The sequence below is a fragment of the Streptomyces sp. 3211.6 genome (genome assembly GCF_003634815.1).
Taxonomy (GTDB): Bacteria; Actinomycetota; Actinomycetes; order Streptomycetales; family Streptomycetaceae; genus Streptomyces; species Streptomyces katrae_A.
On sequence record NZ_RBXC01000001.1, the window covers coordinates 6,068,003 to 6,124,148 of the forward strand.

Genomic DNA, 56,146 nt, shown 5'->3' on the forward strand with positions numbered 1-56,146 from the left:
GCCGTCTTCTTCAGCTTCTTGGCGACACCGAAGGCCGTGGCCAGCGAGGCGTCGTCGGTCTTCTCGCCGCGGACGATCTCCAGCAGCGGGAGGACCGCGACCGGGTTGAAGAAGTGGAAGCCGACCACGCGCTCCGGGTGCTGGAGCTTGGAAGCCATCTCCGACACCGACAGCGAGGAGGTGTTGGTGGCGAGGATCGCGTGCGCCGGGGCGACCGCCTCGACCTCCGCGAACACCTTCTGCTTGACGGACATCTCCTCGAACACGGCCTCGATGATGAAGTCCGCGTCCGCGAAGCCCTCGGCCTTGTCCAGGACACCGGTCACCAGGGCGGTCAGGCGGTTGGCCTTGTCCTGGTTGATGCGGCCCTTGCCGAGCAGCTTCTGGATCTCGGCGTGCACGTAGCCCACGCCCTTGTCCACGCGCTCCTGGTCGATGTCGGTGAGGACCACCGGCACCTCCAGGCGGCGCAGGAACAGCAGCGCCAGCTGCGAGGCCATCAGGCCCGCGCCGACGACGCCGACCTTGCTGACCGGACGGGCCAGGGACTTGTCCGGGGCACCGGCCGGGCGCTTGCCGCGCTTCTGGACCAGGTTGAAGGCGTAGATGCCCGAGCGCAGCTCGCCGCCCATGATGAGGTCGGCCAGGGCCTTGTCCTCGGCGTCGAAGCCGGCCTGGAGGTCGCCGTCCTTGGCCGCGGCGATGATGTCCAGCGCGCGGTAGGCGGCCGGAGCGGCGCCGTGCACCTTGGAGTCCGCGATGGCGCGGCCCTTGGCGACGGCCGCGTCCCAGGCCTCGCCGCGCTCGACCTCGGCGCGTACGACCTCGGTCTCGCCCTTCAGGACCTTCGCGGTCCAGATCAGGGACTGCTCCAGGAAGTCGGCGCCCTCGAAGATCGCGTCGGCGATGCCGAGCTCGAAGACCTGCTTGCCCTTCAGCTGACGGTTCTGGTTGAGCGAGTTCTCGATGATGACCGAGACCGCGCGCTCCGCGCCGATCAGGTTCGGGAGGATGGCGCAGCCGCCCCAGCCCGGAACCAGGCCGAGGAAGACCTCGGGCAGCGAGAAGGCCGGGATGGCCTTCGAGACGGTGCGGTACGAGCAGTGCAGGCCGACCTCGACACCGCCGCCCATCGCCGCGCCGTTGTAGTACGCGAAGGTGGGGACGGCCAGCGCCGAGAGGCGCTTGAAGACGTCGTGGCCGCCCTTGCCGATGGCGAGGGCCTCGTCGTGCTTCTTCAGCAGCTCGACGCCCTTGAGGTCGGCGCCGACGGCGAAGATGAACGGCTTGCCGGTGATGCCCGCGCCGACGATGGTGCCGGCGGTGGCCTCCTGCTCGACCTGGTCGATGGCCGCGTTCAGGTTGGCCAGGGACTGCGGGCCGAAGGTGGTCGGCTTGGTGTGGTCGAAGCCGTTGTCCAGCGTGACGAGCGCGAAGCGCCCGGCGCCGAACGGCAGGTCCAGGTGGCGGACGTGCGCGGACGTGACGACCTCGTCCGGGAACAGCTCGGCGGCGCCCTTCAGGAGCTCGGCGGTGGTGCTCACTTGGAGTCTCCCTCGGCGTCGAAGTTCGGGTTCTCCCAGATGACCGTGGCGCCCATGCCGAAGCCGACGCACATGGTGGTCAGGCCGTAGCGGACGTGCGGCTGCTCCTCGAACTGGCGGGCCAGCTGCGTCATCAGGCGGACGCCGGAGGAGGCCAGCGGGTGGCCGAAGGCGATCGCGCCGCCGTACTGGTTCACGCGGGCGTCGTCGTCGGCGATGCCGTAGTGCTCCAGGAACGCGAGGACCTGGACGGCGAAGGCCTCGTTGATCTCGAACAGGCCGATGTCCTCGATGGACAGGCCCGCCTGGGCGAGGGCCTTCTCGGTGGCCGGGATCGGGCCGTAGCCCATGACCTCCGGCTCCACGCCCGCGAAGGCGTAGGAGACGAGGCGCATCTTGACCGGGAGGTTGTTCTCGCGGGCGAAGTCCTCGGACGCGATGATCGCGGCGGTGGCACCGTCGTTGAGACCGGCGGCGTTGCCCGCGGTGACCCGGCCGTGCGTACGGAACGGGGTCTTCAGGTTCGCCAGGTTCTCCAGCGTGGTGCCCGGGCGCATCGGCTCGTCGGAGGTGACCAGGCCCCAGCCCGTCTCACCGACCTCCGCGTTGGTGTTGCGCACCGAGATCGGGACCAGGTCCTGCTGGATCTTGCCGTCGGCGTACGCCTTGGCGGCCTTCTCCTGCGAGCGCACGGCGTACTCGTCGGCGCGGAGCTTGGTGATCGTCGGGTACCGGTCGTGCAGGTTCTCGGCGGTCATGCCCATGAAGAGGGCGGACTCGTCGACCAGCTTCTCGGAGACGAAGCGCGGGTTCGGGTCGACGCCCTCGCCCATGGGGTGGCGGCCCATGTGCTCGACACCGCCGGCGAGGGCGACGTCGTACGCACCGAAGGCCACACCGCCCGCGACGGCGGTCACGGCGGTCAGCGCGCCGGCGCACATGCGGTCGATGGAGTAGCCCGGGACGGACTGCGGCAGACCCGCGAGGATGCCGGCCGTGCGGCCCAGCGTGAGGCCCTGGTCGCCGATCTGCGTGGTCGCGGCGATGGCGACCTCGTCGATCTTCTTGGGGTCCAGGTCCGGGTTGCGGCGCAGCAGCTCCCGGATCGCCTTCACGACGAGGTCGTCGGCGCGGGTCTCGTGGTAGATGCCCTTCGGGCCCGCCTTGCCGAACGGGGTGCGGACGCCGTCGACGAAGACGACGTCCCTGACGGTACGAGGCACGTTGGCTCTCCTCCAGGTGCGGGTGTGCACTGCTGCGCGGCGGGGCCCCATCTGAACTGAGCGCCCGCTCACCCGGCCCATGCTACTTGCGGGTAACTCATGTGCACACCCCCTCCCCGAACAGCGGCGAAGGTCACACCGGGGGCCAGTCCGCGTGCGCCCCCTCGCGCCCTGCCGTGCGCCCGGCCGATCGCGGCGCCCGTGGTTACCCGATCGGGTCGCACACCGGCGCCGGTGGCCGCGTCGACGGAGCCGGGCCCACGCCCGTCCGGATCCTGGCCCGGTCCCGGGCATCCGGCCCGGACCCCCGGCGGAAACGGAGCACCACATGGCGGCACCCGTCCTCACGGACTACCACGTGGACCACACCTCGACCAACCCGGCGAACGCCGGCGCCCCCGTCAAGCTCTTCGTGCGCAGGCGCAACGGCACACCCACGGGCCAACCGAGCAGGCCCGTGCTGATGCTGCACGGCAGGAGCGTCCCCGCCCTGGCCGGCTTCGACCTGCCGTACAAGAAGTACAGCTGGGCCGAGGAGCTGGCGAAGGCGAAGTTCGATGTCTTCGTGATGGAACTCCAGGGCTCCGGGCTGTCGACCCGCCCGATGATGGACGACCCGAAGAACGTCAGCCCCGCACCCGCCCAGCGGCAGCTCCTCGTGCCCCACCCCGATGCGAGCGTGTACCTGGGCCCGGTGGACTACGCCGCCCAGCTCAACAACTCCCAGAGCGACTGGGACGAGGTCGACAAGGTGGTCGACTTCATCCTCGGCCAGACGGGCGCCGCCGAAGTCGACCTCATCGGCTGGTCGGCCGCCGCCCAGCAGTTCGGGCCCTACGCCATCCAGCACCCCGCCAAGGTGCGCAGCCTCTTCCTGCTGGCGCCGATCTTTCCGCCGCAGGGCAGGGCGAGCAAGCCCGGAACCGACTTCGGAGCGCCGGTGCCGCTGCCCGTCTCCACTCCGCCGGCGGCCTTCGGCTACCCGATGACCGTCGGCACGAAGGCCGGCCTCGACCTGGCGTGGGGCAAGGACCTGAAGTGCCCTGACCAGCGTGAGCCCGGCATCGTCGACGAGGTGTGGAAGGCGATCATGGCCGCCGACCCGGTCGGTGCCACCTGGGGAGGCCCTGCAGGGCCCCCTCAGGGGCTCAACCGCATCCGGAACTCGTACTGGTGGGGCTGGAATGCCACCACCGTGCCGCTGCACGGGGTCCTCGGCGGATCGGTTCCCGTGTGCATCGTGTACGGGGAGAACGACACGATCGTGAACACCTCGTCCGACCTGGGCCTGCTGTACTTCTCGGTCCCCGAGCTCTACCGGCGGATCCCCGGGCCGGACAAGCTGATGTTCCGGATCGCCTGCGCGGGGCACCAGGCCCCCTGGGAGCGCGTGGCGAACGACCTCCACACCATGTCGGAGCACTGGCTCAAGCTCGGCAAGGTCGAGGGCGCGACCACCGGCAGCTACTACAGGGACGAGGACGGGGCCCTCACTCCCCTGGAGTGAGGGCCCCGTCGGCGGCACGCGCCGGTCAGCCGGTCAGCCGGTCGCGGCGAGGGCCGCCACCAGGGCCGGGGTGACCTGCTCGACCTGCCACGGGCGGGCGCCGTAGCCCGCCAGGGCCTCGGCCACCGAGCCCGCGTCGGCGTGCCGGGGCGGCTCCCAGCACAGGCGGCGGACGGTGTCCGGGGTGATCAGGTTCTCCTGGGGCAGGTTCAGCCCCTCGGCCAGCTCCGACACGGCCGCACGGGCCGCGGAGAGCCGGGCCGCGGCCGCCGGGTCCTTGTCCGCCCAGGAACGCGGCGGCGGCGGGCCCGAGGGGGCCGCGCCGGGCTGCGGCAGCTCGCTCTCGGGCAGGGCCTTCGCCCGGTCCACGGCGGCCATCCACTGGTCCAGCTGGCGCCGGCCCATCCGCTGCCCGTAGCCGGGCAGGGCCGACAGCGCCTGCACGTTCGCCGGGACGGCCAGGGCCGCCTCCACGATCGCCGCGTCGCCCAGCACCTTGCCCGGGGACACGTCACGGCGCTGCGCGATCCGGTCGCGGGCCTCCCACAGCTCCCGCACCACCGCCATCTGGCGGCGGCGGCGCACCTTGTGCATGCCGGAGGTGCGGCGCCACGGGTCCTTGCGCGGCGGGGCGGGCGGGGCGGAGGCGATGGCGTCGAACTCCTGGCGGGCCCACTCCAGCTTGCCCTGCCGGTCCAGCTCCTTCTCCAGCGCGTCCCGCAGGTCCACCAGCAGCTCCACGTCCAGCGCGGCGTAGCGCAGCCAGGGCTCGGGCAGCGGGCGGGTGGACCAGTCGACGGCGGAGTGCCCCTTCTCCAGCTGGTAGCCGAGGACGCCCTCGACCATCGCCCCGAGCCCGACCCGGGGGAAGCCGGCCAGCCGGCCCGCCAGCTCGGTGTCGAACAGGGTGGTGGGGGCCATGCCTATTTCCCGCAGGCAGGGCAGGTCCTGGGTGGCGGCGTGCAGGATCCATTCCGTGCCGGACAGGGCCTCGCCCAGGGCGGAGAGGTCCGGGCAGCCGACCGGGTCGATCAGCGCGGAGCCCGCGCCCTCGCGGCGCAGCTGCACCAGGTAGGCGCGCTGGCCGTAGCGGTACCCGGAGGCGCGCTCGGCGTCGACGGCGACGGGGCCGGTGCCCGCCGCGAAGGCGGCCACGACCCGGGCGAGCGCCCCGGCGTCGGCCACGACGGGCGGGATGCCCTCGCGGGGCTCCAGCAAAGGAATCGGCAGCCCATCGGACGAAACCTCTTCGTCCGGGGGGCCGCCCCCGGTGGTGGTGCGCAGGTGTGCTGCGGTCTCTTGGGCGTCGGTCACCGGTCAAGGGTATCCGTGTATGTGACGCGCCCGTCGCCGGAACGTTCCGTCGACGGGCGCGATGGGGGAGGCAGGGGCCCCTGCCGGGGTTGCCCGGCGGCCGGCCCGGTGGCTCAGGGCGGGGTCAGTGGATGATCCCCGTCCGCAGCGCGACGGCGACCATTCCGGCCCGGTCACCGGTGCCGAGCTTGCGGGCGATCCGGGCGAGGTGGGACTTGACGGTCAGGGCGGACAGGCCCATCGAGACGCCGATGGCCTTGTTGGACTGCCCCTCCGCGACGAGGCGCAGGACCTCGACCTCGCGGCCGGACAGCTCGCGGTAGCCGCCCGGGTGGCTCGGGGCACCCGGGGGGCGGCGGTGCATACGGGCGGCGGCCGCACCGATGGGGGCGGCGCCGGGCCGGGTGGGGAGTCCGATGTTGGTACGGGTGCCGGTGACCACGTAGCCCTTCACACCGCCCGCGAGGGCGTTGCGCACGGCTCCGATGTCATCGGCGGCGGACAGGGCCAGGCCGTTCGGCCAGCCGGCGGCGCGGGTCTCGGAGAGCAGGGTGAGACCGGAACCGTCGGGCAGGTGGACGTCGGCCACGCAGATGTCGCGCGGGCTGCCGACGCGGGGGCGGGCCTCCGCGATGGACGACGCCTCGATCACGTCGCGGACTCCGAGGGCCCACAGATGGCGGGTCACGGTGGAACGGACGCGCGGGTCGGCCACGACGACCATGGCCGTCGGCTTGTTCGGGCGGTAGGCGACCAGGCTTGCGGGCTGCTCGAGAAGAACGGACACCTAGGCCTCCTGGGGGAGTGGCGGGACGGGCCGGCTCGGGGAAGGAAGCCGGTGCGCACCGTGCGGATGGTCACTGACTCCTTCGGCACGTCACCCGCCCGGCTTTAGGAAATGATCACGATTTGGTGAGTAACAATTCGGGCAATTCGGACGCACGATCGATCAAGGGATGATCAGAAGCCCGCCATGACCGCACGGCTTTGACGCTCCGTCACGCACCCGAGCGATCGCCCCCGCGCCGCCGGACCCCCTCCGGCCGCCCCCGCCCCCTCCGGACGGCCCCTGCGGGCCGCCCGCTACGGGTGGTGCGGACCGCGCCGCTGTGGCAGGGACACCACGCCCGGCGCCCCCTCCGCCGGACCCAGCGGAGGCAGCCCCGCGATCTGGCACAGCAGCTCGCACCAGGACGCCAGGTGCGCGGAGGTGTCCGGCACCCCGCCGACCCCCTCCCGGGGGGTCCACGAGGCCCTGATCTCGATCTGCGTCGCCGGCCGCCGCTCCCCGAGCCCGCCGAAGTAGTGCGAGCTCGCCATGGTCACGGTCCCGCTGGGCTCCCCGTACGCCAGCCCGCGCGCCTCCAGCGCCCCGGTCAGCCAGGACCAGCACACCTCCGGCAGCAGCGGGTCCGCCGCCATCTCCGGCTCCAGCTCCGCCCGTACCAGCGTCACCAGCCGGAAGGTGCCCTGCCAGGCGTCGTGCCCGGCCGGATCGTGGAGCAGGATCAGCCGGCCGTCGGCCAGGTCCTCCTCCCCGTCCACGACCGCGGCCTCCAGCGCGTACGCGTACGGGGCCAGCCGCTGGGGCGGTTTCGTGGGGTCGATCTCGATGCCGGGCCGCAGCCGGGCCTTGCGCATGCCGTCGACCGCCCGTCGGAACGGGAGCGGGACCGAGCTCTCCTTCGCGCCGTCCATACCGTCAGCGCCATCTGAAAATCGTCCCTGAGCCGCAGCCATGCCGGGAAGACTAGGCGGAACGGGCGCCCGTACGGCGCAGGGACACCCGCGCCGGGCCGGGCACTTCTTCATACGTGCGAAGATTTGGGTCGTGAGCGCCAACGACCGCCCCCAGGGCCAGCCGAGTCAGACGTACGATTCCGCCTTCCTGAAGGCCTGCCGGCGCGAGCCGGTACCGCACACCCCGGTGTGGTTCATGAGGCAGGCCGGCCGCTCACTCCCCGAATACCGCAAGGTCCGCGAGGGCACCGGCATGCTCGAGTCCTGCATGCGCCCCGACCTGGTCACCGAGATCACCATGCAGCCGGTGCGGCGCCACGGCGTGGACGCGGCGATCTTCTTCTCCGACATCGTCGTGCCGCTGAAGGCCATCGGCGTCGACCTCGACATCAAGCCGGGCATCGGCCCGGTCGTCGCCCAGCCCATCCGCCGCCGCGAGGACCTCGCACAGCTGCGCGACCTCACCCCGGAGGACGTCGCGTACGTCACCGAGGCGATCGGCATGCTCACGGGTGAACTCGGCAGCACGCCGTTGATCGGCTTCGCCGGCGCGCCGTTCACCCTCGCGAGCTACCTCGTCGAGGGCGGCCCGTCCAAGAACCACGAGCACACCAAGGCCCTGATGTACGGGGACCCGGAGCTGTGGGCGGCCCTCCTCGACCGCCTCGCGGACATCACCTCCGCCTTCCTGAAGGTCCAGATCGAGGCCGGCGCCTCCGCGGTCCAGCTCTTCGACTCCTGGGTCGGCGCCCTGGCCCCGGCGGACTACCGCCGCTCGGTCATGCCCGCGTCGGCGAAGGTCCTGCGGTCCGTCGCCTCGTACGGGGTCCCGCGCATCCACTTCGGCGTGGGCACGGGCGAACTGCTCGGCCTGATGGGCGAGGCCGGCGCGGACGTCGTGGGCGTCGACTACCGGGTCGCCCTGGACGAGGCCGCCCGCCGGGTCGGCCCCGGCAAGGCGCTCCAGGGCAACCTGGACCCGGCCGTCCTCTTCTCCACCACGGAGGCCGTCGAGGCCAAGACGGACGAGGTCCTGGCCGCCGCGGCGGGCCTGGAGGGCCACGTCTTCAACCTCGGCCACGGAGTCCTCCCGACGACCGACCCCGACGCGCTGACCCGCCTGGTGGACTACGTCCACACGAAGACGCAGCGCTAGCCGTCCGGAGCCGGGTGCGGCTGCCTGCGGCGCTGCTCCCCGCCCCGCCCTTCCTCCGTTCCCCGGGGCTGCGCCCCGGACCCCCGTTTGCGCTCAAACGCCGCGCGGGCTGGAATTTCGCTGCGCGAACTCCAGCCCCGCCGGCGTTCGAGGTCCGGGGGCGGAGCCCCCGCTCCGCGCAGCGGCCCCCCTCAGACCCCCGCCGCCCGTACCGCGGAGACCGCCTTGCGGGCGGCGACCAGTACCGGGTCCCACACGGGAGAGAACGGCGGGGCGTAGCCCAGGTCCAGGGACACCACCTGCTCCACCGTCATCCCGGCGGTCAGGGCCACCGCCGCGACGTCCACCCGCTTCGCGGACCCGGCCCCGCCCACGATCTGGACGCCCAGCAGCCGCCCCGTGCGCCGCTCCGCCAGCATCTTCACCGTCATCTCCGCCGCCCCGGGGTAGTACCCCGCCGTGTTCGTCGAGCGGATCGTGGCCGTCACGAAGCGCAGCCCCGCCGCCAGGGCGTCCTTCTCGCGCAGCCCCGTCCGGGCGATCTCCAGGTCGCAGACCTTGCTCACCGCCGTGCCGACCACGCCGGGGAAGGTCGCGTAGCCGCCGCCCACGTTCGTGCCGATGACCTGGCCGTGCTTGTTGGCGTGCGTGCCCAGCGGGATGTGCCGGCCCCGGCCCGCCACCAGGTCCAGGACCTCCACGCAGTCGCCGCCCGCCCAGACGTCCTCGTGGCCCCGGACCCGCATCGACAGGTCCGTCAGCAGGCCCCCCGACTCCCCGAGCGGCAGTCCCGCCTCGCGGGCCAGGGCGGTACGGGGTTCCACACCGATGCCGAGCACCACCACGTCCGCCGGGTACTCCTCGCCCGAGGCCGTGGCGACCGCCCGGGCCCGGCCCTCCTCGTCTTCGAGGACCTTCACCACCTCGGCGCCGGAGACGGTCACGATGCCCATGGCGTTCATCGCGCTGTGCACCAGCCCGCCCATGTCCGGGTCCAGCGTGGCCATCGGCTGCGGGCCCCGGTGCAGGACCGTCACCTCGTACCCCCGGTTGACCAGCGCCTCGGCCATCTCCACGCCGATGTAGCCCGCGCCCACCACGACCGCCCGGCGGCCCCGCGTACGTTCGAGGCCGTCCATCAGGCGCTGGCCGTCGTCCAGGGACTGGACGCCGTACACCCCGTGCGCGCCGATCCCGGGCAGCTTCGGCCGGACGGGGCGGGCGCCGGTCGCCAGGACCAGCTTGTCCCACCCCGTCCACGACTCGGTCCCGCCGTCCAGGTCCCGGGCGCGGACCCGGCGGCCCGGCAGGTCCAGCTCCAGGACCTCGGTACGGGTGCGCAGGTCGATGTCCCGGGCGCGGTGCTCCTCGGGGGTGCGGGCGATCAGCTCGTCGCGTCCGGCGACCTGCCCGCCCACCCAGTACGGGATCCCGCACGCCGAGTACGAGGTGAAGTGCCCCCGCTCGAAGGCGACGATCTCCAGTTCTCCGGGGCCCTTGAGCCGCCGGGCCTGGGACGCGGCGGACATCCCCGCCGCGTCACCGCCGATCACCACCAGTCGTTCCGCCGCCATCGCCCTGCCCGCCCTCCGCGCCGTGCGCCGTCGCCTTCGTTACGGGGACACGCTACGGGCGGACGGCCCGTCAGTCCTCGCCGTCGCGCCCGTCGGCCGCCGGGTCCGGGACCGGGGCCGCGGCCTGACGGGGCACCAGGGTCCGCCGCAGGCCCGTCTTCGGCTTCGCCGGACGCAGCCTGCGGTAGAGGCGGAACCCGAAGGCCGGCAGGGCGGCCGCGAGGGCGAAGGGCAGCACCGCCGCGAGCGCGAGCCCGAGGTACCCGACGAGGCGCGCGAACACCTTCCAGCCTCCGGCCAGGGCATCGCCCATGCCGGGCTCCCGCTCCTTCTTCTCCTTCTCCACCGGGGCCGGATCGGGCTGCGAGACCGACACCGTGAGCGTGCCCATCGAGGTCTGGTCCTTCAGCGCGTTCTGCTGGGCCAGCAGGGACTCCAGGTCCGACTGGCGCCGGCTCAGCTCGCTCTCCAGCATGACCACGTCACTGAGGGCGGAGGCCTTCTCCATCATCTCCCGCACCCGCGCCACGCTGGCCTGCTGCGACTTCACCCGGCTGTCGACGTCGGCGACCTTCTCGGTGACGTCCTGCGCCTCCACCTTCCGGTTCAGCAGCTTCCCGCTGCCCTCCAGGGAGGCGATCACCGCGTCGAAGCGGTCCCCGGGCACCCGCAGGGTCAGGGTGGAGGTGATCCGCCCGTCGTCGCCGCGGTCGGTGGTCTCGGCGCCCACGTAACCGCCCGCGCCCTCGGCGGCCGTCCGGGCCGCCGCGATGACCTTCTGCGGTTCGGCCGTCTCGATGCCCAGCTTCCCCGTACGGATGACGTTCGGCCGGACGGGAGCCTGCGGCTGCCCCTTGGCGTCCGGGGCCGCCGGGGCGGCGGCCGCCCCGGCCCCCGGCTTGCCCTGCGCGCCCTCGCGGGGGGCCGCCGCGGCCGCCCGGTCTCCGGAGGAGGCCGTCCCCCCGCCGGCGCTGCAGCCGGTGAGCACGAGGCCCCCGGCCAGGGACAGGCCGGCCAGGGCCGCCGCCGCGCGGTGCTGTCTGCTGAGCGTGTGCATCGTCAAGTACCCCCGGGGGTTCGGCAGATGTCACCGCTTCGACGTACGCACGGCCGCCCCGGGTTTCGCCCCCCGGATCCCGACCCGGTTCCGATGCGGTCACGTTCGGGCCTCGGCGGACGGTCTGAGACGATGGGTCCATGCACGAAGCGGACACGCGCACGAACGGGGCGGGACGGCCTGGGCCGCCGCGTCATGTCGTCGTCATCGGCGGCGGCATCGCGGGCCTCGCGGCCGCCCACCGGCTCCTCGCCGACGGCCTGCGCGTCACCCTCCTGGAGGCCGGCCGGCGCCTCGGCGGCAAGCTGTACGCGGGCGAGCTCGCCGGAGCCCCCGTCGACCTCGGAGCCGAGTCCGTCCTCGCCCGCCGCCCCGAGGCCCTGGACCTCGCCCGGGCCGTCGGCCTCGGCGACGACCTCCAGCCCCCGGCCACCGCCACCGCCCGGCTCTGGACCCGCGGCGCCCTGCGCGACATGCCCCGGGGCCACGTCATGGGCGTCCCGGGCGACCCGGCCGCCCTCGCCGCCTCCGGAGTGCTGTCCGCCGAAGGCCTCGCCCGGATCGCCGCCGACACCACGCTCCCGCCCACCGAGGTCGGCGAGGACGTCGCCGTCGGCGAGTACGTCGCCGCCCGGATGGGCCGCGAGGTCGTGGACCGGCTGGTCGAACCGCTGCTCGGCGGGGTCTACGCCGGCGACGCCTACCGCATCTCGATGCGCGCCGCCGTCCCGGCCCTCTTCGACGCGGCGCGTGCCCACCCCACCCTGACCGGAGCCGTCCGCGCCCTCCAGGAGGGGGCCGCCGCCCGCGCGGCCGCCGAGCGGACCACCGTCACCGGCGCTGCCGCGTCGGGCGCCTTCTTCGCCGGGATCTCCGGCGGCATCGGCCGCCTCCCGCTCGCCGTCGCCGAAGCCTGCCGGGCCGCCGGAGCCCGCATCCTGACCGGCACCCCGGCGCGCGGCATCGCCCGTACGCCCCAGGGCTGGCGGATCACCACCGACGGCGAGGCACTCGAAGCCGACGGTGTGGTCCTCGCCACCCCGGCGGCCCCGGCCGCCCGGCTGCTCGACGCCCTCGCCCCCGCGGCCGCCGCCGGGCTGCGCGAGGTGGAGTACGCCTCCATGGCCCTGGTCACCCTGGCCTTCCGCCGCTGCGACCTGCCCCCGGCGATCGCCGACGGCACCGCCAGCGGCTTCCTCGTACCGCCCGTGGACGGCCGCACGATCAAGGCGTCCACCTTCTCCAGCAACAAGTGGGCCTGGGCCGGCGCCGACCCCGGGCTCTTCCTGCTGCGCACCTCAGTCGGCCGCCACGGCGACGAGGGCGACCTGAAGCGCGAGGACTCCGAACTCGTCGACGTCTCCCTCGCCGACCTCGGCGAGGCCGTCGGGCTGGCCGCCCGGCCGGTGGCCTCCACCGTCACCCGCTGGGACGGCGGCCTGCCGCAGTACCCCGTCGGCCACCTCGCCCGCGCCGAGCGCATCCGGACCGCCGTGGCCGCCCTGCCCGGCCTCGCGGTCTGCGGCGCCCTCTACGACGGGGTCGGGATCCCGGCCTGCATCGCGAGCGCCGGGAAGGCCGCGCGGGCGGTCACCGCCTCGATGGCCACCCCTGGCACCGAGCACTGATCAGCACACGGGACAATGGACACATGACTGCACCAGAGAAGATTCCCAACGCGGGGAAGAAGGCGAAGGACCTCAACGAGGTCATCCGCTACACCCTGTGGTCCGTCTTCAAACTGAAGGACGTCCTGCCGGAGGACCGCAGCGGCTACGCCGACGAGGTCCAGGAGCTGTTCGACCAGCTCGCCGCGAAGGACATCACCGTCCGCGGCACCTACGACGTCTCCGGCCTGCGCGCCGACGCGGACATCATGATCTGGTGGCACGCCGAGACCTCGGACGAGCTGCAGACCGCCTACAACCTGTTCCGCCGGACCAAGCTGGGCCGCGCGCTGGAGCCGGTGTGGTCGAACATGGCCCTGCACCGCCCCGCCGAGTTCAACAAGTCGCACATCCCGGCGTTCCTGGCCGACGAGGTCGCCCGCGACTACGTCAGCGTCTACCCGTTCGTGCGCTCGTACGACTGGTACCTGCTGCCGGACGAGGACCGCCGCCGCATGCTCGCCGACCACGGCAAGATGGCCCGCGGCTACCCGGACGTGCGCGCCAACACCGTCGCCTCCTTCTCCCTGGGCGACTACGAGTGGCTGCTGGCCTTCGAGGCCGACGAGCTCTACCGCATCGTCGACCTCATGCGCCACCTGCGTGCCTCCGAGGCCCGGATGCACGTCCGCGAAGAGGTGCCCTTCTACACCGGGCGCCGCAAGTCCGTCGCCGATCTGGTGGCCGGGCTCGCCTGATACCTCCCCTGGGGGGAAGGACCGGAGGACGACCGCGCTCTCGCGACATGAGCGGCCTCCGGTGGATCGGGAGGCCCTGCCCCCGAAACGACGCAGCCGGAGATCCCGCCCGGAAGTTCAGACGAGCGGCGGCAGCAGCGCCCTGGGAGCGCTCGCTGCCCCGTCGTCCAGTGTCACCGGTGCGGGCTCCGGATGCGGCGCACAGCTCACGCGCCACCCCGGGGTGGCCCCCGTCAGCAGGTACCGCTCCACCTGCCGGTCCACGCACGCGTTGCGTCCGCCGGCCACCCCGTGGCTGCCCGCCGCCCGCTCCGTCACCAGCGCGGCCCCGGCGCCCAGGCGCCGCTGGAGCTCCAGCGCGCCCGCGTAGGGCGTCGCACCGTCCCGCTCCGCCGCCACGATCAGCGTGCCGGGCAGCCTGCGCGCCCCCGGCTGCGCCCCGACCGCGACCGGCCGCTGCCGCTCGCGCACCGGCCAGCCGGCGCAGGGCAGGTTCAGGAAGGCGTTGGCCCAGGTCTCGAAGGGGGCCCGGCGGGCCAGTTCGGTGTTGTCGCGGTCCCAGGTCTCCCAGTCGGCCGGCCAGGGGGCGTCGTTGCACAGCACCGCCGTGTAGACGGCCGTCGCGTTCGCCGCCCGCTGCGCCCACGCCGGGTCGCGGGCCGCCAGCCGGGTGAGCGGGGCCGGGTTCCCGCGCAGGTAGGCGGAGAGGGCCGCGGCACGCTCGGGCCACACGTCGTCGTAGTACGCCGCCCGCAGGTAGGCCGCCTGGAGTTCGCCCGTACCGACGACCCCGCCCGCCGGGGTGCGGCCCACGGCCGCACGGACCTTCTCGTAGCTCTCCTGCACCGCCCGGGCGGTGCTGCCCAGCCCGTACACGTCGTGGTGGCGGGCGGTCCAGGCGCGGAAGTCGGCCCAGCGGCGCTCGAACCCCCCGGCCTGGCGGAGGTTGTCGAGGTACCAGACGCGGCGCGGGTCCGGGTCGACGGCCGAGTCGAACACCATGCGCCGGACCCGGTCCGGGTGGCGGGTGGCGTACACCGCGCCGAGATAGGTGCCGTAGGAGGCCCCGAAGAAGCTCAGCCGGCGCTCCCCGAGGGCGGCCCGCAGCACATCGAGGTCGCGCGCGTTGTTCAGGGTGGTGTACTGCGCCAGGGCCGTCCCCGCGTGCCGGGCGCAGCCTTCGGCGTAGGCCCGGGCGGCCGCCAGCCGCTCCCGCTTGTACGCCGGGGAGGGCTCGGCCGGGACCTGCGTCGGCCCCTGCGGCAGCTCGGCGGGGTCCTGGCAGGTCAGCGGGCCGGACCGGCCGACCCCGCGCGGGGCGTAGCCGACCAGGTCGTAGGCGGCGGCGATCCGGCTCCAGGCGGGCCGCCCGGCCAGGAGCGGGAAGTACGTCCCGGAGGCCCCGGGCCCGCCGGGGTTGAACACCAGCGCACCCTGCCGGGCGGCGCCCCCGCGGCCGGAGGCGGGGACCCGGGTGACGGTGAGGGAGATCTGCGGGCCGTCCGGGCGGGCGTAGTCGAGCGGGACCCGCAGGAGGGCGCAGCGGACGGGATCGGGCAGTTCCTCGACGGCGGGACACGGCAGGAACTCCAGCGGCCCGCCGCCCCCGGCCGCCGGCGGCCGGGGCATGGGGCGGGTCACGGGGCGGCTGCCCTGCGTCGGGCGGGTCCCGGCCGCCGGACGGACGCCCGGTGCCGGGGCTCCGGCCGCGCCGGTCACCGGCCGCAGGGCGGCAGCGGCGGCTGCCCTGCGGGCGACCAGCTCGGCCCCGGCGTCCTCGGCGGCGAGCCGGTCGGCCGCGGGGTCCCCGCCGCTCGCCCGGGCCGGGACGGCCGGGGCGCACAGGGTGAGGCAGAGGGCCGCCGAGGCGACCCCGTACCGGGCGAGCGTCGTCCGCATGGCGACCCCTTCGTCTCATCGTCCTGTCTGATGAGATGTCAGGGGCGCGCCGCTGTACAGGCGCACCGCCGCACGAGCGGCCCGGGTACGCCCGGTTGTGCTAAGCCGTCGGGTGGACGGTCGCGGCCGGCGGGTTGGCGGTGCGCCGCGCCCAGAGCCAGTACAGGGCCGAGGTGGCCAGCAGCCCGACGATCCACGAGATGTCGGCGCCGTCGAGCTTCTTGGTGATCGCCCCCGTGTACAGCTTGGTGGCGAGGAAGGGGACCTGCACGGCGATGCCGAGGAGGTAGCAGGTCAGCGCGGCGGCGTTCCAGCGGCCGTAGCGGCCGGCCGGGTCGTAGAGGGCCGGGATGTCGACGCGCTCGCGGGAGATCAGGTAGTAGTCCACCAGGTTGATCGCGCTCCACGGCGTGAACACGGTCAGGAGCAGCAGCACGAAGTTCTTGAAGTTGGTCAGGAAGTCGTCGCTGGCGGCGAGCGCGATGACCATGGACGCGGCGATGAAGCCGACGATGTAGGCGGCGCGCACCAGCGGCGAGACGCGCGAGCGGCGGTCGAAGGCGGTGACGGTCGTCAGGATCGACATGAAGCCGCCGTACGCGTTCAGGCAGTTGACGGTCAGCTTGCCGACCACGATGACCAGGTAGATGAGGAACGCGAGGAACGCCGGGCCCGCCAGCCGGCCGAGGAAGCCCACCTGGTCGGGCAGGAAGGCCTTGCCCGCGACGGCCGCGGTGAGCGCCCCCAGCGTCATGGCCCACTGCGATCCGATGACGGAGCCGGCGAAGGTGGACCAGAACGTCGCGCGGGTGCTGGTGTCACGGGGCAGGTAGCGGGAGTAGTCGGCGACGTAGGGGCCGAAGGTGAGCTGCCAGCCGGCCCCGAGTCCCACGGCGAGCAGGAAGGTCGCCGCCTCGAACCCCTTGGCGCCGACGTGCGCCCCGACGTCGAACTGCGTGAACAGCCGCACCATCAGGTAGCCGAGGCCGAGCGCTCCGACGACGGTGGCGATGCGGCCCGCGATGTGGATGAGCCGGTAGCCGGTCACCGCGACCAGGGCGGTCAGCGCTCCGAAGAGCAGGATCCCGGCGTCCGTCCCGATGTGCAGCATCGCGGACATCGCCTGCCCGGCCAGCACGCTGCCGGTCGCTGCGAAGCCGAGGTACATGAGGATCACCAGCAGCAGCGGCAGGACCGCGCCGTACACCCCGAACTGGGCCCGGCTGGAGATCATCTGAGGTACGCCCAGCCGCGGTCCCTGCGCGGAGTGCAGCGCCATGACGATGCCGCCGAGCAGGTTGCCGAGGAGCAGCGCGGGTATCGCCCAGAGCGCGTCGGCGCCGAAGACGACCGACAGCGCGCCGTCGACTATGGCGGTGATCTGCATGTTGGCGCCGAACCAGAGGGTGAACTGGCTGCGCGGCGTACCGTGCCGCTCGCTGTCCGGGACCGCCTCGATGGTCCGTCTCTCCACCGCGAGGCGGTCCCCGGGCGCTTGTCTCTCCGGCATGGTGGTGGCCTCTCCCCGCAGCTGTTGCGGCGCAGCCGGGATGAGCTCCGCCGTCGACCCAGGTGGTGCTGCGCCGAATCTGGCATGGGGATGTACAAACATCAAGATCTTGAATGGCAAATTTCACTGGGTGGTACGGCGCTGCCCGCAGCCGGCGCCCGGGCGATCCCGGGCGCCGGGGCGGGGCCGTTCAGGAGCTGCTGGAACAGCTGGATCCGCTGCTGCAACTGGACCCGCTGGAACAGCTGGACCCGCTGCTGCAACTGGACCCGCTGGAACAGCTCGACCCGCTCGAACAGCTGGAGGACCCCCCGCAGCCCGACCCGCCGCCGCAGCTCGAACCGGAACTCCCGCACCCGGAACCGCCGCCGCAGCCGCCGGACCCCGAAGACCCGCCGTCGCCCGAGGCGCACCACACCACGGGGACCAGATCGACGGAATCCGACGAGGAACCGCACGCATGCGAGGAATGCGAGGAGTGCGAGGAGCCCCCGGCGGACGACCGCCCCCGCCCCCGCGCCTGGGCCGCGGCCAGCCGGGTACCGCGCGCCGCGGGCACCAGCTGCGCCCGCAGCCCCGGATCCCGCAGCCCCTTCAGCCCGTACAGCGCGGTCCGCACCGCCGGGGCCGTGTCGGCGGCGGCGTGCCGCGCCCGCGCCCGCCGCAGCGCGCCCCGGCCCGCCGGGGTCACCCGCCGCCGCGCCCGCCTGGCGCCGAACGCACCCGCCACGATGCCGGCCACCAGCACCGGCAGCACCTTGAGCACGAACGGCAGCTGCGCCTCCTGCGTCAGCGCCATCGCCACGAACGTCACCGGCAGCGACACCGGGATCAGCGCCGCGCACACCACCGCCTGCACCAGCCCCCAGCGCCGCCGCCCCCGCCCCGTCCCGGGGGCCGCGATCATCCCGCGCGCGGCGAGGGCGTCCCCCACCTCCTGCACGGCCGGGTCCACCATGGCGGCGTACCGCACCTGGTAGAGCCACCCGGACGGCGCGGAGCGCAGCGCCGACAGCACGGCCCGCTCGGCGGGGTCCGCCCCCCGGGCCCGCCGGCCCTCGTGGACGATGCCCGGGCCGCCCGCCACCAGCCGGCCGTCCCCGAGCAGCGCGACGAGCGCCGCGTCCACCACCGCCCCGGGCCCACCCGCCAGGAACGCCGCCTCGGACAGGTCGTGCACCTCGGGCGTCCCGGCCACCCGCGCCCGCCGCGGCCCGAGCAGCAGCCCGAGACTCGACAGGAGGACGGCGGCCCAGACCGCTGCGGCCAGCCCGTTCACCGTCCGCCCCGCCCCGCCAGCGCACGCGCCCAGCGCACGATCCGCCGGGGCGGCCGCGCCCCGGCCCGCTCCCGCCACCAGGCGGTGAGCCGGCGGCGCGCGGCCGGGTCCTCGGGCAGGTCCCGGATCAGCAGGTGCTCCGCGAAGTCCAGCGCGTCACGCCGGTATCCGCCCGTCATCGGGCGCCGCCGCGCGTACGCCAGGAAGGCCGTGCGGTAGGCCTCCGGACCGCCCAGGATCCCGGGCAGCTCGGGCGCGACCTTCACCACCACGGACGCCCGCTTGGCGGCCAGCGCCCGCGACTGGATCCGCACCCGCTGCCGGTCGAACCCCTCGGGCACGGGCGTCCCGGCGACGAGCGCCGACAGCAGCGCGGCCTGACCGAGCCCCACCCGCGTCCGCACGGCCTCGGCGACGGGAGCGGGCGCTTCAGCACGCACGGCCAGGGGCTCGCGGAGGCGCACCGTACCCCCCGCCCCGGCTCCCACCACCGCGCGGATCCGCTCCAGCTCCCCGGCCAGTTCCTCCGCCTCGGGGAAGTCCTCGTCCCGCTCCAGCAGCACGCCCGGCGGATCCACCCGTTCCCGCAGCCCCGCCAGCACGTCGAGCACCACCGGCGGCACCGGGTGCGCGTGGGTGTCGTGCCAGACGCCTTCGCGTTCCACACCACCCGCCACGTGCACGTACGCCAGCGCCTCCAGCGGGATCGAGTCCAGCACGGCGGCCGGGTCCTCACCCCGGTTGACCCGGTTGGTGTGCAGGTTCGCCACGTCGACGAGCAGCCGTACGCCGGTCCGTTCGACCAGCTCGGTCAGGAACTGCCCCTCGGTCAGCTCCTCCCCGGGCCAGGACACCAGCGCGGCGATGTTCTCCAGCGCCAGCGGAACCGGCAGCGCGTCCTGGGCGATGCGTACGTTCTCGCACAGCACGTCCAGGGCGTCCCGGGTCCGGGGCACGGGCAGCAGGTGCCCGGCCTCCAGCGCGGGCGAGGAGGTGCGCACGAAGGCGATGTGCTCGGTGACCAGGGGCGCCCCCAGCGCCACGGCCCGCTCCCCGAGCGCGGCCAGCTTCCCCGCGTCGGGCCGGTCGGCGCCGCCGATGCCCAGCGAGACCCCGTGCGGCACGACCCGGACGCCGCGCTCGCGCAGCCGCAGCAGGGACTCGGGCAGATGGCCCGGGCACACGTTCTCGGCCACCACCTCGACCCAGTCCAGCCCCTCCAGCCGCTCCACCGCCTCGGCGATCTCCGGCCTCCAGCCGATGCCCACCCCCAGGCGTGCCATGGGCTTCATGTCCCCCTCGCCCCCTCTCAAGGACTCCGTGCCGATGTCATGGCCCCGACGCGAACGGGCCAACCACCGGGAGGGGACGTTCAGAGCAACATTTGAGGTTCCCCGCGCCGGTCCTCCCCGCCAGCCCCCCGCTGGCCGCCCCCCGCTGGCCGCCCCCCGGCTGTTGCCCGGGCGGCTGCGGCCGGCGCCGGCCCTCTCAGTACCGGTACCAGTCGCCGGCCGCCGGCAGGGCCCGCCGCAGGTAGTCCTCCAGGCCGCCGGCCGCCCAGGAACGCCCGTCGGACTCGTGGTCCCACACGAAGACGTCGGACCGCTCCGGCACCCGCACGACGCCGAACAGGTCCCCTCCGCCGTTGTCCCCGAAGAACATCAGCGGTTCGAAGGGCATGTACAGCGAGGCGAATTCCGGCGTACCGCGCAGCTCCGCGTTCTCCCGGGCGATCCGCCGGGCGCTCCACACCACATCGGTGCCGTGCCGTCCGGCCACCCCGTCGCAGACCCGCAGCAGCGAGGCCAGGTCGCCGGGCAACGGCTGCCCCAGCACCCGCTCCACCCCCGCGAGATCCGCCCCGTCCGCTGGCCCGGCGAGCTCCGCCTCCGGCAGAAGACCAAGAATCAGTTCCCGCCAGTCCACAGCCGGGCCCCTTCCACCACGTGCAACGAAATCCCGGCGACGCTAACGCACCCGCCGGGCCGCTCCACCGGCGGGGGCCCGGCGGGTCACCAGTTGGGGTCGAGGACCAGCGGGGCGTCCCCGTCGGCCAGCCACGCGTCGAACTCCTCCGGCGTCAGCAGCACCGGAGCCCCCGTCCCCGCGGCAGTCAGCGCGGCCAGGACGGTGGCCTCGGCCAGCCGGCGCGTGGCCGCGTCCGGCGCCGTCCACGCGGCCTGCGCGGCGGCGCCGGCCCGGGCCGTACGGTTCATGCGGCGGTGCCCAGCGCCGCCAGGTGGGCCCGGGCCTCGGCCACCATCCGGGCGGACCGCTCATGGACCCGGCCGTCCTCGCCTGCGGGCGGGACCTTCATCACCGCGACGGTCATGCAGGCGAGATCGAAGGCCTCCTTGACCTGGGCACGCTGCCCCGGGCCGTAGGCGGCGTAGTCGTCGCAGCCGTGGACCAGGGCGGTGAAGGCGGGCAGCCGCTCCCGCAGGGCCGCGCCGAGGTCCCCCAGCACGAGGCGGATCTCCCGGCTGCGCTGGAACACCTCGGACAGGGTGCGCCGGGCCCCGGTCAGCTCGGCCTCCGCCTCTCGGAGCCGGTCCGCGAGCTTTCGCTGGTCCTCGCGGACCCCACGGCCCAGCCATTCGAGCAGGGCCCCCGTGACGAGGAGCGCGGGGGCGGCGATGAAGGCCGTGGCCAGGACCGTCGTCCCGGCGGCCACCCCGCCGCCGCCCGCGGCGAGCGAACCGCCGCCCAGCCAGGCCAGGGTGGCGCTGCTCGCCGCGGCCCCGGAGAGGCTGGAGATGGCCGTACCGGTGGAGGCGGTGGCGAAGGTGCCGACGGCCAGGTAGGCGGCCGCGCCGACCCCCGCACCGGCGACGGCGCCTCCGGCGACCGATCCGACGGCGGCGGCCGCCAGCTGCCAGGTCTCCCGCAGCTCCACGTCCACGGTGGTGTGCGCAGCCGAGTCCACCGGAGCCAGCTCCGCGAGGTCAACCCCCCGCAGCCGCCGCAGGTCCTCGCAGAACGGGACGAGGACCTGCTCGTAGACGGCGCGCCGCGCCTCCTCCTGGGCGGTGTTCTCCTGCACGACGTGCCGCTCCAGCTTCTTGCGGCGGCGGCCCAGCCGTTCGTGCTCCCGCCGGTTGTCCCGCGACAGCACGAACGCCTGGTACATGGCCACGGGCATACGGCGTGTCCCCCCTGCTCCACGGACTGACGGTGAATCAGGCTAGCGCCGCCGACGGCTGGAGAGCGGGGAAGCCCGACATCCGGTACGCCCGCCACCTGGCACGCCTGATGCCCGGCGCCCCCGCCCCCCCGCCCCGGGCCGGCCGCCGGAGTCGTGTCCGCTACAGCCGGGCGCGCAGGGCCGGGTGGTCCGCGACGACCGTGCAGCTGCCCGGAGCGGTTGCCTCTCCGGAGACACGAGCAGATCTCAGCCAGGTGGCCTGCGGCCGGGGCAGTGCGGTAGACACAGCAGCGCGCCCCCAGTTCAGGTGCGAGGGCCGCGCGATGCCGGCCGGGGCGGTCTTCAGGCGAGGGGCATGCCCAGTGGGGTCAGAGCTCGGTGAGGCAACCCTCGGAACGGAGGGTGGTCAGGCGTTGGCCCAGGCGTTCGCTGCCGCGAGATCGGGCGCGGTGCCGACCACGGTGTACATGAAGCCGTTCCACTCCTCCAGCACCCGCGGCTCCTCCGGGCGCAGGTGGCTGCCGCCGCCGTTCACCGGTCGGTGACGTCTGCCGACGTCCATCGGCGCGCGGCGGCGTTCGTTGTAGGCCGCGAGCGGGTCGGTGGGGTCGACGCGGGGAGTCGCACGGGACGGCTGGTTGGGCGGTCCGGGGCGGCGGTGCTTGGCCATGGAAGCCATCGTCCCAGGACTTCAGGGGCGCGGGAGCGGTAGACCGGGAATCCGCGGATGCCGCAGGTGCTGACCGCCGTCGTACACGTGCAGGGTGAACGACGACGGCTCGGGCCGGCCCGCCTCGTCGTAGGAGGTGAGCACGTTCTCGATGCGCTCCCACAGTCGTACCGGTCCGCCCTCGCGTATCTGCCAGTCGTCGCCGTGCGGGGTGAGGAGGGCAGCGGAACCGGTGACGGTGTCGGCCACGAGCACGCTCTCGCCGAGCCAAGTCAGCTGCGCGTCCGGCACGGCGGTCTGGGCGAGGAACCGCAGGTGGAACGCTTCGTCGGTCGCGGCTGTGATCCGCTGCGGCGAGTGCCTGGCGAAGCGGCTGTGGACGTTGGCGCGGTCGGCCCAGTGGTCCGGGTTGCCGAACGCGGGGGCCGCGTGGGTGCGGGCCGACATGAAGGACACGGTTCCCGGCAGCAGCCGGCCCTCTGCCGTGCCGTCCTCGTCGACGGTGAGCAGGACGCGGGCGTATCCGTAGAGCCAGCCCGACAGGGTGAGCAGGATCTTGCCGCCCGGCCGGGTCTGGGCGAGCAGAGCCGGCGGAACGGCGCGGAAGGAGCAAGCGGCCACAATCCGATCGAAGGGCGCTTGGGGCCAGTAGCCGTACACCCCGTCCGCGACCGCGAGGGTGGGACTGTAGCCGCACTCGTGCAGCGCGTTGGCGGCTTGGGCGAGCCGGTGGGGGTCGACCTCGACGGAGGTGACCAACTCCGAGCCGAGGCGTTCGCAGGCCAGCGCGGTCGAGTAGCCGGTGCCGGCCCCGATCTCCAGCACCCGGTGTTCCTCTCGGATGTCGGCGTCGGCCCACATCCGTAGGACGAGGGAGGGCAGGGTGGAGGAGGAGGTGGGTGCTCCGCCGTGCCGGGCGGTGGGCTGGGTCCAGTCGGGTTCGTCGCCGTCGAACTGGGTGATGAGCGTGGTGTCGGTGTAGGTGGTTGACAGCCACCGGCCGTAGTCGATCTCGGCGGTGACCGGCTCCCACACCGGCAGCCCGAGTGAGTCGCGGTCGTCGGCGGGAAGGTAGAAGCCGGGGATGAACTGGTGCCGTGGCACCTGGTCCACGGCCGCCCTCCACGAGGGATCGGTCAGTACGCCGTCCTCCGCGAGTGCTTCGGCCATCGTGTGACGCAGCTGGGCGGCGTCGGTGTTCGGGTCGGCGGGCGAGGTCACGGCCTGCCGCCTCCTTCCTGAGCGAGGATGTCGGCGAACGCTTCGGTGATGGCGGGCGCGTCGGGGAGCCAGCCCCACTGACCGTTCGGATTGCACTCGATGGCCGTCCAGTGCTTCGCCTGGTCGCCGTCGCCGGTCAGGGCGAAGTCGAAGCACCCGAAGAGCAGACCGAAGGAGTCCAGGTAGGCGCGCGCTGCGGCAGCGATCGGCGAGGGAACATCGATGGGGGTGTGGATCAGCTTGCTCCAGTCGCCGCGCCGCCAGTCCAGCGCGCCATCGGATGCTTCGACACGGCTGGCGAACACCTGCCGGTCGACCACGGTCATCCGCACGTCGCCAGTCTTGCGTACCTCGGCCTGAAACAGGTGGGGCATCACCGACAGGGAGTCGTCGAAGGTGTCAGGGTCAACGCGCTGGGCCCAGATCGCCCCGGCGTTCCCGTCCTCGCCGACGGGCAGGCCCCGGAAAGGCTTGTAGATGACCGGCCCGTGCTCGGCGGCGAACCCTCGGGCTTGCGCGGCGTCGTTGGTGACCAGTGTCGCCGGGATGGTGAAACCGAGCTCCGTGAACCGCTGAAGCTGGGTGGGCTTGAACTCGGCGCGGGCGACGGCAAGCGGATGGTTGACGTAGAGGGCGCCGGTCAGGCTGTGGAGGACACCGTTGAGGCCGTGGCGGGCTTCGGCAGTGCAGAAGTCCCGTTGCTGGGCGGGCAGGTGCCCGTAGCGGGCGGTGTACGGGGTGGGGCGGCGGTAGTACACCGCCGCCACCTCCCCTAGCTCCACCTCCCGGCTCGCCGTGGCAAGGCGCCCGCTCCAGGACGGGTCCCCGCCTCCGATGCGCGCACCGAAGGACAACCCGGCACAGATGTCGGCCGGGTCGGCGCGCACCACCCGTACGTCACGCTCGTTGAGCGCGCCGATGACGAGGTCCGCGGTGACGTCCTCCAGCGCGGTGAGGACCAGGACGGTGGAGGTCATGGGTCAGTCCGAGCTGTAGTCGGGGTTGGAGTCATCCGCGGTCTGCGGCTGCGGGCTGGACCCGTCACTGCCCCCGGACTGGGACGTGGTCGGGCTGGTCTGGTTGGTGCCGTGCTGACCCATCTCGACCCGCTGGCCGGTGGTGTCGGTGTAGACGGCGGTCTGCGAGGACGGCTCCAGCGTCACGGCCGCGTAGGCCGGGGCGCCGATCGGGAGCCTGTCGGTGACCAGCCGCATCGCCCATGGCGGCAGGAGTGTGAGTGTTGCGGTGCGCATTGTGGCGCTCCTCTCGATGAGTGTGAGTGGTGCTGGTCGGCCCTGCGGGCCGGGGCGCAGCCCACAAGGAGCGGGGTCGGCTGGGGGCTGCGCGCCGGCCAGCAGGGGAGGCCCGGTCGGCCGAGTGGCGCCGACTCCACGCGGCCGGCCGGGGGTCTACTCGCTGGGCGAGTCCAACGGGGTTACGCCGGCTCGACGTTCTCGACGGCGGTGGTGAACTCGCGTCCGGACGCGTTCCGGATGTAGGCGAGGTCCACCCAGTGCTCGATGCCTGTGTTCGAGACGTTCTCGGTGACGACGGCCATCAGCACGCCCTCGGCTCCGGACGGGATGTCGCGGACGCGCTTCCAGAGCAGCCGGTGCGGCTGGTACTCGTACCGCTCACTCATCCGCCACCGCCGACAAGGTGCTGAGAAACCGCTCCCAGCCGATGCGGGCCCGGTCGAGTAGGTCCGCGCTGGGCAAGGCGAGCGGGGCAGTGGTGGAGGCCTGGGCGTCTGGATTGTCCAGGCTCATCACGCCACGGGATGCGGTCTTGTCACAGTGGCTCCCTACCGTCGTCAGCGGGTGGTGAGACCAGTCAACGGCGAGACGATGGCGTGGGACCATCTCCGATGCGGCATGCGCATACGGATATGCGCGCAGCGGGTACGGGCAGGGGCCCGGAGCGGATGAAACCCGAGACTGGGGGCAGGCGCGTTGAGGATTTCGCCGACGGTCCGAGAAGCGTCGCGGGCGAAGGACTACGGCAAGGTCATCGAGCTGGTCCGAAAGGACGCTCGCATGACGCAGGCACAGTTAGGCCAGGCGTGCGGACTGTCCCAGTCAGCCATCTCCCGGCTGGAGAAACGAGGACCTGGGGCATACGCGACAGACGTCCTGGCAGCGGCCGCCGTAGGCCTGGGGATTCCCGGCTCCCTCGTGGGCCTCGCCGACGCGGCAACACGAGATGGGTTCGAGCACGTGGAACGACGAAACTTCATGAGCGGCCTAGGAGCAGCCGCCGCCACCCCGATACTGGCAGCCCTCCCAGACCCAGGCGAGGGCCCAGGACAGGCCGCGCCCCTGCGGCTCGGCACCGCCTCGTACCGGCGGATGGACGGGGCAACACCATCTCGCGATCTTGCCGACGCCGTTCAGTCCCACCTCCGGCTCGTACAGAAGGTGGCCCAGACCGCCAGCAGCGACCAGGAGCGGGCCCGGCTCGCCGGCGTCGGCAGCGAAGCCGCAAGCCTGGTGGGCTGGCTGTCGTGGGACATGGGCGATCACGGTTCCACACGTATGTGGTATGGCTCGGCGATCAAGGCTGCGCGAGCGGCCGGGGACCCCCTCCTCGCCGCCTACCAGGCCGGCACAATGGCACAGTTTGAAGCGGACGCGGGCAACGGAGCGCAGGCACTGTCCTGGACGCGGACCGCCCGCAAGCACCTGGATGCGCGCAGGCCGGCAGTCGCCGACGCGTGGCTGTCGTCGGTCGAGGCCTTGGCCCACGCCGCAGCGGGTGACGAGCGAGCTGCGGACCGGGCGCTGACAAACAGCCGAGCCCTGGCCGCGCGGTTGGGATCGGAAGAGCCGCCACCATGGCCGTGGGTCTTCACATTCAACGAGATCAAGGTGGCGGCCGCCCGAGTCACTTGCGGGGCCCGGCTCGGCCTGCCCACCTGGGTGCTGGAAGCCGACACGGACACCCTCGCCATCGGCCACGCCAAACAGCGGGCTCTCCTCATCCTCGACATTGCCGCCGGCCACCTGGCGGCCGGGCGGGTCGAGGCCGCATTCGCGTTCGCTGGCCGCGCGCTCGACACGGGGCTCCAGTACCGTTCCGGGAGGATCGTGGACCGTGCCCGCGCGGTCCGCCGTTCGTACCGAACGGCCTCGGCGCCCAAGGTGGTTCGGGAGTTCGACGAGCGGCTGCACGACGTCTGCCTGTAGGGGAGGACATGCAATGCGAGTCGGGATCACTGGTCATCGAGGGCTGAGCGCCGAGGTCGAGCAGAAGGTACGCGACCTCCTCAAAGCCGCGGTGAGGGAGCACGGCGCCGACCTGGTGGGCGTCTCCTGCATTGCGGACGGCCCCGACGCGTGGTTCGCCGAGTATGTCCTCGCCCACGGCGGCCGTCTCGAAGTCGTCCTCCCCGCGGAGCAGTACCGCGAAGGGCTGCCCGCCGAGCACTGGCCCACGTACGACGAGCTGATGAACCGCGCAGCCGACGTCCACCGCACCGGCATGGCCGCCTCCGACTCCGCCGCGCACATGGCCGGTAGCGAGATCCTCGTCGGCCTGGTTGATGAGCTGCTGGCCGTCTGGGACGGGAAGCCGGCCTGGGGGTACGGGGGCACAGCCGACGTGGTGGCGTACGCCGAGCGCACGGGCGTTCCGGTGCGGATTCTCTGGCCTGAGGGCGCAAGTCGCTGACGTCCCCCGAACGCACGAGGGCACCCCCTCCCAGCCCGAAGGCCGAGAGGGGGCGCACGCGGCCTACTTCGCCACGAGTTGGTACAGGGTGAGTCCGAGCCCAGCAACAGCGGTCACCGCGGCGATGGAGGGGAGTGGCCAGCGGGCCCGCTCCAGAGCCTCGACCCGCTGCTCCAAGGCGTCGATGTCCGCCTCGGCCTGGTCGGTGCGCTGGAGTGCGGGGCTCAGGTCGCCGCGCAGCTCGGCGAAGCCCGTACGAATCTCGCCCCTCATCTCCGCAAGCTAGACCGCGACCCGGGTGGACTCCTCAGGGCTCACCCGCGGGGCCGGACGGTCTCGGTGATGCCCGGACCCTCCGACCGCCGGAGTCGCGCGCGCTACAGCCGGGCGCGCAGGGCCGGGTGGTCCGCGACGACCGTGCAGCTGCCCGGAGCGATCTCGGTGAAGCCCGCGTCCCGGACCACCGGGAGTCCGCTGCCGCTCAGTTCCGCCCAGCGCTCTCGCGGGGCGCTGCGGACGGCCAGGTGGAAGCCCGAGGCCTGCCACAGGCCGCGTTCCGCCGCCGTCAGTTCCCACCAGGCCAGCTGCGCCGCGTGGCCGGCCTGGGCCATGGCCTTGCCGGCCGACATGCCGAGCTCCGGGTTCAGCCACAGCACCGGCACGCCCGGTTCCGGCGCGGGCGCCGGCTCCGGGTCGTCCAGGTCGGTACCCGACACCTGGAGCTTGGCCAGCTCCTTGGGCCAGCCGTCCAGGGGCACCGGCGGGAAGACCCGTACCTCGGACGCGGCGCCGTGGACCGTGACGCCCGGCAGGGTGGCCGCCTTGCGCCACTCCGCGCCGCGCGCCCGGCGGACCACCTTGCGGATCCGGGCGTCCTGCCAGTCGCGGACCGCCTGCGCCCATTCGCCCTCGCCGTGCGCGCGCTCGTCCGTGAGGAGGACCAGCACCGCCCGGGCCGCCGTCTCCAGGGCGTCCGTCCGGGCCGGCGGCTCGGTCTTCTCGATCCGTACGACCAGCGGCAGGACGAACTGCGGCGCCTCGTCGCGCCGTACGTGGTCCTTGCGGAAGGGGCTGTCCGACCCCACCGGGGGTACCTCTGAGGTCTGGTTCGTGTGCTGGCTGCTCATCCCGTCAAGCATGCCAGGGTCCGTCTTCAGGAGGATGTCCCGGGTGGCCCGCCCGAGCGAGGATCATGTCCATGAAGAGCGACCTTTTCGCGAGCGAGAACCTGGCCCAGTCCGCCGCCGCGCCCGGGATGTCCCTGCAGAACGCCAAGTCCGTCAAGTACGCCGTCAACGGCGAGATGCTCGCCCGCCAGGGCTCCATGGTCGCCTTCCGCGGCAACCTCCAGTTCGAGCGCAAGGGCCAGGGCATCGGCGGCATGCTCAAGCGGGCCGTCACGGGCGAGGGCCTTGCGCTGATGGCTGTACGAGGCCAGGGCGAGGCCTGGTTTGCGCACCAGGCCGGCAACTGCTTCATCATCGACTTCGAACCCGGCGACGCCCTCACCATCAACGGGCGCAACGTGCTGTGCTTCGACGCGACGCTGTCGTACGAGATCAAGATGGTCAAGGGCGCCGGGATGACCGGCGGCGGCCTCTTCAACAGCCTCTTCACCGGCACCGGCAAGCTCGCCGTCGTCTGCGACGGCAACCCGATCATCATCCCGGTCACCGCGCAGTCCCCGGTGTACGTGGACACGGACGCGGTCGTCGGCTGGAGCGCCCACCTGGAGACCGGGCTGCACCGCTCCCAGTCGCTGGGCTCGATGCTCCGCGGCGGCTCCGGTGAGGCCGTCCAGCTGATGCTGCGCGGCGAGGGCTTCGTCATCGTCCGGCCCAGCGAGCTCACCGAGACGGCGGCGGCGCACTGAGGCTGACCGGAGTGGGCCGCCGCTACGGGAGGCGGCGGCCCTGGGTGCTGCGCGGGGTCGGGTTGGATCTGCCGCCCGGCGCCCTGGTCCGGATCGAGGGCGGCAACGGCGGCGGCAAGTCCACCCTGCTGCGGCTCCTCGCGGGTATCGACGCCCCGACCGAGGGCCGGATCACCGGCCGCCCGCGCCGCACCGCCTACGTCCCCGAGCGCTTTCCCGCCGTCCTGCCGCTGACGGCCCTGGGCTACCTGACCCACCTCGGACGGGTGCACGGTCTGACCGGCGCCGAGGCCGCCCGGCGGGGGGCCGAGGGGCTGGAGCGGTTCGGCGCCGGGGCCCACGCCCGCACCCCGCTGGCCGAACTGTCCAAGGGGAGCAGCCAGAAGGTGGCCGTCGTCCAGGCGCTGCTCGCCGAGCCCGGCCTGCTCGTCCTCGACGAAGCCTGGACCGGTCTCGACGTGGCCGCCCGCGCCGAACTGGACCGCGCCGTCGCCGAACGCACCGCCGCCGGGGCCACGGTGGTCTTCGTCGACCACGACGCCACCCGCCTCGCGGACCTGCCCGACGCCCGCTACCGGCTGCGCGGCGGAACGCTGGAGGAGGCCACCGAGCCCCCGGAGCTCCGGCCCGGTGCCGCGGCCGCCCGCCCGGCAGCCGCGGGCGCTGCGCGTACCGGGTCCCGGGCCCCGGGGGTATCGGGCGAGGAGCGCGCGGGACGGGCCGGCGCGCCCGTTGTCCGGGCCGATCTGCCCGTTGTCCCGGTCGAGCCGCCCGTGGCACCGGCCAGCGCCCTCGGCGGCCGGGCCGACGAGGCCGTGGTCCGGGCCGACGTGGCCGTGGTCCGGGCCGACGTGCTCGGCGTACGGGCCGACGCCCCCGGCGCCCGGGCCGACGTCCCCGGCGCCCGGGCCGACGCCCCCGGCGTACAGACCGGCGCGCCCGGCGTCCCGGCCGGCGTGCCCGCCCGAGGGCCGGGGGTGGCGGTCGTGCGGATCCGCGCCGCCGGGCCGCCCGGCAGCGTCCCGCCGCCGGGTGCGGTCCCCGACGCGGGGGGCGGGATCCTGCTGACCGTTGGCGCCGACCGCTCGGACGCCGTGCTGCGCGCGCTGCTCACCGCCCGGCCGCCCTGGCACATCCGCTCCGTGGAGGAACTCCCGTGACCGCCCTGCTCCGCTACCAGGGGGCGCTGCTGATCCGCTCCCAGGGCTGGCTCGCCCCCTTCGCGGTGTACGCCGTCTTCATGGCCATCGGTATCCAGCCCGGCGACCGGACGCTGGACTCCCTCGGCTACGCCGCCGCCGGGCTGGTCCCGCTGACGGCCTGGCTGGTCCGCGTCTGCGCCACCGTCGAGCCCCCCGCCGCCCGCGCCTGCACCGCCGCCGCGGCCGGCCCCGCCCGGGCGCACGCCGCGGCCCTGCTGACCGGCCTGGGCGGGGCCCTGCTCACCGGGCTGCTCGCCGCCGCCTACACCCTGCTGGTCTGCGACCCCGCCGGGCACGCCCCCGTCCGGGCGGCCCTCACCGGGGCGGTGGCCGTCGGCGTCTGCGCGCTGACGGGGGCGGCCGTGGGCGCAGTGTGCGGCCCGCCCCTGCTGCCGGGGCGCGGCCTTGCCGTCCTCGGGGCGGGCCTCGGCTCCCTGCTGGCCTGGGTGGCGCCCTTCTCCCCGGCCCGCGTCGCGGTGTCCGTGCTGATCGGCGCCGCGCGGGCGGGCGCCCCCGAGCCGGCCCTCCCGCCGGGCCTGCCGGCCGGGGCCCTCCTGCTCGCCGGGGCGGCCGGGGCGGTGGCGTGCGCGGCCGTCGCACGCCGGGGGTGATGGAACGTTACTTCCCCATCAGCTCCGACACCTTCACGAAGCGGTACCCCCGCTTGCGCAGCTCCGGCACGATCTTCTCGACGGCCTGCTCGGTGACCGGCGCCGCGCTGTGCGTGCAGTGCATGACCACCACCGAGCCCGGTTTCACCCCGGCCAGCACCTGCTCCGCCACGGCGTCGGGGTCCTTGGCGAAGGCGTCCCCGCTGACCACGTCCCACTGCACGGCGGTCACCTTGGCGGGGGCGAGGGCCCGCAGGGCCTGCTCGTCGTAGCAGCCGCCGGGGAAGCGGAAGTACGGCACGGTGTTGACCGCTCCGGCCTTCTTGAAGGCGGCGAAGGCCCGGTCCACGTCGGCCCTGGCGGCGGGCGCGTCGAGCGCGGGCAGCCCGTAGCAGGGGGACTTGAAGGCGTGGTGGCTGTAGGAGTGGTTGGCGACCTCGAAGTTCGGGTCCGTGCCGATGGCCTTCGCCTGGTCCGGGTACTCCTCCGCCCAGCGGCCCGTCATGAACACCGTGGCCGGCACCTTCAGCCGGCGCAGGCTCGCGATCAGCTCGGGGTTGTCGAAGCGCTCGCCCGAGGCGGCGCGCGGACCCTGGTCGGAGGTCATGTCGGCGTCGAAGGTCAGGGCGACGGTCTTCTCGGTCCGCTGCCGGGCCCGCTCGAAGACCGGCGTCAGGCCGCCCGGCCCGGGAGCCAGGGTCGGGACCCGGGCGGGCCCGCCGGCCTGCGGGGAGGCGGAGGGAGGGGCGGATGCGGAGGGGGAGGCCGCGGTGGCGGCGGGGCCGGAGGCCGCGGGGGTGCCCATACGGGCCTGGCCCGCGCCCTGGGGGGCGCCGGCGCCGGCCCCGCATCCCGTCAGGAAGGCGCCGAGCGCGGCCACGGCGCCCATGACGGTAACTTTGCGTGCAGAAAGGGTCACCCATGCAAAATATATGACTATCCGGCAATCAGCCGGGCGCGGCACGCCTCGACATCGAAGGTGGCCGCGGGGTATTGCGGGTCCATCTCCTCCAGATGCTCCAGCAGCAGTCTGGCGACCGCCCAGTTCCGGTACCACTTGCGGTCCGCGGGCACCACGTACCAGGGCGCCTGCGCAGGGGAGCAGCGCTCCAGGACCCGCTCGTACGCCTCCTGGTACGCCGGCCACATCCGGCGCTCCTCGATGTCGCCCGGATCGAACTTCCAGCGCTTGTCGGGGCGGTCCAGCCGTCGCAGCAGCCGCTGGAGCTGCTCCCCGAAACCGATGTGGAGGAAGACCTTCACCACGGTCACCCCGTCCTCGGCGAGGGAGCGCTCGAACGCGTTGATCTCCTCGTACCGGCGCTCCACGACCTCGGGGGCCACGAGCGCGCGGACCCGGGCGATCAGCACGTCCTCGTAGTGCGAGCGGTCGAAGACGCCGATCTCGCCCTGACGGGGCAGGGCCTTCTCGACGCGCCACAGGAAGGGGTGTTCCCGCTCCTCGGCGGTGGGTGCCTTGAAGGCGGTGACGCGGCAGCCGGCGGGGTTGAGCGGGCCGGTGACGTGTTTCACCGTGCCGCCCTTGCCGGAGGTGTCCATCCCCTGGAGCACGAGCAGCAGCCGGCGGCGGTCCCCGGCGGTGCCGGCGGCGTACAGCCGTTCCTGGAGGCCGGCCAGCGGCCCGGCCAGCGCGTCCGTGGCGGCCCGCCCGGCGTCCTTGTCCGTCGGGCCGGCCGGGATCGCGGAGCTGTCATACGCCCCGAGGTCGACCCGGCCGCCGCCCCCGACGCGCAGCAGCTCCCGCAGCGGGGTCCCGCCGGCCTTCCCGCCCTCGGCCCCCTTCCCCTTCCCCCGGGTCACGGCGTCAGCGCCACGGTCCGGTCACCGCGAACGTGGTGCCGGGCGTGTACGCGTTGACGTACATCGTCCGCCGGTCGGGGGAGAAGGTGACCCCGGCGAACTCCCCCCACGCGGGGGCTCCCGGCTTCCCGACGTCCTGGGCGTTGCGCGCCACCGGGTAGACCTCCCCGGCCGGGGTCACCCCGAAGACGTACTGGTCCCCGCCGCCGTCCTCGCACACCATCAGCCCCCCGTCCGGGGCCAGGCAGATGTTGTCGGGGGAGTCCCCCGGAAGGCCGGTGTCGGCGGCCGGCCCGAAGCGCACCTCCAGCCGGAGCCGGGCGCGCAGCGGATCGTAGTGCCACACCTGCCCGTGGTGGTCGGCCGAGGCGCCCTCGGAGCCCCGGGCGTAGCTGGAGACGAAGCAGACCCCCGTCCCGCCCCAGTAGCAGCCCTCCAGCTTCTGGGCGTGCGTGATCCCGCCCGGGCCGAAGTCCTGGAAGCGGATCGGGGTCCCGGCCGCCGAGGGGTCCGGGACGGGCACCCACTCCACCGGGAACTCCGCCCCCGGCCGGTCCACCACCGACAGGTCGGGCACCCCGGGCACGCGCAGGGCCTCCAGCGTGCCGCCGGCCCGCAGGGAGCCGGGGCCGCCGAGCGGGCGCGCGGGCAGGAAGCGGTAGAAGAGGCCGAAGGGCCTGACGAAGGCGTCCTCGGTCTCGTAGACCACGCCCCGGTACGGGTCCACGGCCACGGCCTCGTGGGCGAAGCGGCCCAGCGCGGTCAGCGGGACGGCGCCCAGCCGGTGCGGGTCGGCGGGGTCGACCTCGAAGACGTACCCGTGGTCGCGGGCGTACCCGTTGGCACCGGCCCGGTCCTCGGTCTCCTCGCAGCTCAGCCAGGTGTTCCAGGGGGTGCGGCCCCCAGCGCAGTTGACGGCCGTCCCGGCCAGGGCGACCCGCTCGGCGGTGACCCGGCCGCCGGGGTCCAGTTCCAGGGCGGTGCAGCCGCCCAGGGCCCCGGGGTCGTACGTCAGCCCGTCCACGGCGGGGACGCGCAGGGCGGCGTCGGCCCGGTTCTCGTGGTTGCGCACCAGGCGCACCCGGCCGCCGCCCGCGCCGAAGGCGGCCATGCCGTCGCAGTGGGACGGCACCGTGCCCTCCCCGGAGCGCAGCGGGTCCCCGGCGCGTGAGAGCACCCGGTACGAGAAGCCGGCCGGCAGGTCGAGCAGGCCGCCGGGATCAGGCAGGAGCGGTCCGTACCCCCGGGCGGAAGCCCGGGCGCCGCCGGAGGCGAACAGCGGGCCGAGAGCGCCGCTGAAGGCGACCGCGCCGGCCGCGAGCAGGCTGCGTCGGGAGACGGACATCGGCGACTCCCCGGTGCGTGGGTGGAGATGTGACCAGCCCGTCGTACCACGCCGGACCCCCGCCACCCCCGCGACGCGTGCGCGCCACCGTCCCCCTCACCCCACCGGGCCCCGGCGCGGCGTACGCGCGGGGCCCGGCGGCGGAGGGGGAGGGGATCAGACGAGCTCGGCGCTCAGGGTGATCGTCGTACCGGTCAGGGCCTGGCTGACCGGGCAGTTCTTCTTCGCGTCCTCGGCCGCGGCGGCGAAGCCCTCCGCGTCCAGGCCGGGGACCTCGGCGCGCACGGTCAGGTGGATGCCGGTGATGCCCTCACCGGGCTGGAAGGTGACGTCGGCCTTGGTCTCCACCCGGGTGGGCGGGGTGCCCGCGCCGTCGAGGCCGTGGGAGAGCGCCATCGAGTAGCAGCTGGAGTGCGCGGCGGCGATCAGCTCTTCGGGGCTGGTCTTGCCGTTGGCGGCCTCGGCGCGCGAGGGCCAGGAGACCTCGAACGAGCCCCGGCCCGAGGAGTCGAGGGTGACGACACCGGCGCCCTTGAGCAGGTTGCCTTCCCATTCGGTGTGCGCGGTACGCGTGGTGGCCATGGCGGGTCCCTTCATGGAAGTGGATACGGCCGGGTCGCGAAAGCGTCCCGGCCGTGCCCAACCTACTGGGACACCAGGGGTTTTGCGTCGCGGGCGAGCGCGGTGAGCCGCGATATGGCTCGGAAGTACTTCTTCCGGTAACCGCCGGCCAGCATTTCTTCACTGAACAGCTTGTCGAAGGGCACGCCGGAGGCCAGGACCGGCACCTCCCGGTCGTAGAGCCGGTCGGCCAGCACCACCAGGCGCAGCGCCGTCGACTGGTCCGGCACCGGGACGACGTCGGTCAGGCAGACCGCGGCGATCCCGTCGGTGAGCGCGCCGTACCGGCTCGGATGCACCTTGGCCAGGTGCTCCAGCAGGCCCGGGAAGTCGTCGAGGCTCGCGCCGGGGGTCGCGTACGCGGCCTTGGCGACCTGCTCGTCCGAGAAGGGCGCGGGGGCTTCGGGCAGGCCGCGGTGGCGGTAGTCCTGGCCGTCGATGCGCAGCGGCCGGAAGTGCGCGGACAGCCCCTGGATCTCCCGCAGGAAGTCGGCGGCGGCGAAGCGGCCCTCGCCGAGCTTGCCGGGCAGCGTGTTGGAGGTGGCCGCCAGCGCCACGCCCTGCTCGACCAGGCGGCTGAGCAGGGAGGACACGAGCACGGTGTCGCCCGGGTCGTCCAGCTCGAACTCGTCGATACACAGCAGCCGGTGTCCCCCCAGGGTCTGCACGGTCTGCTGGAAGCCGAGCGCGCCGACCAGGTTGGTCAGCTCCACGAAGGTGCCGAAGGCCTTGAGTGCGGGCTCGGCCGGGGTGGCGTGCCAGAGGGAGGCCAGCAGGTGGGTCTTGCCGACGCCGTAGCCGCCGTCGAGGTAGACCCCGCGCGGGCCGGCGGCCGGGGCGGGCGCCTTCTTCTGGAACCACTTGCGCTTGCCGGCGCCGCTGGCGTGGGCTCCGCCGAGCCCTGCGGCGAAGCCGCTCAGCACGGTGACGGCCTCGGCCTGGCTGGGCTGGGCCGGGTCCGGGTTGTAGGTGTCGAAGCGCACCGAGTCGAAGCGCGGCGGCGGGACCATCTCGGCCACCAGCCGTTCGGCGGGCACCCGCGGCTCGCGGGCGCACAGGGCCAGCGGGCCCGCGTCGGCTATCGGGGGCTGCCCGGAGGCAGGACCGGAGGTGGAGAGTGATGTTGACACAGCTCTTAACTCTACGGGGCGTGTCACACTGCACCGATGCGACGCCTGTTCCCTGTGACCGATCAGACACCCGGCCCCTCCGGGGCCACGGCCGACCGCGAGTGGTCTCTGGACGAGCTGGCCGAGGCCTACGCCTACCCCGAGCTGGCCCCCGGCGCGCACTGGCTGCGGGCGAACATGGTGTCGACCCTGGACGGGGCCGCCCAGCACGACGGGCGCTCGCAGCCCATCTCCGGCGAGACCGACATGCGGATCTTCGGTACCCTGCGGGCCCTGGCCGACGTGGTGATCGCCGGCGCGGAAACGGTTCGCCAGGAGGGCTACCGCCCGGCCCGGGCCCGTGAGGCCTTCGCGGCCCGCCGCGAGGCCGCCGGACAGGGCCCCGCCCCGGCCATCGCCGTGGTCAGCGCGAGCCTGGACCTGGACTTCACCCTGCCGCTGTTCACCTCCCCTCTGGTGCCCACCCTGCTGCTGACCGGCGCCGGCGCCCCCTCCGACCGGGTCGCCGAGGCCACCGCGGCCGGGGCCCAGGTCGTGGTGGCGGGCGAGGGGGCCGCCGTGGACCCGGCGCGGGCCGTACGGGAGCTGGCCGCGCGGGGGCTGGGCCGTCAGCTGACCGAGGGCGGGCCCCGGCTGCTGGGGCAGTTCGTGGCCGCCGACGTGCTGGACGAGCTGTGCCTGACGGTCTCCCCGATGCTCACCGCGGGCGACGCCCAGCGGATCGCCGGCGGGCCCTCCGTCACGGTTCCGCACCGGCTCGCGCCGGCCTCCGTGCTGGAAGAGGCCGGGTTCCTCTTCACGAGCTACCGTCGGATCTGACAGGGGAGCGGAATTTCGCGTTCCGCTTAGCTTCCGACGGGTACGTAGCTGGGCACATATACCTGCGCACGCCCCGCGCCACAGCGGGGCAGGATGGTTTCCGCAGGGGCCGGCCGACCGGCCTCGGCGCATGAAGGAGAGGGCGTCCGTGTTCACGAGCGTATTGATGATCGAGCAGCCGCTGACCACGGTGGACGTGGACTTCGTCACCACCCTGCACGGAGACGACCCGGTCTCCTTCGTCGTCCTCATGCAACCCAGGGGCGACCAGGACCGACTGCTCCGGGCCATCGACGACGTGGCGCTCGGTGAGCTCCCGGAAGCCCTTCGCGAGGCCGACGTACCCGAGGGCGAGGCCGCCCGGGGCCCCGCCGCACAAGCACTCGAACACTCCCTGGCGGCCCTGCGCAGGAAGGGCGCCACGGCCGTCGGCCAGATCATCGAGAACCACCCCCTCGACCACCTCAAGAGCGTCGTGGACGAGACGGACGCCGACGAGGTGATCGTCCTGACCGCCCCCCACTTCGTCGAGGAGTTCTTCCACCGGGACTGGGCCTCCCGCGCCCGGCACAAGGTCGGGGTTCCGGTGCTCAAGCTCTTCGCCCACAACGAATAGGCTGGGGCGGACACACCCCGCGGGCCCGCCCCCGCGGGCCCCGCACTCGATCCTGGAGCGACCTGAATGAAGCCCGGCCTGCCGACCGCGATGGAACGGCCCCACTTCATCGGCATCGGCGGCGCCGGCATGTCCGGCATCGCGAAGATCCTCGCCCAGCGCGGCGCACAGGTGGCCGGCAGCGACGCCCGTGACTCCGAGACCGCCGAGGCGCTGCGCGCCCACGGCGCCACGGTCCACATCGGGCACGCCGCCGGGCACCTCGCCCCCGGATCCACCTGCGTGGTCGTCTCCAGCGCCATCCGCGCCGACAACCCGGAGCTGGCCCGAGCCGCCGAGCTCGGCATCCCCGTCGTGCACCGCTCCGACGCCCTCGCCGCCCTGATGGACGGCCTGCGCCCGATCGCGGTCGCCGGCACCCACGGCAAGACCACCACCACGTCCATGCTGGCGGTCTCCCTCTCCGCCCTGGGCCTGGACCCCTCGTACGCCATCGGCGGCGACCTGGACGCCCCCGGCTCCAACGCCCACCACGGCGAGGGCGACATCTTCGTGGCCGAGGCGGACGAGAGCGACCGCAGCTTCCACAAGTACGCCCCGCAGGTCGCGATCATCCTCAACGCGGAGCTCGACCACCACGCGAACTACGCCTCGATGGACGAGATCTACGAGTCCTTCGAGACCTTCGTCGGCAAGGTCGTCCCCGGCGGCACCCTCGTCGTGGCCCACGGCCAGGCCGGCGCCGCCGAGATCGCCCGCCGCGTCGCCGGCCGCGAGGGCCTGAACGTCGTCACGTACGGCGAGGCCGAGGACGCCGACGTCCGCATCACCAAGATCACCCCGCGCGGCCTGACCAGCGAGGTCACCGTCCTCCTCGACGGGCGCCCGCTCACCTTCACCGTCTCCGTGCCGGGCCGCCACTACGCGCACAACGCCGTCGCCGCCCTCGCCGCCGGCGTCGCCCTCGGCATCCCCGCCCACAACCTGGCCTCCGCCCTCGGCAAGTACACCGGCGTCAAGCGCCGCCTCCAGCTCAAGGGCGAGGCGGCCGGCGTCCAGGTCATCGACTCCTACGCCCACCACCCCACGGAGATGACCGCCGACCTGGAGGCCATCCGCGGCGCCGCCGGGGACTCCCGCATCCTGGTCGTCTTCCAGCCGCACCTCTTCTCCCGCACCCAGGAGCTCGGCAAGGAGATGGGCCAGTCCCTCGCCCTCGCCGACGCCTCCGTCGTCCTCGACATCTACCCGGCCCGCGAGGACCCGGTACCCGGCGTGACCAGCGAGATCATCATCGCCGCCGCCCGCACCGCCGGCGCCGACGTCACCCCCGAGCACGACAAGGGCGCCGTCGCCGACGTGATCGCGGGAATGGCCAAGCCCGGCGATCTCGTTCTCACCATGGGCGCGGGCGACGTCACGGATCTGGGACCCCGGATCCTCGCCCGCCTCGCCGACTGAGGGAGCGGGAGCGTCATGGCGTACGAGGTCCAGAAGACGGACGAGCAGTGGCAGGCGGAGCTGACCCCGTCCGAGTACCAGGTACTGCGCCTGGCGGGCACCGAGCCGGCCTTCCGCGGCGAGTACACGGACACCAAGACGGAAGGCGTCTACTCCTGCCGCGCCTGCGGCGCGGAGCTCTTCCGCTCCTCGGAAAAGTTCGACTCCCACTGCGGCTGGCCGTCCTTCTACGACCCGAAGGACACCGAGGCGGTGGAACTGCGGGCGGACACCTCCCACGGCATGGTCCGCACGGAGGTCCTCTGCGCGAAGTGCGGCTCCCACCTCGGCCACGTCTTCGAGGGCGAGGGCTACCCGACCCCCACGGACCAGCGCTACTGCATCAACTCGATCTCCCTCCGCCTCACCCCGACCGAGGGCTGACCGGGGGCCGGCCGGGGGCCGGAGGCGGCGCCCGCGCCGTCCCCGGTGCCGCCCGGCGTCACGAATGCATAACTGAGGCATTGTCAGCGCCCATATGCCACCGGTGAGTTGACGGCCTCCCTTAGTCTCCTTCCAGCGCGGCGCTGCGTGCACCGCGAAGCCGGAGGACTGGGGGGTCGCGGTGACGCTGTACGGACGCTCTGCGGTACTGAACGCCGTGGTTCCGTCCCTGGTGGGCCTGGAGCCGAACGGGCCGAAGCGATTACGCATCCCGGACGGGACGCCGCTCCTGCTCGTGTGCGGCGGCGGCCGGGGATCGGGGAAGAGCGCCCTGCTGAAGGCACTGTCCGACCAGTACGCGCACCGCGTCCCGCAGGCGTACGCGGATCTCGACGCGGACCACTTCGGCCAGCCGGGGCTCGCCGCCCCGGCCGACGGCGAAGCCCCCAGAAACGCCTCGCGCACCTCGGACCTGCTCTTCTACCTGATGGACGGGCTGAGCCAGAAGCCGAGCGAATTCGGGGGGAAGCTGTCCTTCCCCCGGCTGGTCCAGGGGCTGCTCGCGATCACCAGCTGGGAGCCGGTGCGCCCCTCCGAGATACCCGCCGCACGCCAGCGCCTCGGAGAACTCCAGCGGGCCAGCCAGCCGGACCAGCAGGCGCGCAACGAGAGGGTCCTGGGCTGGATCGACGAGGTGGCCGGAGCGCTGCCGGCGGTGGGCGGCATACCTCCGGGCGTCGAGGAGCTGGTGCGGCCCCTGCTGCGCATCGTCGCCACCGAACTGCTCGGACCCCGCGCCAACAAGGACGGCCTCAAATGGTGGGAGGCCCGGCGCGTGGGCCGCCCCGGCGACGGGCTCGCCCAGCTGACCGAGCTGGCCATGACCTTCCGCGGCGACGCGGAGGACCGCGAACACGCCGAGCGGCACCTGCTGGCCGCCCTCCTCGCGGACGTCGCGGACCACTACGGCCGGCTGAACACGATGAACCGGGTGCCACGCCCCCTGCTGCTCCTCGACAACGCCCACACCCCGACGGGTGCGGCCTTCCTGGACGAGCTGGCACGCGTCTGGCACGAGGAGGCCGCGGGCAAGCGGGCCCTGCGCCCGGCCGTCGTCGCCACCGTACTCAGCCAGGACCCGCCCGTTCCGGACCCCGAGGACACCGCCCCCTCGACCCGCAGCGCGCCCGGCGCCTTCTGGCGGGCGGACAGACCCGCGGCACCGGCCGGATGGCTGGCGCACCTGCCGCTCGCGCCGCTGACCCTCGACGAGGTCAAGCAGATGTTCGGGGAGGACAGGCCGGCTCCCCGGACCGCCCAGGTGATCCACCGGCTCAGCGCCGGGCGGGCCGGCACCGCCCACGCCCTCGTCCAGGCCGCCCGGCTGCGCATGCGCCTCCTCCACGACGCGGCCGGCACCTTCGACCCGGTCGACCTGCTCGACCTGCCGGCCGACCCCGAGCCCGGTACGACCGTGAACGAGCGGATCCTCGCGACGCTGCTCCCCGGGCAGGTCGCCCGGCGGCGCCTGACGTACTACTCACCCGCCCTCGACAACGAGGCGGTGCACCGCCTCGCCGCCGGCTACCCCCCGGACGACCCCGGCGGGGTACCCGTGCTGGAGGCCGAGGCCGAGCTGCGGGACGGGTACTGGGGGCGCCACCCCTGGCCCGGCACCGGCGGTCCGTTCGTCGGCGACCCCACCCTGCGCGCGCTGCTCCTGCACCGGCTCACCGCCCTCACCCAGGCGACGCCCCTCGGCGAGCAGTGGAAACACGTCCACCTGCGGCTGCGGTCCTTCTACGACCCGCAGGGACGCGGCACCGCGGCCGACCGGCCCGACGTCCGGTTCCTGCACCACTCGCTCGCCCTCGGCGAGGAGGAGTTCGTCGTCCACGCCCTGCACCGCCGCTTCGCCGAGCAGGACGCCCCCGACTGGCTCGCCGCCCTCAACCTGGTCTGCGCCGCGCCCCGCCCCCCGCAGGTCCTGCCCCCGCCGCCGGAGTTCACCGCGGTCTGCCGGGCCTGCGCGGCCGACAACGACCCCGTGCACCGGGCCGTACGGCTTCTCGTATCCGCCCTGTGGGCGCAGTCCCCGCCCCTCGTGGCACCCCAGCAGGACCTGATCAGCACCATCAGGCTCCAACTGCTCACCCTGGCCATGGCCCAGAGCAGCGCCCCCGCCGCCCAGAAGGTCCTCTACCGGGCGCACGAGGAATGGCCGACGCTCCTCGGCCACTGGCGCCAGGCGCCGCACCTGCCCACCTACGGAGAGTCCGCCCCATGAAGCTGCTTCCCGACGGCCCTCTCTACCGGGCCGTGGTGATCGCCGTCCTCGCCGTCGCCGTGGGCGCCGGCGGCTACTTCCTCTACAACGGCGTCATCAGGAACGACCCGTCCTGCGCCACCGGAGTCGAGCGGCGCGGACCCCGCCACGAGTGCACCGGCGTCACCGACGGCGGCTACTCCTTCGCCAAGCCCCTCGCCCCGGTCTTCGGCCGCATCAAGGCCGAGAACGACAGCGTCGCGGGCAAGAACCCCGCCACCATCGCCCTGATGATCCCGATGACCTCCGACAACGCCGCCGAACAGCGCGAGTTCGTCGAGCAGGTCCAGGGCGCCTACCTCGCGCAGTACCGCGCCAACCACCGGGCCAACGGCAAGCAGCCGCCGATCCGGCTGGTGCTCGCCAACCCCGGCCGGAACTACGCGTACTGGCGGCCCGTCGCCGACGCCCTCGTCAAGGCCGCGGCGTCCGACAAGGAGAACCTGAGGGCCGTCGCGGGCATCAACATCAGCCTCAGGGAAACCGCGGAGACCGTCCGCTACCTCACCCACGACAAGGGCATCCCGGTCGTCGCCGGACCCATGACCGCCGACGACATCAAGAACGGCGCCGACAACGCCTACCCCGGCCTGGCCCGCATCGCCCCCAGCAACACCGACCAGGCGCAAGCCCTCGGGTCGTACGGGGCGGACATCAAACCCGCCGAGACCATGGTCGTCGAGGACATCCGCGAGGGCGACAACTACCTCACCACCCTGCGCGGGACCTTCGAGAAGCTCGCCACGGGCGCGCCCAACGCCCCGGAGACCTTCCGCTCACCGCAGGACTTCACCGAAGAGGGCAACCTCGCCAACGACTTCCACCAGATGGTCCCGGACATCTGCTCGTCCAACGCCAAGACCATCTACTTCGCCGGCCGGCCCGTCCAGCTGCGCCAGTTCCTCATCGAGCTGGGAGGCCGCAACTGCGACAAGCACTACACGGTCGTCACCGGCTCGCACGCCTCCACCCTGACCGTCGACGAGAAGTTCGCGGACCAGTGGAACGCCCTGACCAAGGGCGCCGGGATCACCGTGCGCTACGCGGCGCTCGCCCACCCCGACGCGTGGGGCGAGGGCAGCACCGAGGCGACCGGCGGCTCCAAGGACGCCCTCCGGGAACTCGCCTCGCTCCTGCACGACGCCCAGCCGTCGTCCGGGCCCTCGATCGGACCCGCGTCGCTGTCCGACGGCCGCATCATCATCACGTACGACGCGGTCACCACCGCCGTCGCGGGCATCCGCAACGACACGGTCGGCGCCGTGAAGATGCCCGGCCTCACCGAGGTCCGCGACAGCTGGCTCCGTCTGCACGGCACCAACCGGGTCGACGGCGCCAGCGGCTGGATCTGCCTCGACCAGTACGGCAACCCCCGCAACAAGGCCGTGCCCATCGTCCATCTCGACCCGACGACCAGGACCGCGGTGTTCGACCGGACCGCCTGGCCGGCCGGGCATGCTCCGGACGCCAACTGCAGCATCAGCAGCGACGGCTGATCCGCAGGCGGGCGCGGAGCCGAGGCCGCGGCCGGGGGAGGGGGAGACGGCCGCGGCTCAGCCCGCCGCCCCGGGCGGGGTCCCGGAGCCGTCGAGACGGGCGCGGAGCCGGGCGAAGACGCCCGGTTTCGGACGGCCGGCGGTGGCGCGGGGCGGGGCGGGGCGCCAGGGGGCGGGCAGGTCGGGGAGGGCGACGGAGGCCTTCGCCCGCTCCCCCAGCCGCTCCCCGAGCTCCGCCGGGAGGTCCTCGCCGAAGTGCCGCAGCAGGTCCGCCGCCAGCGCCGGGGCGTCCGGGTCGCCGGCCGGGGCATCGGCCGCCGCGTGGGCCAGGAGGTCCCAGGTGCCCGCGCGGCCGTGCACCGGGGCGCCCGTCGTGGCCAGGAGGAGGCGGGCCTCCACCGGCGTCGGGGGCACGTCCCCCCACACCAGGCGCATGCCGGTCCGCAGGACCAGCGGCTCCGCGTACGGGGAGACGCCGGCCTCCCGCAACAGGGTGTCCAGCGCCACGACCCGGTCCCCCGGCGGGCGGCCCCGGGCGCACATGCGCAGGTGCGGCAGAGGCTCCGCCGTGCCCAGGCGGAGCCCGGTGTGGGCGAACAGCCGTGCCCCGGCGGGCGGATCGCCCGCCGCGAGGGCGTCCAGCCGGTCGAGCACGAGGGCCCGCAGCGCCGGCAGCTGCGCCAGCGCGGCCCGTATCTCCTCCCCGTACGCCCCCTCCGGGTCCGCGAGCAGACCCCGTGCCAGCTTCCGTGCCACCTGCGGCAGCAGCCCGGCGGTATCGGCGCCGAGGGCCGCGGCCGACACCAGCAGCGTGGCCGGGCCGGCCGGCCCGCCCTCCGGGTCGGCCGGCGCGGCCCGCAGCTCCGCCTCCAGCTCCGCCGCGAGCGCGCCCCGCGCCCCCGCGTCCAGCGCCGCCAGCAGCCGCTGCGACGCGGCCGCCTCCGCCGCCCCGCGCGGCTCCCCGCCCGGCCGCACCAGCACCCCCGCCAGCGCGTGCAGCCGTACGCCGTCCAGCGCTTCCGGCCGCCCGGCCGCCCAGTCGGCGGCTGCCGCCCGGGCCGCCGACCCCAGCGGGACACCGGCCGCCAGCGCGAGCGCGGCCAGCGGGCCCGCCCCGTACGGCTCCCCGGGCAGCCGGCGCACCTCGGCGAACAGCTCCGGCCGGCCGGCCCGCCAGACCGCGGCGGCCGTCCGCGCCCACAGCGCCGCCGGACCCCGCGGCGCCTCGGGAGCCGCCCCGCGGCCGGCGTCGTACACCCGGTGGCGCCGTCCTCCGCCGGCCGGCACACCGGCGTCCTCGGGCAGGACCCCGACCAGCTGCTGCGGGGCGGACAGCGGGCGCCGCGTGTACGTGGTGAAGCTCAGCCGCCGGCCGCGCGCATGCGGCAGCACCCCGCACGCCAGCATGACCCACCGGGCCACGTCCGCGGGGTCCGCCTCCACCAGCACGATCCGCGGCGCGCCCGGCTCCTCCGCGACCCGGCGCACGTCGTCGAAGAACGCGGCGAGCCACGCCCCCCGGGCCGCGACGAACTCCGCCATGGCGGCCGGGTCGTAGGGCCCCGGCGGCGGTATCCGGTCGAGCGCCGGCAACGGCACCGGCAACGGCCCGTCCGCCGGGGCCCGCTCCCGCCACCCCGCCGAACCCCAGGCGGTGACCGGCAGGGCGCCCCCGGCCTCCCCGGGGAGGTGCACGGCGTGCGCGTGGAACCCGGAGGCGGTGCGCACCGCCCGGGCCAGCAGCCGGCTGCCGTCCGACAGCAGGCTCAGGCTCAGCGCCTCGGGACACCCGGGGCCCGGCGGCGGCTCGTACGCCAGGATCGGCTCCGCCTCGCGCAGCAGCGCCTCCGGCACCCCGGGCGTCACGGCGGCGAAGCCGGTCACGCCGTCGTAGTGCAGCTGTGGAAGGCTCACGCTCCCCCCTCCCACCCGCCGTCACCGGCGACTGACGTGCCGTCAGGGTCTGTTGCGGGACGCCCGCTTCCCCTTACCGTCGTTCCCCGAACCGTTCCGCCCCCGGAGCGCACGGTATGACCGGCCCCGTTCCCCGCCATGCCCCGCGCCCCCCCGTGCTGTCTGTGGGAGGTCATTCCACCAGATGCGCGGGCCGTTCGGGAGTTCCGCCACCGGCGGCTTCCGTTCGCCCGTTGTACGGCCCGACGTCAGACAGGGATTTCCGTCCGGTACCCCGGAGCCGCTGTCCTTGGGGCGCCCGACTCCCCCCTCCACCCCCAGAGGTCGTCACACCATGGCTGAACTGAACCGACGCAGGTTCCTCCAGATCGCCGGCGGCACCGCCGCCGCCGCGATGCTGAACGAGAGCATCGCCCGCGCCGCCTCCATACCGGCGCAGGGCAGCACCGGAACCATCCAGGACATCGAGCACATCGTCGTCCTCATGCAGGAGAACCGGTCCTTCGACCAGTACTTCGGCTCGATGAAGGGCGTCCGCGGCTTCGGGGACCCGCGGCCCGTGCTCCAGGACAACGGAAAGTCGGTCTTCTACCAGTCCAACGGGACGAAGGACATCCTCCCCTTCCACCCGGAGGTCAACGACCTCGGCATGCAGTTCGTCGAAGGCCTCAACCACGACTGGGCCGGCGGCCACCAGGCGTACAACAACGGCAAGTACGACAAGTGGGTCCCCGCCAAGACGACCACGACGATGGCGTACATGACGCGGAACGACATCCCGTTCCACTACGCCCTCGCCGACGCCTTCACCGTGTGCGACGCCTACCACTGCTCCTTCATCGGCGCCACCGACCCCAACCGCTACTACATGTGGACGGGCCACACCGGCAACGACGGCACCGGCGGCGGCCCCGTCCTCGGCAACCAGGAGGCGGGCTACGGCTGGAAGACCTACCCGGAGCGCCTGGAGGCGGCGGGGGTCTCCTGGAAGATCTACCAGGACATCGGCGACGGCCTGAACGCCGCCGGCGGGTGGGGCTGGATCGGCGACGCCTTCCGCGGCAACTACGGGGACAACTCCCTCCTGTACTTCAACAACTACCGCAACGCCCAGCCCGGCGACGCCCTGTACGAGAAGGCGCGCACCGGCACGAACGCCAAGGCGGGCGAGGGCTACTTCGACAAGCTGCGCGCGGACGTCGTGAACGGCACCCTGCCGCAGGTCTCCTGGATCGCCGCCCCCGAGGCGTTCAGCGAGCACCCGAACTGGCCGGTCAACTTCGGCGCCTGGTACATCTCCCAGGTCCTGGACGCGCTGACCGCCAACCCGGCGGTGTGGGCGAAGACGGCGTTCTTCATCACCTACGACGAGAACGACGGCTTCTTCGACCACGTCGTGCCCCCGTACCCGCCGGCCTCCTCCGCCTGGGGCCTGTCCACGGCGGACGTCACCCGCGACCTGTACGCCGGTGGCGGCGGCTACACGGCCGGCCCCTACGGCCTGGGCCCCCGCGTCCCGATGATCGTGGTCTCCCCGTGGAGCAAGGGCGGCTACGTCTGCTCCGAGACCTTCGACCACACCTCGGTGATCCGGTTCATGGAGAAGCGGTTCGGGGTGCAGGAGCCCAACATCTCGCCCTGGCGCCGGGCCGTCTGCGGCGACCTGACCTCGGCGTTCGACTTCACCCAGGCCGACGCCACCCCCGCGTCCCTGCCCTCCACCGCCGGCTACGTCCCGCCGGACCACAACACGCACCCCTCCTACCACCCGGTCCCGCCGGCGACGGGCACCCTGCCCAAGCAGGAGGCCGGCTCCAAGCCGACCCGCGCCCTGGGCTACAGCCCGTACGTGGACGGCGCCCGCACCGTCTCCACCGGCAAGTTCACGCTCACCTTCTCCTCCGGCCCGAACCTCGGCGCCCACTTCCACAGCACCTCCGGCAACCGCACGGACGGCCCCTGGCCCTACACCGTCGAGGCGGGCAAGACCCTCTCGGACACCTGGAGCACCAGCAGCTCCACCGGCAACAAGATCGACCTCACGGTCTGGGGCCCCAACGGCTTCCTGCGCACTTGGAAGGGCCCGGCGAAGAAGGCCGGCCCCGAGGTCACGGCCCGCCACGCGGACGCCACCGGCAACCTGGCCCTGACCATGACCAACGGCGGCACGACCGCGGTGAACCTGACGGTCACCAACGCCTACGGCGGCGCCGCCCAGACCTTCAAGGTCAACCCGGGCGCCAGCGTCTCCTACACCGTCGACCTGCGCGCCTCGGGCCGCTGGTACGACGTGACGGTGGTCTCCGACGCGGACAGCACCTTCCTGCGCCGCTTCGCGGGCCACGTCGAGACGGGCGCCCCGGGCGTCTCGGACCCGGCGATCAAGACCGTCTGATCCTTCCGGGTAACCCGCCCGCATCCCGCCCGCGAGGTTAACGCTTGCGTTAACTTCGCGGGCGTGGCGCAATGGGAAGTGATCCTCGTGGGCGAGGTGGCTGCATGGTTCGACGAACTGGCGCGGACGGACTGGGGCAGCGCCGAGCAGGTGGAGGACGCCATCGATGCGTTGGCGATGGTCGGCCCCACGCTCGGCCGGCCGCTCGTCGACCGCATCAAGGGCGCGGAGCAGCACCACATGAAGGAGCTGAGGCCAGGCTCCTCCGGCACCACCGAGATCCGGATCCTGTTCGCTATCCCGCTCGCGGAGAAGCGGTACCAGGCTCACCTCGCCGAGCTCGACACCAGGGAGTACGAATGAACGGCATCGGCTGGGAGGAAGCGAAGCGGCAGGTGCGTGAGCGCCGTGCCGCCGAGGGGCTGCCCGTCCGGTCGGCCGCCGAGAAGCGGGCGGCGATGGACCGGCTCCTGGCCGAGGTCCGGGCGTACCGGCTCGCCGAGATCCGGCAGGAACAGGCCCTGACCCAGAGGGACGTGGCCGAGACCATGGGCGTCTCCGCGCCGCGCGTGTCGGCGATCGAGAACGGTGACATGGACCGGACCGAGGTCGCCACGCTGAGGTCCTACGTGGAGGCGATCGGCGGACACCTGCGCGTCGTGGCGGACTTCGGGGACACCGAGTACACGGTGGCGTGACGCCGGGCGGTGTGATCGTAGGCGCGGTGGGCAGAACGAACGGCGTCGGTTCCCACATCCCCGTCACCGAGGGAGAACGCATGGCCATCGCCCACCGCAGGATCGGCACCGGCCCCGTCCGCGTCATCGTGCTGCACGACTGGTTCGGGACCTCCGCCAACTGGGGCTCCGTGCTCGACTACCTGGACCCCGAAGGGTTCTCGTACGCCTTCTTCGACTACCGCGGCTACGGCGAACGCCGCGACGTCACCGGCCGCCACACCCTCCCCGAGATCGCCGACGACGTCCTCGAACTCGCAGACCAGCTCGGCTGGGACACCTTCTCCCTCCTCGGCCACTCCATGGGCGGCAAGGCCGTCCAGCAGGTCCTGGTACGCGCACCCGAGCGGATCGAGAAGCTGATCGGTCTGTGCCCGGTCCCGGCCGCGCCCTACGAGATGGACGACGCCACCCACGCCCTCTTCCACGGCGCCGCCGAGGACCCCGGCAAGCGCCGCGCCATCCTCGACCTCGTCACCGGCCACCGCGCGAGCCGCCACTGGCTGGACCGGATGGTGGCCCACTCCCTGGCCGTCTCCCGCCCCGAGGCCTTCGCCGGCTACCTCGCCGACTGGCAGCCCCGCGACCTGACCCCCGCCGTCAAGGGCAACACCGTCCCGGTCCTCGTCCTCGTCGGGGAGTACGACCTCGCCCTCACCGCCGATGTGATGCGCGCCACCTGGCAGGCCTGGTACCCGGACTGCACGGTCGTCACGATCCCCGGCGCCGGCCACTACCCGCCCCACGAGACCCCAGTGGCCTTCGTCACGGAGGTGGAGGCCTTCCTCCGCGGGTGACGGGCGCCACAAACGCCCGTAGGGGGTACGAGGCGGACCTCGTACCCCCTACGGGGAAGAAAGGGTGAGTGACGGGACTCGAACCCGCGGCCACCTGGACCACAACCAGGTGCTCTACCAACTGAGCTACACCCACCACGAAGGGCGGCGGACCACCCGTTCGTCGTGCAAGCACAGCATAGCCGATCAGATGGGTGGTTCCGCGACGCCTTATCCGGCGTCCCGGCTACCGGCCAGGCCCGCGGCCGGGCCGACGTGCTGTGCCTGGCCGCCGTCCCGCCCGGGCGGGGCACCCTTGCCGTCGGCCTCCGCCTGCTCGGCGCCCTCCCCGCCGTCGGCGGCATCCTGCACGTCATGCCGCCGCGCCAGGTGGCCGCCGCCCTCGCCGCCGGGGACTGTGGCCTCGGGCCCGTCGACGGCCTCGCCGCCCCCCGGTGACCCCCTCCGGCTGCCCGACGTGGCCCCGGTGCAGGTCACCGGGGTCGCGGAGGAGGCACTGGCCCCCTCCTCCCGGCCGGCCGCCCCTTCGCCCGGCGCGCCGCCGTCCGGCTGGACGACCTCACCCCCGCCCACGGCTCAGCGCGCACCGCCCTGCGCCACGACGGCACCGACCTGCACGCCCCGTGCGCCCTCGCCACCGCCGGCACGGCCTCGTCCTGCTGCCGCGCCGCGGCGGGCTCCGGCGCCGGGGCCGCCGTACCGCTCGACACCCCGCGCCCGGTACACCGTACGGAGCTCCCCGCACCCGGAATCCCGACCGGCGCGGCCCCTGCGCTCGCCGCACGCCTCACGGCAGGATCCCCGTATGACCACCACACCGCAGCCCGCCCCCGCCCCCGCCCACCCCGACCCGGCCCCCTTCACCACCGCCGACTACTCCGCCCGCATGGCCGCCGCAGCCCGGGCCGCGGCCGACGCCGGCCTGGCCGGCCTGCTCATCGCACCCGGCCCCGACCTCGCCCACCTCACCGGATACCGCCCCACCGCCGAGACCGAACGGCTCACCCTGCTCGTCCTCGCCGCCGGCCAGGACCCCGTCCTCGTCGTCCCCGCCCTCGAGGCCCCCGACGCCGCCAAGGCCCCCGGCGCCGGCGCCCTCACCCTGCGCGACTGGACCGACGGCAAGGACCCGTACGCGCTCACCGCCCCACTCCTCGACGTCAGCGGCCGGTTCGGCGTCAGCGACAACACCTGGGCCCTCCACCTCCTCGGCCTGCAGAAGGAGTTGCCCACCACCTCCTACACCCCCCTCACCGAAGCCCTGCCCATGCTCCGCGCCGTCAAGGACGACCGCGAACTCGCCCGCCTCGCCGCCGCCGGAGCCGCCGCCGACGCCGCCTACGCGCAGATCCTCCACGTTCCCTTCGCCGGCCGCCGCGAGAGCGACGTCGCCGCCGACCTCGCCGGCCTGCTGCGCGCACACGGCCACTCCCAGGTGGACTTCACCGTCGTCGGCTCCGGCCCCAACGGCGCCAACCCGCACCACGAGGCCGGCGACCGGCTCATCCGGCACGGCGACATGGTCGTCCTCGACTTCGGCGGCCTCAAGCACGGCTACGGCTCCGACATCTCCCGCACCGTGCACGTCGGCGAACCCACCGCCGAGGAACAGCGCGTCCACGACATCGTCCGCGAAGCCCAGCAGGCCGGCTTCGCGGCCGTCCGCCCCGGCGCCACCTGCCAGGACGTCGACCGCGCCGCCCGCGCCGTCATCACCGAGTTCGGCTACGGCGACCGCTTCATCCACCGCACCGGGCACGGCATCGGCGTCACCACGCACGAGCCGCCGTACATGGTCGAGGGCGAGGAACAGCCCCTCGTCCCCGGCATGTGCTTCTCCGTCGAACCGGGCGTCTACCTGCCCGGCCGCTTCGGCGTCCGCATCGAGGACATCGTCACGGTCACGCAGGACGGCGGCCGCCGCCTCAACAACGCCCCTCGCGAGATGGCGATCGTGCAATAGCCGCGGACCGGCGCGCAGGGGGCCACGGACGGAGGCGGAAGGCGAGGGCTGGCAACGGGAGACTACGGGAGGCAACGGGAGACTACGGCCCGAAGCAGGAGCCCATGGGCGGCTACGGCCCCAGTACCACCGCCGACTCGCCCGGTACGTGCAGGCGCCCGTCCGGGCCCGGATGCTCCACCGGCTCCCACGAGGCCAGCACCCGCACGCCGTTGCGTCCCAGCGCGACCGTCACCGACTCCGTCCCCAGGTTGACCACCACCCGTACGTCACCCCGCCGGAACGTCAGCCACCGCCGCTCCTCGTCGAAGGCGACCCGGACCGCCGCCAGGTCCGGGTCGCGCAGGTCCGGCTGCGAACGGCGCAGCCGGATCAGCGTCCGGTACCACTCCAGCAGCCAGGCGTGCGACTCCCGCTCGGGCTCGGCCCAGTCGAGGCAGGACCGCTCCCTGGTCGCCGGGTCCTGCGGGTCCGGCACCTCTTCCGCCTTCCAGCCGTGCGCCGCGAACTCCCGGCGCCGGCCGCTGCGCACCGCCTCGGCCAGCTGCGGGTCCTGGTGGTCGGTGAAGTACTGCCAGGGCGTCCCCGCCCCCCACTCCTCGCCCATGAACAGCATCGGCACGAACGGCCCCGTCAGCGCCAGCGTCGCCGCGCAGGCCAGCAGCCCGGGGGACAGGGACGAAGACAGCCGGTCGCCCACCGCCCGGTTGCCGACCTGGTCGTGGGTCTGGGAGTAGCCCAGGAAGCGGTGCGCCGGGGTGCGGCGGCGGTCCACGGGCCGGCCGTGGGTGCGGCCCCGGAAGGAGGACCAGGTGCCGTCGTGGAAGAAGCCCCGGGTCAGGGTCTTGGCCACCGCGGCCAGCGGGGCGGCGGCGAAGTCGGCGTAGTAGCCCTGGGATTCGCCGGTCAGCGCGGCGTGCAGGGCGTGGTGGAAGTCGTCGTTCCACTGCGCGTGCAGGCCGAGACCCCCGGAGGACCGCGGCGTGGTCAGACGCGGATCGCACTGATCGGACTCGGCGATCAGGAACAGCGGCCGCGCCGACTCGGCGGCCAGCGCGTCCACGGCCGCCGAAAGCTCCTCCAGGAAGGACAGCGCCCGCCCGTCGGCCAGCGCGTGCACGGCGTCCAGCCGCAGCCCGTCGATCCGGTAGTCCCGCAGCCAGGCCAGGGCGCTGCCGATCAGGTACGCCCGCACCTCGTCCGATCCCGGCGCGTCCAGGTTCACCGCGGCGCCCCAGGGCGTGTGGTGGGTGTCGGTGAAGTACGGGCCGAAGGCGGGGAGGTGGTTCCCGGACGGGCCGAGGTGGTTGTGGACCACGTCCAGCACGACCCCCAGCCCCGCCGCGTGCGCCGCCTCCACGAACCGGGCCAGCCCCGCCGGACCCCCGTACGGCTCGTGCACCGCCCAGGGTGCCACCCCGTCGTAACCCCAGCCGTGCCGGCCCGGGAAGGGGCAGACCGGCATCAGCTCCACGTGTGTCACGCCGAGCGAGGTCAGGTGCCCCAGGCGGGCGGCCGCGGCGTCGAAGGTGCCCTCGGGGGTGAACGTGCCGATGTGCAGCTCGTACAGCACCGCGTCCTGGAGCGGGAGGTGCGGGGGCGCGGTACGGGGGGTGAGGGGCTCGAAGTCGACCACGGCGGACAGGCCGTCGGTGCCGTCCGGCAGCCGCCGCCCGCGCGGGTCCGGGCGCACCGCCGGATCGTCGCCGAGCCGGAACCCGTACCGGTCGCCGTCGGCCGCCGGGGCCTCGGCCGTCCACCAGCCCCGGCGGCCGGGGGCCGGGTCGGGCGTCATCTCGTAGACGGTGTCGTTCAGTCGCAGGGCGACCCGACCTGTCAGCGGTGCCCACACCTCGAACTGCACGGACGGTCCCCTTGTCCTCGGCCGACGTGGCATGCGTATCGTGCCCATCATTCCGGGCCCGCCGGGGGAGTTCTGGACACTCCGCACCCGACGGGCCGACAATCACCCTGTGACGTCGAGTTTCGAGTTCCCCGCCTACCCCGCCCCGCGCCTGTCCGACGCGGAACGGGACCGGGCGCTGGGCCAGCTCAGGGAGGGCGCGGCCCTCGGGAAGCTGTCGCACGACACCTTCCTGCGGCGGATGGAACTCGCGCTGGTCGCCCGCCGCTCCGAGGACCTGGCCGTGCTCCTGGCCGACCTGCAGACCCGCGGGGGCCCGCTCGGCGCCGAAAGCCCGTGGACCCACCGGCTGTTCGGCTGGGTGGGGCGGGCCTCGGCGGTGTCGGTGGGGGTCCGGCGGGCCTGGCAGTCCGAACGGCTCCCGAAGCTGCTGCTCCCGCATCCGGGCGCCGGCCCGCTGCGGATCGGCCGCGACCCGGGCAACGGGCTGCGCCTCAGCCACGACACCGTCTCGCGGGCGCACGCGGAGCTGAGCCTGCGGGACGGGGTGTGGCTGCTCAGGGACCTCGGCTCCACGAACGGCACCACCGTCAACGGGCGCCGGGTCACGGGGGTGGCCGTGGTGCGGGCGGGGGACCAGGTGGGATTCGGGAGGATGACCTTCCGGCTGTCCGCCGGCTGAGGTCCGCCATCCGGGCGGGGCGCGGTGGGCCGGCGGGGCCGAGGGCAGGATGTCCTCCCATGAACCAAGACCCTTCCGCCTCTGCCTCTGCCTCTGCCTCTGCCCCTGCCCCTGCCTCCGGCTCGGGCTTTGCCTCCGCCTCCGCCTCCGCCTCTGCCTCGGCCTCTTCCTCTTCCTCCGGCTCCCGCGTCCGTTTTGCCCGGTCCCAGGACATGCCCCGGCTCGCCGAGCTCATCCACGAACACGTCGCGTACGAGAAGTCGGACCCCCGCCCGCCCGGCCTCGCCGAACGCCTCACACCCCGGCTGTTCGCCGAAGGGGCCCGGCTCTGGGTGCTGCTCGCCGAGACCCCTGACGGCACGGTCGCCGGATACGCGGCCTGCTCGGAGGAGTTCGCCTTCTGGGACGCCTCCTCCTACCTCCACATGGACTGCCTCTACCTGGCGGAGGACGCCCGCGGCCACGGCCTGGGCGCCGCCCTGATGGAGGCCGTGGCGGACCTCGCCCGCGACCGCGGCCTCGGCCACGTCGAATGGCAGACCCCGGACTGGAACGAGGGCGCGATCCGCTTCTACGACCGCCTGGGCGCCGGCAGCCGGGCCAAGCGCCGCTACGCCTGGCCCGTCTGAAGACACCGGTGGGCGGCGAGGACCGTCCGGGACTGGTGCTCCACCTGCGTGGCCACCGGCACCCGGCGGGCCCGGAAGCGCGCCGAGAACTCCTCGCACCACCCCGTCACCAGCCGGTCCAGGCCCGGCGCCGCCGGATGCCCCTGCGGCCGGACGACCCGCAGCAGCATCGCGGCGGCGCGCAGCGTCAGGCGCCGCCCGAAGGCGTCGACACTGGCCAGGGCGGCCATGGTCGTCCCGGCCGGCGCCACCGGGCCCGTCCAGGCGGCGGTGACCTGCGGGATCAGCCGCAGCGTCCAGTCCACCGCCCGCAGCAGCGCGGCCGCGTCCGGGTCCGCCGCCCCGACCCCCTCGCGCAGCTCCGCGACCCGCGCCGCCTCCCCGTCCAGCCGCCCGGCCAGCGCCCGCAGGGCGCCCCGGGGGTCCGGGTGCGGGGCGGGATCGTCCACCAGGTCGGAGGCCCACATGGGCACCTCCACGATCGCGGTGGCGGTCGCACGGTGGCACCAGGTGCTCAGCCGGGTGTCCTCGGAGTGGGACCCCATGACCCCCGCGTCCGGCATCACGAAGATCCCCGGGCCGGGAGAGGCCCAGCCGGAGGCGTCGGAGGCCCCGGTCTCCACCGGGATCCGCAGCTCGGCGGCCGACTTCCCGAACGGCTCGGCCAGCCCCGGCAGGTCCCGCGTGAGCTGCACCCAGGAGCCGCCGAGATCCGTACCGTGCAGGGACACCTGGAGCACGGGACGCAGCTCGTCGATGAGTCCCGTCAGCGCGAGGGACTCGGGCGGGAGCCGGTCAGGGGGGAGCAACGAAGGCGCCCACTCCGGCTGTTCGGGTCCCGGGGGACGGTAGAAGTGCCGGTGGTAGTCGAGCAGTGAGACCGGGCGGGGGGTACGGTGCAGCGCCGCGCCGTCGGGGTCGGCACAGAGCAGGAAGTGCCACCCCGCCCCCTCACCCGGACCCTCGCTCACCCGCCGCGCGAGCTCCAGCACGGTCGCCCCGCCGACGGGCTCGTTGGCGTGCGCCCCGGCGACGACCAGCACCTCACCCCCGCCGCGCCCCTCGACGGAGAGCACCCACAGGGGCTGCCCGCCCCGCGACTCCCCGACCTGCCGCAACCGCACCCGGGCGGGGTACTCGTCCGCCATCGCACGTGCGGCCAGGGCTAGTTCGTGCGGGGCGGGATAACGCATGTCATGGAGGAGGCTCACCCCCATGCCATGCCCGCCACACCCCCGCCCTACTGCACCCGAACGTCTGTGCCGGTCCCCAGGCCGAGTCAGGTCCCGACCACCCCCACCCCCGTCCGGCTGTCCGGTCACCGCCCGGCGGGACGCCGCCCCCCCCGCCCCACCCACCCGCACCCGGGGAGGCGGGTGGGCAGACACCGCCCCGCCCCCGCCCCTCGAGGGGGCGATGGCCGGTCCCCGCCGTGACGGCCCCTACCCCGCCCGGGTCAGGGCCGCCACCGGGAGCGTTGCCAGGAGGTGCGATAGCCGGACCTTTCCCTCGTACGGGGTGGACGGGCGCGGGCCGTGGGTGGGGAGCCAGCGGCCCGGGGGGAGGGGGAGGGTGGTGTCGCGCCAGCCGCCTGCTTCCGCCAGGCGGTGGGAGAGGCGGGTGGCCACCGCCACCAGGCCGCCCGGGCGGGTGTAGGCCAGGCAGTGGTCGGAGGCCGGGCCGTCGGCCGTCAGGGGGGCGTAGCCCCTGAACAGGGCCGGGCGGGAGCGGCGCAGCCGCAGCAGGGCGGCCGTCAGGGCCAGCTTCTCCTCCGCGAGGGTCGCCGGGGCGGCGCCCGCGTCCAGGGCGGCCAGGGCCTCCCCGGGGAACTCGGCCGGGCGGCGGTTGTCCGGGTCCACCAGGGCGCGGAACTCGGACTCGGAGCCCTGGTACACCTCCGGCACCCCCGGCATGGTCAGGTGCAGCAGGGTCATGCCCAGCACGTTGGCCCGGGCGGCCTCCGACAGGGCCGGGGGCAGCTCCACCGGGTCCGGGGGGACGAGGTCCGCGATTGCGGCCTCGTAGGCCTCGTCGGGGTCGGTCCAGGAGGTGCGCAGCGCGGCCTCCCGTGCGGCCTTGAGGAGCGCTGCCGCCAGCCGGGGGCCCCGTTCGGGGACGTCGCCCAGTCCGAGCGCGCTCTGCCGGGCCACCCAGGCCAGCTGCGGGTCGGGGCCGCCCACCGGCCCCATCGCCTCCGGCGCCTGCGACAGCGCCGCGATCCGGGCGCGGACGTCCGCGCTGCGCTTCGTGTCGTGGGTGGACAGGACCGTGCCCGCGGCGGGGCGGTCCCGTTCGCGTTCCTCGCAGTACGCGTGGAACTCCGCCACTGCCACCGCCGGGGCCCCCGGCGCGCCGCCGACCTCCGTCGCCGACAGCAGCGGGGTCCAGCGGTAGAAGGCCCGGTCCTCCAGGGACTTGGCGCGCAGGGCCGCCGAGGTCTGGGCGAAGCGGGCCTCGAAGGCGGGGCTCTGCTCCAGGAGGGCCCGTACGCCGTCCACCGCGGCCGTCCCGGCCCGCGCGGCGGCGCGTTCCAGGGTCTGCGGGTCCG

At 74.0% G+C, this 56,146-nt stretch carries 53 protein-coding genes, 1 tRNA gene and 2 pseudogenes (2 of these 56 cut by a window edge); 24 read left to right on the forward strand and 32 right to left on the reverse strand.

What is annotated here, in order from left to right:
* Window positions 1–1,544 carry the 5' portion of a 3-hydroxyacyl-CoA dehydrogenase NAD-binding domain-containing protein gene (locus BX286_RS27955; RefSeq protein WP_079430277.1) on the reverse strand. Its footprint begins 595 nt before the window's first position, so 1,544 of the gene's 2,139 nt are visible here — the first part of the coding sequence; it begins with the start codon at window positions 1,542–1,544; its stop codon lies beyond the left edge, outside the window.
* Complete coding sequence (locus BX286_RS27960; protein ID WP_045946025.1) at window positions 1,541–2,767, reverse strand: acetyl-CoA C-acyltransferase; 1,227 nt, start codon at window positions 2,765–2,767, stop codon at window positions 1,541–1,543. Before BX286_RS27960 ends, BX286_RS27955 begins: the two co-directional genes overlap by 4 nt.
* 328 nt (window positions 2,768–3,095) lie before the next feature.
* Here BX286_RS27960 and BX286_RS27965 point away from each other — a divergent pair, with 328 nt between their 5' ends.
* Window positions 3,096–4,274 (forward strand): alpha/beta fold hydrolase, encoded by a 1,179-nt coding sequence (locus BX286_RS27965; RefSeq protein WP_121016620.1) that lies wholly within the window; start codon window positions 3,096–3,098, stop codon window positions 4,272–4,274.
* A gap of 33 nt (window positions 4,275–4,307) precedes the next feature.
* On the opposite strand, the gene BX286_RS27970 is transcribed toward BX286_RS27965, so the two are convergent.
* The 3 genes from BX286_RS27970 to BX286_RS27980 form a co-directional block, all read right to left on the reverse strand.
* Window positions 4,308–5,588, reverse strand: a complete 1,281-nt coding sequence (locus BX286_RS27970) for a ribonuclease D (RefSeq protein ID WP_100862651.1) — start codon at window positions 5,586–5,588, stop codon at window positions 4,308–4,310.
* A gap of 124 nt (window positions 5,589–5,712) precedes the next feature.
* Window positions 5,713–6,375, reverse strand: a complete 663-nt coding sequence (locus tag BX286_RS27975; RefSeq protein ID WP_007267191.1) for a response regulator transcription factor — start codon at window positions 6,373–6,375, stop codon at window positions 5,713–5,715.
* Between the two features lie 296 nt (window positions 6,376–6,671).
* Window positions 6,672–7,328 (reverse strand): DUF3000 domain-containing protein, encoded by a 657-nt coding sequence (locus BX286_RS27980; protein WP_079430279.1) that lies wholly within the window; start codon window positions 7,326–7,328, stop codon window positions 6,672–6,674.
* 91 nt (window positions 7,329–7,419) lie between these two features.
* Between BX286_RS27980 and hemE the strand changes: the two genes are divergently transcribed.
* Window positions 7,420–8,484, forward strand: coding sequence for a uroporphyrinogen decarboxylase (hemE, locus tag BX286_RS27985; RefSeq protein ID WP_079430280.1), 1,065 nt, complete (start codon window positions 7,420–7,422; stop codon window positions 8,482–8,484).
* A 191-nt stretch (window positions 8,485–8,675) separates the two neighbouring features.
* Here hemE and BX286_RS27990 read toward each other — a convergent pair whose 3' ends face one another.
* Both BX286_RS27990 and BX286_RS27995 read right to left on the reverse strand, forming a co-directional pair.
* Window positions 8,676–10,058 carry an FAD-dependent oxidoreductase gene (locus BX286_RS27990; RefSeq protein WP_121016622.1) on the reverse strand — a complete coding sequence of 461 codons (1,383 nt, stop codon included), beginning with the start codon at window positions 10,056–10,058 and terminating at the stop codon, window positions 8,676–8,678.
* 70 nt (window positions 10,059–10,128) lie between these two features.
* Window positions 10,129–11,115, reverse strand: coding sequence for a DUF4349 domain-containing protein (locus BX286_RS27995; RefSeq protein WP_100862649.1), 987 nt, complete (start codon window positions 11,113–11,115; stop codon window positions 10,129–10,131).
* A 140-nt stretch (window positions 11,116–11,255) separates the two neighbouring features.
* Between BX286_RS27995 and hemG the strand changes: the two genes are divergently transcribed.
* Together hemG and hemQ are read left to right on the forward strand one after the other, a co-directional pair.
* Window positions 11,256–12,743, forward strand: a complete 1,488-nt coding sequence (gene hemG, locus BX286_RS28000; protein ID WP_079430283.1) for a protoporphyrinogen oxidase — start codon at window positions 11,256–11,258, stop codon at window positions 12,741–12,743.
* Between the two features lie 23 nt (window positions 12,744–12,766).
* Window positions 12,767–13,480: a hydrogen peroxide-dependent heme synthase gene (gene hemQ, locus BX286_RS28005; protein WP_042813891.1), complete on the forward strand. Its 714-nt coding sequence runs from the start codon at window positions 12,767–12,769 to the stop codon at window positions 13,478–13,480.
* A 117-nt stretch (window positions 13,481–13,597) separates the two neighbouring features.
* On the opposite strand, the gene BX286_RS28010 is transcribed toward hemQ, so the two are convergent.
* The 13 genes from BX286_RS28010 to BX286_RS28065 form a co-directional block, all read right to left on the reverse strand.
* The gene (locus BX286_RS28010) at window positions 13,598–15,379 is read right to left on the reverse strand and encodes an alpha/beta hydrolase (RefSeq protein ID WP_261993526.1); all 1,782 of its coding nucleotides are present in this window, start codon (window positions 15,377–15,379) and stop codon (window positions 13,598–13,600) included.
* Between the two features lie 100 nt (window positions 15,380–15,479).
* Complete coding sequence (locus tag BX286_RS28015; protein ID WP_121016623.1) at window positions 15,480–16,889, reverse strand: cytosine permease; 1,410 nt, start codon at window positions 16,887–16,889, stop codon at window positions 15,480–15,482.
* A gap of 190 nt (window positions 16,890–17,079) precedes the next feature.
* Window positions 17,080–18,168: a TIGR04222 domain-containing membrane protein gene (locus BX286_RS28020; RefSeq protein ID WP_261993527.1), complete on the reverse strand. Its 1,089-nt coding sequence runs from the start codon at window positions 18,166–18,168 to the stop codon at window positions 17,080–17,082.
* A complete protein-coding gene (locus tag BX286_RS28025) occupies window positions 18,165–19,460 on the reverse strand; it encodes a DUF692 domain-containing protein (protein ID WP_121016625.1) in 1,296 nt (431 codons plus the stop codon). The genes BX286_RS28020 and BX286_RS28025 overlap by 4 nt, the downstream gene beginning before the upstream one ends.
* A 196-nt stretch (window positions 19,461–19,656) precedes the next feature.
* Entirely contained in the window at window positions 19,657–20,094 is a 438-nt protein-coding gene (locus tag BX286_RS28030) for an SMI1/KNR4 family protein (RefSeq protein WP_079430285.1), read from the reverse strand.
* 86 nt (window positions 20,095–20,180) lie between these two features.
* Complete coding sequence (locus BX286_RS28035) at window positions 20,181–20,384, reverse strand: hypothetical protein (RefSeq protein WP_079430286.1); 204 nt, start codon at window positions 20,382–20,384, stop codon at window positions 20,181–20,183.
* Window positions 20,381–21,310 carry a hypothetical protein gene (locus BX286_RS36755; RefSeq protein WP_187344207.1) on the reverse strand — a complete coding sequence of 310 codons (930 nt, stop codon included), beginning with the start codon at window positions 21,308–21,310 and terminating at the stop codon, window positions 20,381–20,383. The genes BX286_RS28035 and BX286_RS36755 overlap by 4 nt, the downstream gene beginning before the upstream one ends.
* 163 nt (window positions 21,311–21,473) lie before the next feature.
* A complete protein-coding gene (locus tag BX286_RS37570; RefSeq protein ID WP_261993528.1) occupies window positions 21,474–21,599 on the reverse strand; it encodes a hypothetical protein in 126 nt (41 codons plus the stop codon).
* A 120-nt stretch (window positions 21,600–21,719) separates the two neighbouring features.
* A complete protein-coding gene (locus tag BX286_RS28045) occupies window positions 21,720–21,983 on the reverse strand; it encodes a DUF6087 family protein (RefSeq protein ID WP_079432010.1) in 264 nt (87 codons plus the stop codon).
* A 21-nt stretch (window positions 21,984–22,004) separates the two neighbouring features.
* Window positions 22,005–23,204 (reverse strand): ATP-grasp peptide maturase system methyltransferase, encoded by a 1,200-nt coding sequence (tgmC, locus tag BX286_RS28050; protein ID WP_079430288.1) that lies wholly within the window; start codon window positions 23,202–23,204, stop codon window positions 22,005–22,007.
* Window positions 23,201–24,181, reverse strand: a complete 981-nt coding sequence (gene tgmB, locus BX286_RS28055; protein WP_121016626.1) for an ATP-grasp ribosomal peptide maturase — start codon at window positions 24,179–24,181, stop codon at window positions 23,201–23,203. The genes tgmC and tgmB overlap by 4 nt, the downstream gene beginning before the upstream one ends.
* A gap of 3 nt (window positions 24,182–24,184) precedes the next feature.
* Window positions 24,185–24,457 (reverse strand): putative ATP-grasp-modified RiPP, encoded by a 273-nt coding sequence (gene tgmA / locus BX286_RS28060; RefSeq protein ID WP_237293140.1) that lies wholly within the window; start codon window positions 24,455–24,457, stop codon window positions 24,185–24,187.
* A gap of 182 nt (window positions 24,458–24,639) precedes the next feature.
* Complete coding sequence (locus BX286_RS28065; RefSeq protein WP_121016628.1) at window positions 24,640–24,846, reverse strand: hypothetical protein; 207 nt, start codon at window positions 24,844–24,846, stop codon at window positions 24,640–24,642.
* A 394-nt stretch (window positions 24,847–25,240) separates the two neighbouring features.
* Here BX286_RS28065 and BX286_RS38085 point away from each other — a divergent pair.
* The 3 genes and pseudogenes from BX286_RS38085 to BX286_RS28075 form a co-directional block, all read left to right on the forward strand.
* A pseudogene (locus BX286_RS38085) lies at window positions 25,241–25,321 on the forward strand (helix-turn-helix domain-containing protein); the annotation flags it as partial.
* 300 nt (window positions 25,322–25,621) lie between these two features.
* The gene (locus BX286_RS28070) at window positions 25,622–26,389 is read left to right on the forward strand and encodes a DNA-binding protein (RefSeq protein ID WP_237293141.1); all 768 of its coding nucleotides are present in this window, start codon (window positions 25,622–25,624) and stop codon (window positions 26,387–26,389) included.
* Between the two features lie 13 nt (window positions 26,390–26,402).
* Window positions 26,403–26,873 (forward strand): hypothetical protein, encoded by a 471-nt coding sequence (locus BX286_RS28075; protein WP_079430291.1) that lies wholly within the window; start codon window positions 26,403–26,405, stop codon window positions 26,871–26,873.
* Window positions 26,874–26,936: 63 nt separating this feature from the next.
* On the opposite strand, the gene BX286_RS28080 is transcribed toward BX286_RS28075, so the two are convergent.
* Together BX286_RS28080 and BX286_RS28085 are read right to left on the reverse strand one after the other, a co-directional pair.
* Window positions 26,937–27,146, reverse strand: a complete 210-nt coding sequence (locus tag BX286_RS28080; protein ID WP_079430292.1) for a hypothetical protein — start codon at window positions 27,144–27,146, stop codon at window positions 26,937–26,939.
* Window positions 27,147–27,250: 104 nt separating this feature from the next.
* Window positions 27,251–28,000, reverse strand: coding sequence for an aminoacyl-tRNA hydrolase (locus BX286_RS28085; RefSeq protein ID WP_079432013.1), 750 nt, complete (start codon window positions 27,998–28,000; stop codon window positions 27,251–27,253).
* 71 nt (window positions 28,001–28,071) lie between these two features.
* On the opposite strand from BX286_RS28085, the gene BX286_RS28090 reads away from it, so the two are divergent.
* The 3 genes and pseudogenes from BX286_RS28090 (at window position 28,072) to BX286_RS28105 (ending at window position 30,559) form a co-directional block, all read left to right on the forward strand.
* Entirely contained in the window at window positions 28,072–28,746 is a 675-nt protein-coding gene (locus BX286_RS28090; RefSeq protein WP_079432014.1) for an AIM24 family protein, read from the forward strand.
* Window positions 28,743–29,480 (forward strand): annotated as a pseudogene (locus BX286_RS28095) (ATP-binding cassette domain-containing protein); the annotation flags it as partial. The gene BX286_RS28090 and the pseudogene BX286_RS28095, both read left to right, overlap by 4 nt.
* 422 nt (window positions 29,481–29,902) lie before the next feature.
* Entirely contained in the window at window positions 29,903–30,559 is a 657-nt protein-coding gene (locus tag BX286_RS28105) for an ABC transporter (protein ID WP_121016631.1), read from the forward strand.
* Between the two features lie 7 nt (window positions 30,560–30,566).
* Here the strand turns inward: BX286_RS28105 and BX286_RS28110 are convergent, their stop codons facing one another.
* The 5 genes from BX286_RS28110 to zapE all read right to left on the reverse strand — a co-directional run bounded on the left by BX286_RS28110 (window position 30,567) and on the right by zapE (window position 35,476).
* Window positions 30,567–31,448: a polysaccharide deacetylase family protein gene (locus BX286_RS28110; protein WP_079430293.1), complete on the reverse strand. Its 882-nt coding sequence runs from the start codon at window positions 31,446–31,448 to the stop codon at window positions 30,567–30,569.
* A 47-nt stretch (window positions 31,449–31,495) separates the two neighbouring features.
* A complete protein-coding gene (locus BX286_RS28115; RefSeq protein ID WP_100862638.1) occupies window positions 31,496–32,380 on the reverse strand; it encodes a PPK2 family polyphosphate kinase in 885 nt (294 codons plus the stop codon).
* Window positions 32,381–32,384: 4 nt separating this feature from the next.
* Window positions 32,385–33,725: an alkaline phosphatase PhoX gene (locus tag BX286_RS28120; RefSeq protein ID WP_121016632.1), complete on the reverse strand. Its 1,341-nt coding sequence runs from the start codon at window positions 33,723–33,725 to the stop codon at window positions 32,385–32,387.
* 156 nt (window positions 33,726–33,881) lie between these two features.
* Window positions 33,882–34,307 carry an OsmC family protein gene (locus tag BX286_RS28125; RefSeq protein ID WP_079430296.1) on the reverse strand — a complete coding sequence of 142 codons (426 nt, stop codon included), beginning with the start codon at window positions 34,305–34,307 and terminating at the stop codon, window positions 33,882–33,884.
* A 62-nt stretch (window positions 34,308–34,369) separates the two neighbouring features.
* Window positions 34,370–35,476, reverse strand: coding sequence for a cell division protein ZapE (gene zapE / locus BX286_RS28130; RefSeq protein WP_079430297.1), 1,107 nt, complete (start codon window positions 35,474–35,476; stop codon window positions 34,370–34,372).
* A gap of 36 nt (window positions 35,477–35,512) precedes the next feature.
* Here zapE and BX286_RS28135 point away from each other — a divergent pair, with 36 nt between their 5' ends.
* The 6 genes from BX286_RS28135 to BX286_RS28160 all read left to right on the forward strand — a co-directional run bounded on the left by BX286_RS28135 (window position 35,513) and on the right by BX286_RS28160 (window position 42,617).
* Complete coding sequence (locus BX286_RS28135) at window positions 35,513–36,295, forward strand: pyrimidine reductase family protein (protein WP_079430298.1); 783 nt, start codon at window positions 35,513–35,515, stop codon at window positions 36,293–36,295.
* Between the two features lie 148 nt (window positions 36,296–36,443).
* A complete protein-coding gene (locus tag BX286_RS28140) occupies window positions 36,444–36,911 on the forward strand; it encodes an indole-3-glycerol phosphate synthase (RefSeq protein WP_079430299.1) in 468 nt (155 codons plus the stop codon).
* A gap of 66 nt (window positions 36,912–36,977) precedes the next feature.
* Complete coding sequence (gene murC / locus BX286_RS28145) at window positions 36,978–38,372, forward strand: UDP-N-acetylmuramate--L-alanine ligase (protein WP_079430300.1); 1,395 nt, start codon at window positions 36,978–36,980, stop codon at window positions 38,370–38,372.
* 15 nt (window positions 38,373–38,387) lie between these two features.
* A complete protein-coding gene (msrB, locus tag BX286_RS28150) occupies window positions 38,388–38,795 on the forward strand; it encodes a peptide-methionine (R)-S-oxide reductase MsrB (protein WP_079430301.1) in 408 nt (135 codons plus the stop codon).
* A 181-nt stretch (window positions 38,796–38,976) separates the two neighbouring features.
* A complete protein-coding gene (locus BX286_RS28155) occupies window positions 38,977–41,082 on the forward strand; it encodes a hypothetical protein (protein WP_079430302.1) in 2,106 nt (701 codons plus the stop codon).
* Entirely contained in the window at window positions 41,079–42,617 is a 1,539-nt protein-coding gene (locus tag BX286_RS28160; RefSeq protein WP_100862632.1) for an ABC transporter substrate-binding protein, read from the forward strand. Before BX286_RS28155 ends, BX286_RS28160 begins: the two co-directional genes overlap by 4 nt.
* A gap of 57 nt (window positions 42,618–42,674) precedes the next feature.
* Here the strand turns inward: BX286_RS28160 and BX286_RS28165 are convergent, their stop codons facing one another.
* Entirely contained in the window at window positions 42,675–44,531 is a 1,857-nt protein-coding gene (locus BX286_RS28165; protein WP_121016634.1) for a GTPase-associated protein 1-related protein, read from the reverse strand.
* 334 nt (window positions 44,532–44,865) lie between these two features.
* Here BX286_RS28165 and BX286_RS28170 point away from each other — a divergent pair, with 334 nt between their 5' ends.
* The 4 genes from BX286_RS28170 (at window position 44,866) to BX286_RS28185 (ending at window position 48,460) form a co-directional block, all read left to right on the forward strand.
* Window positions 44,866–46,926: a phosphocholine-specific phospholipase C gene (locus BX286_RS28170; RefSeq protein WP_100862630.1), complete on the forward strand. Its 2,061-nt coding sequence runs from the start codon at window positions 44,866–44,868 to the stop codon at window positions 46,924–46,926.
* A 63-nt stretch (window positions 46,927–46,989) separates the two neighbouring features.
* Window positions 46,990–47,289, forward strand: coding sequence for a type II toxin-antitoxin system RelE/ParE family toxin (locus BX286_RS28175; RefSeq protein WP_261993529.1), 300 nt, complete (start codon window positions 46,990–46,992; stop codon window positions 47,287–47,289).
* Complete coding sequence (locus tag BX286_RS28180; RefSeq protein ID WP_079430306.1) at window positions 47,286–47,624, forward strand: XRE family transcriptional regulator; 339 nt, start codon at window positions 47,286–47,288, stop codon at window positions 47,622–47,624. The genes BX286_RS28175 and BX286_RS28180 overlap by 4 nt, the downstream gene beginning before the upstream one ends.
* Before the next feature lie 80 nt (window positions 47,625–47,704).
* Window positions 47,705–48,460: an alpha/beta fold hydrolase gene (locus tag BX286_RS28185; protein ID WP_121016636.1), complete on the forward strand. Its 756-nt coding sequence runs from the start codon at window positions 47,705–47,707 to the stop codon at window positions 48,458–48,460.
* A gap of 63 nt (window positions 48,461–48,523) precedes the next feature.
* Here the strand turns inward: BX286_RS28185 and BX286_RS28190 are convergent.
* Window positions 48,524–48,596 (reverse strand) — tRNA-His (locus tag BX286_RS28190).
* Window positions 48,597–48,625: 29 nt separating this feature from the next.
* Here BX286_RS28190 and BX286_RS36155 point away from each other — a divergent pair.
* Both BX286_RS36155 and BX286_RS28200 read left to right on the forward strand, forming a co-directional pair.
* Window positions 48,626–48,898, forward strand: a complete 273-nt coding sequence (locus tag BX286_RS36155) for a hypothetical protein (protein WP_148710297.1) — start codon at window positions 48,626–48,628, stop codon at window positions 48,896–48,898.
* A gap of 367 nt (window positions 48,899–49,265) precedes the next feature.
* Complete coding sequence (locus BX286_RS28200; RefSeq protein ID WP_121016639.1) at window positions 49,266–50,423, forward strand: aminopeptidase P family protein; 1,158 nt, start codon at window positions 49,266–49,268, stop codon at window positions 50,421–50,423.
* A gap of 112 nt (window positions 50,424–50,535) precedes the next feature.
* Here the strand turns inward: BX286_RS28200 and treZ are convergent, their stop codons facing one another.
* Window positions 50,536–52,287: a malto-oligosyltrehalose trehalohydrolase gene (treZ, locus tag BX286_RS28205; protein WP_121016640.1), complete on the reverse strand. Its 1,752-nt coding sequence runs from the start codon at window positions 52,285–52,287 to the stop codon at window positions 50,536–50,538.
* A 109-nt stretch (window positions 52,288–52,396) separates the two neighbouring features.
* Here treZ and BX286_RS28210 point away from each other — a divergent pair, with 109 nt between their 5' ends.
* Complete coding sequence (locus BX286_RS28210) at window positions 52,397–52,969, forward strand: DUF1707 and FHA domain-containing protein (protein ID WP_100862626.1); 573 nt, start codon at window positions 52,397–52,399, stop codon at window positions 52,967–52,969.
* A 212-nt stretch (window positions 52,970–53,181) separates the two neighbouring features.
* Entirely contained in the window at window positions 53,182–53,598 is a 417-nt protein-coding gene (locus BX286_RS28220) for a GNAT family N-acetyltransferase (RefSeq protein ID WP_121016643.1), read from the forward strand.
* On the opposite strand, the gene BX286_RS28225 is transcribed toward BX286_RS28220, so the two are convergent.
* Window positions 53,580–54,809 (reverse strand): M14 family zinc carboxypeptidase, encoded by a 1,230-nt coding sequence (locus tag BX286_RS28225; protein ID WP_079432016.1) that lies wholly within the window; start codon window positions 54,807–54,809, stop codon window positions 53,580–53,582. The genes BX286_RS28220 and BX286_RS28225 overlap by 19 nt on opposite strands.
* A gap of 231 nt (window positions 54,810–55,040) precedes the next feature.
* Window positions 55,041–56,146: the 3' end of a malto-oligosyltrehalose synthase gene (treY, locus tag BX286_RS28230; protein WP_121016645.1), read on the reverse strand. It continues 1,159 nt past the right edge of the window; the window shows 1,106 of its 2,265 coding nt (coding positions 1,160–2,265); the start codon falls outside the window, past its right edge — the gene reads right to left on this strand; its stop codon occupies window positions 55,041–55,043.

Excerpts from the sequence above, each read along its gene's own strand:
- BX286_RS27990 (WP_121016622.1), bottom strand. The coding sequence starts at position 10,058 with ATGGCGGCGGAACGACTGGTGGTGATCGGCGGTGACGCGGCGGGGATG.
- tgmA (WP_237293140.1), bottom strand. The coding sequence starts at position 24,457 with ATGCGCACCGCAACACTCACACTCCTGCCGCCATGGGCGATGCGGCTG.
- BX286_RS28045 (WP_079432010.1), bottom strand. The coding sequence starts at position 21,983 with ATGGCCAAGCACCGCCGCCCCGGACCGCCCAACCAGCCGTCCCGTGCG.
- BX286_RS28025 (WP_121016625.1), bottom strand. The coding sequence starts at position 19,460 with ATGAAGCCCATGGCACGCCTGGGGGTGGGCATCGGCTGGAGGCCGGAG.
- BX286_RS27965 (WP_121016620.1), top strand. The coding sequence starts at position 3,096 with ATGGCGGCACCCGTCCTCACGGACTACCACGTGGACCACACCTCGACC.
- hemG (WP_079430283.1), top strand. The coding sequence starts at position 11,256 with ATGCACGAAGCGGACACGCGCACGAACGGGGCGGGACGGCCTGGGCCG.
- hemQ (WP_042813891.1), top strand. The coding sequence starts at position 12,767 with ATGACTGCACCAGAGAAGATTCCCAACGCGGGGAAGAAGGCGAAGGAC.
- BX286_RS28180 (WP_079430306.1), top strand. The coding sequence starts at position 47,286 with ATGAACGGCATCGGCTGGGAGGAAGCGAAGCGGCAGGTGCGTGAGCGC.
- tgmB (WP_121016626.1), bottom strand. The coding sequence starts at position 24,181 with ATGACCTCCACCGTCCTGGTCCTCACCGCGCTGGAGGACGTCACCGCG.
- BX286_RS28090 (WP_079432014.1), top strand. The coding sequence starts at position 28,072 with ATGAAGAGCGACCTTTTCGCGAGCGAGAACCTGGCCCAGTCCGCCGCC.
- BX286_RS28075 (WP_079430291.1), top strand. The coding sequence starts at position 26,403 with ATGCGAGTCGGGATCACTGGTCATCGAGGGCTGAGCGCCGAGGTCGAG.
- BX286_RS36755 (WP_187344207.1), bottom strand. The coding sequence starts at position 21,310 with ATGCCCGTGGCCATGTACCAGGCGTTCGTGCTGTCGCGGGACAACCGG.
- BX286_RS28080 (WP_079430292.1), bottom strand. The coding sequence starts at position 27,146 with ATGAGGGGCGAGATTCGTACGGGCTTCGCCGAGCTGCGCGGCGACCTG.
- BX286_RS28160 (WP_100862632.1), top strand. The coding sequence starts at position 41,079 with ATGAAGCTGCTTCCCGACGGCCCTCTCTACCGGGCCGTGGTGATCGCC.
- BX286_RS28085 (WP_079432013.1), bottom strand. The coding sequence starts at position 28,000 with ATGAGCAGCCAGCACACGAACCAGACCTCAGAGGTACCCCCGGTGGGG.
- murC (WP_079430300.1), top strand. The coding sequence starts at position 36,978 with ATGAAGCCCGGCCTGCCGACCGCGATGGAACGGCCCCACTTCATCGGC.
- BX286_RS28065 (WP_121016628.1), bottom strand. The coding sequence starts at position 24,846 with ATGAGTGAGCGGTACGAGTACCAGCCGCACCGGCTGCTCTGGAAGCGC.
- BX286_RS28010 (WP_261993526.1), bottom strand. The coding sequence starts at position 15,379 with ATGCGGACGACGCTCGCCCGGTACGGGGTCGCCTCGGCGGCCCTCTGC.
- BX286_RS28110 (WP_079430293.1), bottom strand. The coding sequence starts at position 31,448 with ATGGGCGCCGTGGCCGCGCTCGGCGCCTTCCTGACGGGATGCGGGGCC.
- BX286_RS28015 (WP_121016623.1), bottom strand. The coding sequence starts at position 16,889 with ATGCCGGAGAGACAAGCGCCCGGGGACCGCCTCGCGGTGGAGAGACGG.
- BX286_RS28120 (WP_121016632.1), bottom strand. The coding sequence starts at position 33,725 with ATGTCCGTCTCCCGACGCAGCCTGCTCGCGGCCGGCGCGGTCGCCTTC.
- BX286_RS27995 (WP_100862649.1), bottom strand. The coding sequence starts at position 11,115 with ATGCACACGCTCAGCAGACAGCACCGCGCGGCGGCGGCCCTGGCCGGC.
- msrB (WP_079430301.1), top strand. The coding sequence starts at position 38,388 with ATGGCGTACGAGGTCCAGAAGACGGACGAGCAGTGGCAGGCGGAGCTG.
- BX286_RS28220 (WP_121016643.1), top strand. The coding sequence starts at position 53,182 with ATGCCCCGGCTCGCCGAGCTCATCCACGAACACGTCGCGTACGAGAAG.
- BX286_RS28035 (WP_079430286.1), bottom strand. The coding sequence starts at position 20,384 with ATGAACCGTACGGCCCGGGCCGGCGCCGCCGCGCAGGCCGCGTGGACG.
- BX286_RS28125 (WP_079430296.1), bottom strand. The coding sequence starts at position 34,307 with ATGGCCACCACGCGTACCGCGCACACCGAATGGGAAGGCAACCTGCTC.
- BX286_RS27980 (WP_079430279.1), bottom strand. The coding sequence starts at position 7,328 with ATGGCTGCGGCTCAGGGACGATTTTCAGATGGCGCTGACGGTATGGAC.
- BX286_RS28170 (WP_100862630.1), top strand. The coding sequence starts at position 44,866 with ATGGCTGAACTGAACCGACGCAGGTTCCTCCAGATCGCCGGCGGCACC.
- BX286_RS28200 (WP_121016639.1), top strand. The coding sequence starts at position 49,266 with ATGACCACCACACCGCAGCCCGCCCCCGCCCCCGCCCACCCCGACCCG.
- BX286_RS28135 (WP_079430298.1), top strand. The coding sequence starts at position 35,513 with ATGCGACGCCTGTTCCCTGTGACCGATCAGACACCCGGCCCCTCCGGG.
- BX286_RS28185 (WP_121016636.1), top strand. The coding sequence starts at position 47,705 with ATGGCCATCGCCCACCGCAGGATCGGCACCGGCCCCGTCCGCGTCATC.